Genomic DNA, 43,405 nt, shown 5'->3' with positions numbered 1-43,405 from the left:
GGGGTGGCGGATCCCTGGTGGGTGTCGGACTTCCTGCGGGTGCTGGCCCCCCGGCGGGTCCCGGACTCCCCGCGGGTGCCGCACCCCCCGGAGGAGCGCCGGCGCCTCGCGGACGGGGCGGGTGCCGCCGGCTTCCGGTGAGCCCGACGTGCCTGACGCCTCACCGGAAGCCGGGTGCGCATGGCAGGCAGAGCCCCGCGGGGGTCGGAAGCGGAGCCTCGGTGGGGTGCGGAGGGCGGAGCCCACCGGGCGTAGAGCCGAGCCCTGGCCGGAGTCGTTGCGGCGCGGCCCGCGCAGACGCGACACGGCGCAGCCCCTCTCTGGGTCGAAGGGGCGGCAGCTCATGGGGATGAAAACGGGTAAGGGCGGTGAGGCGAAACCAACCCCCACCGCCCCCTCACACAGAACCCGTCACACCCCTTCGCCCCGCCAGGGCAACTCCGCCGTCACCCGGGTAGGCCCCCCGACCGGCGAGTCCACCACCAGGATCCCGTCCACCGCGTCCAGCCGTTCCGCCAGTCCCGTGAGCCCGGACCCGGACGACACGTCGGCCCCGCCCACCCCGTTGTCCACGACCTGCAGCATGAGCCGGTTCTCCACCCGCCACACATCCACCGCGGCGAACGTCGCCCCGGAGTGCTTGCTGATGTTCTGCAACAGCTCGGACACCGTGAAGTAGGCGATCCCCTCGATCGCCGGCGCGGGCCGGGCCGGCAGATCCACCTCCACCTGCACCGGCACCGTGCAGCGCGAGGCGACGGAGGACAGCGCCGCATCCAGCCCCCGGTCGGTCAGCACCGCCGGATGGATCCCCCGCGCCAGATCCCGCAGCTCCTGGAGCGCCGTCTTCACCTCGCCGTGCGCCTCGTCCACCATCCGCGCCGCCGCGGCGGGATCCTCCGTGAGCTTCTCCTTGGCCAGCCCCAGATCCATGGCCAGAGCCACCAGCCGAGCCTGCGCACCATCGTGCAGATCCCGCTCGATCCGACGCAGATCCGCGGCCGCCGTGTCCACCACGACGCCCCGGTCCGACTCCAGCTCCACCACCCGCGCCGACAGCCGGGTCGGCCCCAGCAGTCCGTGCACCATCACCCGGTCCACCGTCGTCAACGCCCGCACGATCCACGGCGTGGCCAGCGTGAACAACAGTCCCACCAGCGCGGTCACGCCGATCTCGAACGGGTTGTCCAGATAGACGTGATGGGTCTGGTCGCCGTAGAGCTGGAGCCCGTCCTGACCGACGTACGCCGGAAAGACCCAGAACCACAGCGGATACGTCAGCAACGCCCAGCCGTACACCCAGAAGTTCACCGCGACGAGGAACGAGAACGTCGCCCACGGCAGGTGCAGTACGGAGTACAGCAACGTCCGCCACGACGTCCCGCTCTTGAGCACCGCCCCGATCCACGCCATGAACCCGGACTTCCGCATCCGCAGCGGCTCGGGATCGCCGACCTCGAGACCCAGCAGCGCCCGCGCCCGCACCCGTTCCAGCGCCCCGAGCCCGCGGCACCCGGCGAGCCCGGCCGCGAAGACCGGAATCCCGAGGAAGGTGACGAGCAGGCCCGCGCCGAGCGAGATCATCGTGATGGCGTACGTGAACATCACGATGCTGATCGGCAGGCTCAGCAGCACATAGCCGAACTCCCGCCAGGTCCGTCCCTCGAACGGCGCCCGCAGCCCGGCCGGCACCCGGTGCCGCCGTACCGTCTCGGGGAACCCGAGCCCACTGTCGTACCCGTAGTCCGTGGCCATCGACGTCGTCCTTCTTCTCTCGTCCCGCGCCTGTGGTGTCCTACCTCCACCCTGCTGGGCCGCAGCTCAACGGACCATGGAGGCCGTCGGCCTCTTGGAAGGGGGGTTTTCCCTACCTCCTGTCCGGGACCCGGTCCCGCCACGGCAGCTCCGCCGTGACGACCGTCGGACCGCCCGGCGGGGAGTCGATGACGAACAGCCCGTCGACCGCGTCGAGGCGCTCCGCGAGCCCGCGCATACCGGTGCCGCCGTCCAGCCGGGCACCCCCGCGGCCGTCGTCCCACACCTGGATGAGCAGCCGGTTCTCCGCCCGCCACACGTCGACCGACGCCGACCGCGCCCCGCTGTGCTTGCTGATGTTCTGGAGCAGCTCGGAGACGGTGAAATAGGCGATCCCCTCGATCGCCTGGACCGGCCGCGCGTCGAGGTCGGCGGTCACCTTCACCGGCACCGTGCAGCGCGAGGCGACCGAGGAGAGGGCGGCATCGAGCCCGCGGTCGGTCAGTACGGCGGGATGGATGCCCCGCGCCAGATCCCGCAGCTCCTGGAGCGCCAGCTTCACCTCGCCGTGCGCCTCCGCGACCATCGCCTGCGCGTACTCCGGGTCCTCCAGAAGCTTCTCCTTCGCAAGACCGAGCCCCATGGCCAGGTTGACCAGCCGGGCCTGTGCCCCGTCGTGCAGATCCCGCTCGATGCGCCGCAGGTCGGACGCGGCCGCGTCCACCACGACCCCCCGGTCCGACTCCAGTTCCGCGATACGGCGTTCCAGCTCGTCCGAGGGCGACAGCAGCCCGCGCACCATCGCCCGGTCGACGTTGGCGAGGCCCCGCGCGATGAACGGCAGCACCGGCCACAGCACGAACAACGAGGTCAGCGTGATGGTGAAGGTGAGCACACCCCAGGGCAGCCGGATGAAGTCGTACAGCACCGTCCGCCAGCCCACCGGGTCCTTCACCCCCATCCACAGCTGGGCGAAGAAGCCGTTGCCGCCGTTCTTGGCGCGCCAAGGCAGGCGGCTCGGTTCGTCCACCCGCACCCCGAGCAGCGCCCGGGCCCGCGCCCGCTCCAGCTTGCCCAGCTGCCGCGCGCCCAGCAGACCCGCGGCGAGCAACGGCAACCCGATCACCGTGACGGTCAGCCAGAAGCCGGTGAACAGCACCGTCACGACGTAGGTGAAGCCGAGGATCGACACCGGGAGATTCGCCAGGAGATGCGCGATCTCCTTCCAGGTGTGCGCGTCGTAGGCGAAACGGGCCGGCGGCGGCCGGCCGTCGTCGGTTCCGCCGTTTCTGCCGGTGGTCACGGCACGGCTCGGGGACGAGTGGCGTTCGGTCATATGGGTTAGCGTGCCGCGCGAGACCGCCGCGCGCCATGAGGTGGACCGCCGCGGCTTGCTGGGGAAAACCCCACCCCTGCCTTGCGGATGGCTTTCCTGGGGTGACGGGCTGCTTACCGTCCCTTTATCAGGGCCTAGACTCCCGTGCGTACAGATCGTCGAACAGTGGTGTTCAGCGTGACCACTGTGTTCAGCGTGCTCACAGGGAGTGAGGGGCGGACGTGCCGGAACCGACCGTCGTCGATGCAACCGTCGTCGATCCGACCGTCGTCGCGGCGGACTACTTCCAGTCGTACTCGGTCGTCGGACTGCTCGCCGTGGTCGGCGTGCTGTTCGTCGCGGTCGCTTTCGGCGCCGGCCGTCTGCTGCGACCCGTGGTCCCCACCCCCGAGAAGCTCCTGACGTACGAGTGCGGAGTCGACCCCGTCGGCGAGGGCTGGGCCCACACCCAGGTCCGCTACTACGTCTACGCCTTCCTCTACGTCATCTTCGCCGTCGACTCGATCTTCCTGTTCCCGTGGGCCACGATCTTCGCCGCCCCCGGCTACGGCGCGACGACCCTCGTCGAGATGTTCATCTTCCTCGGCTTCCTCGCCGTGGGGTTGCTGTACGCGTACAAGAAGGGAGTCCTGGCATGGACGTGAACCCCACGGCCGACCCCGCTGCCGGCTCTGCTGCGAGTGCCACTGCCCAGGAGCCCGTTCTGCTCCCGGAGCCGAAACGGCTGGGCGCCCTCGCCCGCCTCGCTCCCGAGCCGATGAAGGTGATCCTCAACTGGGGCCGCCGGTACTCCCTCTGGGTCTTCAACTTCGGTCTCGCCTGCTGCGCCATCGAGTTCATCGCCGCGTCCATGGCCCGCCACGACTTCATCCGCCTCGGCGTCATCCCCTTCGCCCCGGGCCCTCGCCAGGCCGACCTGATGGTCGTCTCCGGCACGGTCACGGACAAGATGGCACCGGCGGTGAAGCGCCTGTACGAACAGATGCCGGAGCCGAAGTACGTCATCTCCTTCGGCGCGTGCAGCAACTGCGGGGGCCCCTACTGGGACTCCTACTCCGTCACCAAGGGCGTCGACCAGATCATCCCCGTCGACGTCTACGTCCCCGGCTGCCCGCCCCGCCCCGAGGCCCTGCTCCAGGGCATCCTCAAGCTCCAGGAGAAGATCGCCAGGGAGTCGCTGGGGGAGCGGTACGGCACGCCCGGGGCACACCCGTCCGCGGCTGCACTGCAGAGCGGGCTGGTCAAACCGCCGGTACCGGTGTCGGTGCCGCGGTCGACTTCGGGCGAGGGGGACACACCGTGACCGCCGTCGGCTGGCTCCCCGCCCCCGCCGAGGAACTCTTCGGCCCCGAGGCCACCGCCGAGGAGTCCTACGAGGTCCTGACGGTGGACGTCCCGCCCACAACCTGGCTCACCGCCCTGCGCGTCGCCCGCGACGAACTGGGCTGCACCTACTTCGACTGGCTCAGCGCCGTCGACGAACCCGGCACCGGCTTCCGCGTGGCCGCCCACGTGGCAGCCCTCTCGCCGGTGCGACGCCTCCTCCTGCGCACGACGATCTCCCACGACACGCCGGTACTGCCCAGCGCCGTCGACCTCTACGCGGGCGCCGCCTGGCACGAGCGCGAGACCCATGAAATGTTCGGCGTCACCTTCGAGGGCCATCCCTCCCTGGACCACCTCCTGCTGCCGGAAACCTTCGAGGGCCACCCCCTCCGCAAGGACTTCGTCCTGGCGGCCCGCGTCGCCAAGGCCTGGCCCGGCGCCAAGGAACCGGGCGAGTCCGAGCACGGCGGCCCCAAGCGCCGCCAGATGCTCCCCCCAGGAGTCCCCGACCCCAACGAATGGGGCCCCCTGAAGGGCCAACTCCCCCCGGCCCCCACCCGCCCGGCCCGCGGCCCTGCCCGCACACCGGGAGAACGCCCGGCTCGAGCTACAGGCGATCGACCGGTCCGGCGGGCGCGTTCGGCGGGGGAGGGGTCGGTCAGTCAGGCGGACCCGCCTGAGAGTTCGGGTGCGGCCAGCGCTGCGGGGGGCGGCCCGCGTCGGGCGCGTTCGGCGGCGGAGGGTTCGGCGAGTCAGGCGGAGGTGCCTGGGAGCTCGGGTGTGTCGGGCGGGTCGGGGGCTGGTCCGCGTGGGGCGCGTTCGGCGGCGGAGGGTTCGGCGAGTCAGGCGGAGGTGCCTGGGAGCTCGGGTGCGGCCAGGGCTGCGGGGGGCGGTCCGCGTCGGGCGCGCTCGGCTGCCGAGGGCTCGGCGAGTCAGACCCTGCCCGGGGCGACGGAGGGTGCTGCCCCAGCATCGCCGACGGGTACGCCCCGGCGTTCACGTACCGCCGCACAGGGCTCGGCCAGCCAGACGGCACCCGGAGCGGACGGCACCGAAGCCGGCTCGGCAGCCCAGGTCGGCGGCGCGCCCGAGCCGGTGGCCCCGGACGCGGGCTCGCCGGCCTCCTCGTCGGAGGCCCCGGTGACGGGATCGGCCACACCGGCGTCGGATCTCCCGGCGGCGGATGCACCCGCGTCCGCGTCGGACACCCCGGCGTCGCATGCGCCCGAGCCTCAGAGTCCGGGAGTGGCGGCGGGTGATGTCCGGAGCGGACCCCGGCGGGCACGTACAGCCTCCGGCGGTTCCGCGAGTCAGCGTGGCAACGCGACCGACTCCGAGGCGCCGGCCGACGACGCAAGCGTGAACCCCGCGCCGCCGAAGCCCCCCGCCACTCCTCGGAGCCCGGACGCACCGTGGCACCACGCCCGCCCGGCCTTCGACGACCCAGAACCTGAGCGACCTCCCACGCCCGAGGACACCGAAGCATCCGAACGCACTTCCACATCCGAGGACAGCGGAGTCTCCGAACGTCCCGAGGAGCCCGAGGTGCGCGAGGCCTCCGAGGAACGCACGGCGTCGGGGTTCTCCACGGCCCCAGAGGACCCTACGGCTGCCGAAGACCCCACGGTTTCTGAGGGCCCGGAGGCTCAAGAGCAGCCGACGACTTCCGGGAAGCCGGCTTCCGAAGGCTCCACAGGCTCCACGCCCTCCGAGGAGTCCACGACCTCCGAGGGGGACACGCCTTCCGAGGAGTCCACGACCTCCGAGGGCGCCACGACCTCCGAGACATCCAGGGCCCCGGAGCGGTCCGAGGCTTCTGAGCGGTCCGAGACCTCGAAGCAGCAGCCCCAAACTTCCGAGGTTGCTGAGGCCCCCAAGGACTCCCAGGCCCCCGACCGCCCAGAAGGCACCGCCCCGAGCCCGAGCCCCGCCCCCGAGGACCCGACCCCGGACGAACCCCCCGCCCCCGACACCACCGCCCCCCACAAGCCCGCAGGAGGCACGCCGTGAACGACGCTCTCGACGTCGCCCTGCGACTCCTGATCGTCTTCGTCGTCTTCCTCACCTTCCCCCTGATCATCGGTCAGACCGAGCACAAGGTGATGGCCCACATGCAGGGCCGCCTCGGCCCGATGTACGCCGGTGGCTTCCACGGCTGGGCCCAACTCGTCGCCGACGGCGTGAAGTTCGCCCAGAAGGAAGACGTAGTGCCGGCAGGTGCGGACCGCCGCGTCTTCCAACTCGCCCCCGCCGTCTCCCTGCTGCCCTACCTCCTCGTCCTCCTCGCCATCCCGATCGGCCCCGGCGAGGGCGCCGTCGGCGAGGTCGTCGACGCCGGCGTGTTCTTCGTACTCGCCGTGATGGGCGTGGGCGTCCTCGGCTCCCTCATGGCCGGCTGGGCCTCCGCCAACAAGTTCTCCCTCCTCGGCGGTCTGCGCACCGCCGCGCAGCTCCTCGCCTACGAGCTCCCGATGCTCCTCACCGCCGCCTCGGTGGCCATGGCGGCCGGAACCGTCTCCCTCCCCGGCATCCTCGACGCCTTCGAGTGGTGGTGGCTGCCCTGGCAGATCGTCGGCGCGATCGTCTTCTTCGTCGCAGGCCTGGCCGAACTCCAGCGCCCTCCCTTCGACATGCCCGTCGCCGACTCGGAGATCATCTTCGGCGCCTACACCGAGTACACCGGCCTCCGTTTCGCCCTGTTCCTCCTCGCCGAATACGCCGGAATCGTCGTCCTGTGCGGCCTGACCACCGTCCTCTTCCTGGGCGGCTGGCACGGCCCCTGGGACGCCGACGGGCTCGGCTGGGTCTGGACCCTCCTCAAGGCGGCCGTCCTCGCCTTCGTCGTCATCTGGCTCCGCGTGACCTACCCCCGCCTGCGCGAGGACCAGCTCCAGAGACTCTCCTGGACCCTCCTCGTCCCCCTCTCCCTCGCCCAGATCGCCCTCACCGGCATCGTCAAGGTGGTGATCCAGTAACCATGGCCCCGATTCCTGGCTCGGGTCTGGCCAAGGGCCTGGCCGTCACCCTGCGCACGATGACGAAGAAGACCGTCACCGAGCAGTACCCCGACGCCCAGCCCGACCTCCCGCCCCGCACTCGCGGGGTGATCGGCCTGTTCGAGGAGAACTGCACGGTCTGCATGCTGTGCGCCCGTGAGTGCCCCGACTGGTGCATCTACATCGACTCCCACAAGGAGACGGTCCCGGCGGCGGCCCCCGGTGGCCGCGAACGCAGCCGTAACGTCCTCGACCGCTTCGCCATCGACTTCTCCCTCTGCATGTACTGCGGTATCTGCATCGAGGTGTGTCCTTTCGACGCCCTGTTCTGGTCCCCGGAGTTCGAATACGCCGAGACCGACATCCGCGACCTCACCCACGAGCGGGACAAGCTCCGAGAATGGATGTGGACCGTCCCGGCCCCACCGGCCCTCGACCCCGCCGCCGAGGAACCGAAGGAGATCGCCACGGCCCGCAAGACCGCCGAGAAACTGGCGGCGGCCCAGACCGCGCCGACCGCGCCGGCCGATCCCCAGGGGGAAGAGTCGTGACCCTCGCTCAGGAGGCGCACGGCTTCCTCTCCCCGACCGGCGTCGAGATCGCCTTCCTCCTCGTCGGCCTGGTCACCTTCGGCGCCGCGATCGTCACCGTCACCACCAAGCAGCTGGTGCACGCCGCCCTGTGGCTGGTGGTGGCCCTCGGTGGCCTCGCCGTCGAATACCTCCTGCTCACCGCCGAGTTCATCGCCTGGGTGCAGGTCCTCATCTATGTGGGTTCCGTTGTCGTCCTCCTTCTGTTCGGTCTGATGCTCACCAGGGCTCCCATCGGCCGCTCCCCGGACGCCGACTCCGGCAACCGATGGGCCGCCCTCGTCGTGGCCCTCGCCGCAGCGGCCGCTCTGGTCTGGGTGGTCGTCGATGCCTTCCGCACCACCTGGATCGACCTGGACGGTCCCGCCGCCGGTTCCACCGAGGCCACCGGCGCGAGCCTCTTCCAGAACTGGGTCCTCCCTTTCGAGGCACTCTCCGTCCTGCTCCTCGCGGCACTGGTCGGCGCGATCGTCCTGTCCCGCAAGGCGAAGGCGGAGTCGAGCTCTCCCCCTGTGAACTCCCGGGCCGCGACCGGTGGTTCCCCCTCCGCACCGAATTCCCGTAATCACCCGATCAGGCGAAATGTGCCACCTGAGGGAACCGGTCCCTCCAAGGGCACCGAGTCGGCCGAGCAGGAAGGCGCCCACTGATGCACCTCGCCTATCCCGCCGTACTCTCCGCCCTCCTCTTCTGCACCGGCCTCTACGGCGTCCTCGCCCGCCGCAACGCGATCCTCGTCCTGATGTCGGTCGAGCTGATGCTCAACGCCGTCAACCTGAACCTGGTCGCCTTCGACGTCTGGCTCAGCAAGACCGCTGAGGAGACCCTGCACTCCGGCCAGGCCCTCACTCTGTTCACCATCGCCATCGCCGCCGCCGAGATCGGCATCGGCCTCGCGATCGTCCTCGCCGTCCACCGCAACCGCGGCACCGCCGACATCGACAAACTCCGCGACTCGGCCGAGGGCCACGACGACTCCGACTCCGACGACTCCGACAGCGAAGCCCGCCCGGCCGAGCAGGCCGCACGATCCGGGCGGACCGGGAAGGCTGAGGCCACCGCGTGACCACGACCACCCTCGCCGTCCTCGTCCCCCTCCTTCCCTTCCTGGGTGCCGCGGCCGGTCTGCTCACGGGGCGCACGGCCCCCGGCTTCGTCCGCCCGCTCGCCGTCGTGCCACCCCTGGCCGCCCTCGCGCTCGCCGCGGTGGTCGCCGTACGCCAGGGCGGCGACCAGACGCTGAACGCCGCCACCGAACTCACCCCGACCGGCTCGGTCCCGATCGAACTCGCCCTGCACATCGACGGCTTCGCCGCCCTCGTCGCCGTCCTCGTCGGCTTCGTCGCCACCTGCGTGCAGATCTACTCGACGGGCTACCTGCGCGACGACCCGCGCTACCCCTCCTACGCCGCTCTCGTCTCCCTCTTCACCTCCGCGATGCTGCTCGTCGTCTACTCCGGCGACCTGATCGTGCTGCTGGTCGGCTGGGAGATCATGGGCATCTGCTCGTACTTCCTGGTCGGCCACTACTGGGAGACCCCGGAGGCACGCGCCGCCTCCATCAAGGCCTTCCTGGTCACCAAGCTCGGCGACGTGCCCTTCCTGATCGGCCTGTTCGCGCTGGCCACCGACGCCGGCTCCTTCCAGATGACGAAGGTCCTCGACGCCGTCGCGCACGGCGGACTGAACCACCCGACCCTGATCGCCCTGCTCCTCCTCGCGGGCGTGGCGGGCAAGTCGGCGCAGTTCCCGCTGCACACCTGGCTCCCCGACGCGATGGCGGGCCCCACGCCTGTCTCCGCGCTGATCCACGCCGCGACGATGGTCGCCGCCGGTGTCTACTTCATCGCCCGTCTCCTCCCGGTCTTCGAGGCCTCGCAGGCCGCGATGGTGGTCCTCGCCGTCATGGCCGCAGTCACCATGCTCGGCTCGGGGCTCGCCGCGCTCGCCCAGGACGACATCAAGCGCGTCCTCGCCTACTCGACGATCGGGCAGCTCGGCTACATGACGGGTGCCCTCGCCGTCGGCGACCGCGGTGCCGCCGTCTTCCACCTCCTGTCCCACGGCGCCTTCAAGGCGCTGCTGTTCCTCGCCGCCGGCGTGATCATCCACGCGGCCGGCACCAACTCACTGGCCGCGATGTCCCGCATGAAGGACCTGCGCGCCCGCGTGCCGGACGCCTTCTGGACAATGACCGTGGCGCTCCTCGCGCTCGCCGCGATCCCGCCCTTCAGCGGTTTCTTCTCCAAGGAGTCCGTCCTCGGCGCCGCCGAGCACGTCGCCACCGGCCACACCGAACACGCTCCCGGCGCCGCGGGCTGGATCACCCTGGTCGCCGGTCTCGTCACGGCCGTGCTCACCGCCGCGTACGCGACCCGCCTGTGGCTGCTGGCCTTCCACGGACAAGGCGCCGAGGCCCCCGACCTCGGCCGCCAGCCGCTGACGATGAACGTGGTCCTGTGGGTCCTCGCGGCCCCCTCCCTTGCCCTCGGCGCGTTCGCCTACCGCGTGCTGCCCGACTGGTTCGACGGCCGTGACCTCACCCCGACCCTCACCACGTCCGTCGTCGGCACGGGCGCGGCACTGGTCGGCGGCATCGTCACCTACGCGGCCTGGCGGCACACCAGCGCGATCGCGACCCGCGTCCCGCTCGGTGCGGTAGCCGCCCACCCCGAGGGCGACGCCGGACTCGTCGAGGCCGAGGCCATCGCCACCCACGAGCCCGCCTACGGAGATGTGGCCTACGCGCCCGACCCCGCGGACCCCGGACGACTGCTGCTCGGCCCGCTGCACCGCCACGCGGCCGTCGGCTTCCACCTGGACTCCCTGTACACGGCCCTCTTCGTCCGCCCGGTCCAAGCCGGAGCCGGACTCGTCAGGTTCCTGGACCGCGAGGTCGTCGAGACCTACGTACGCGGCGCGGGAGCGCTGCCCCGCTGGCTCGGCAGCGCCGTACGACGCGCCCAGACCGGCAATCTCCAGACCTATGTGAGCGCGCTGCTCGCCGGCACCGTCGTCCTCGCGGTCGCCGTCGTCCTCGTCGCCTCGGGAGCGTGAGCAGGCGTGATCGATATCAACGAGTCCGTGATGCAGTTCCTTCTGGCGTTCGTCGTGGCCGGCCCGCTCCTCGGCGCCGTCACGGCTCTGCTGCCCGCCCCTCCCGGGCTGAAGGGAAAGTCGCCCGACCAGGCCGTACTGCGGCACGGCGTGACGGTCACCGGCGTGATCCTCATCGCCGCGATCGTCCTCGCGCTCGGCTTCGACCACGACCATCCGTCGAAGATGCAGGCCACGACCGACATCAGCTGGATTCCCGCACTCGACGTGCGCATCCACCTCGGCATCGACGGCATCTCCCTCCCCCTTCTGGTCCTGACCGCGCTGCTGACCTTCCTCTGCGCGCTCTACTCCTACTTCAAGATGCCGTCGGGCCCGACCCCGAAGGCCTTCGTCGCGTTGCTGCTCGTCCTCGAGTCCGGCACCCTCGCGACCTTCGCCGTCCTCGATCTGCTGCTGTTCTTCCTCGCGTTCGAGATGGTGCTCATCCCGATGTACTTCCTCATCGCCCGCTGGGGCGGCGAGGAGCGTCAGGCCGCCGCCTGGCGCTTCATCCTCTACACACTGCTCGGCTCGGTCGTCATGCTGCTCGGCCTGCTCCTGATCGGGATCAAGGCGGGCACATTCGACATGGTGGCACTCGCCACTGACAACGGCCGGTCGCTGACCACATCCGTGCAGGTCATCGCCGTTCTGGCGATCGGGATCGGGCTCGCGGTCAAGACCCCGATGTGGCCCCTGCATAGCTGGCTGCCCGACGCCCACACCGCCGCACCGACCGTCGGCTCGGTCCTGCTCGCCGGCGTCCTGCTGAAGATGGGTACGTACGGGTTCGTCCGGATTCTGCTGCCGATCGCGCCCGACGGCTTCCGTGTCTTCGCGCCCTTCCTCGCCGCCTTCGCCGTGGTCGGAATCATCTACGGATCACTGGCCTGCCTCGCCCTCGCCAAGCGCGGCGCCAAGGGCGATCTCAAACGCCTCATCGCCTACTCGTCCGTCGGCCACATGGGCTTCGTCCTGCTCGGCATCGCCACCATGACCCCGACCGGCGTGAACGGCGCCCTCTTCGCCAACATCGCCCACGGCCTCATCACCGGCCTCCTGTTCTTCCTGGTCGGCGCCCTGAAGGACCGCACCGGCACCACCGACCTCGACACCCTGGCCGAGGAGACCGGCGCCGCCCTGTACGGCAAGGCCCCCCGCCTCGGCGGCCTGCTGGCCTTCGGCTCGGTCGCGTCGCTCGGCCTGCCCGGCCTCGCCGGATTCTGGGGCGAGATGCTGGCGCTGTTCGGCGCCTTCAAGCCCGCCGACGGCCTCAGCCGTCCGGCGTTCCTCACGTTCATGGCGATCGGCGCGTTCGGCACCCTCCTGACGGCCGCGTACATGCTCGTCGTGGTCCGCCGCGTCTGCATGGGCTCCGTACCCCAGGACGCCCCCCAACTCGCCGACGTCCACACGTACGAGTTCGCGGCCTGGACGCCTCTCGTCGCCCTCACCGTCGTGGCGGGCCTGTGGCCCAGAGCCCTCCTCGGCCTCACCGACCCGGCCGTCCAGCAGCTCCTCGCAGGAGGCAACCGATGAGCACCCTGGCCGCCATGGCCCAGCCATTGGCTTCTTCGGCCCAGCCGCTCACCACGACGGCCGCGAACCTGGTCCAGTCCGTCGACTGGCTCGCGATCGCGCCGCCCACCATCGCGGCGGTCATCGGACTCGTCGTCCTCGTCGCCGACCTGTTCGTGGGCGAGGACAAGAAGGCCCTGCTCGGGTGGGTCTCGGTCGCGGGCCTGGCCGCCGCCGCGCTTCTCCTGCTGCCTCTCCTGGACGGCGACCGCAGCACCTTCTGTCTGACCGGCGAGGGCGACGTCTGCAGCTACACGGCCGACCGATTCACGCTCGTCATCCAGTTCCTCGTCCTCGGCGGCGCCCTCCTGACCGCCCTTCTGTCGGTCACCACCCTCAAGGACGCCGAAAGGAAACTCCCCGAAGGGGAGTACTGGTTCCTGCTGCTCTCGTCAGCGGCGGGCGCCGCCCTCCTGCCGGCCTCCCGTGACCTGGCGACCCTGATCGTCGCCCTGGAAGTCGCCTCCCTGCCCGCCTTCGCCCTCGTCGGCATCCGGCACGGCGACCGGAAGTCCTCCGAAGCGGCCCTGAAGTTCTTCCTGTCCTCGGTCACCGCGACCGCGGTCAGCCTCATGGGCATCAGCTTCGTGTACGCCTCCACGGGCACCCTGTACCTCACCCAGGTCGCCGACCGCATCCAGCACGTCGACGGACAGCTCCACACCCTCGCCCAGACCGGCGTCGTCCTCACCCTCGTCGGCTTCGCCTTCAAGACCGCCGCCGTGCCCTTCCACTTCTGGGTGCCCGACACCTACGTGGGCGCGCCCCTCCCGATCGCCGCCTACTTGTCGGTCGTCGGCAAGGCGGTCGGCTTCTCCGGCCTGATCCTCGTCACCGTCGTCGCCCTGCCGTCGTACGCCGACGTCTGGGGCCCGGCGCTCGCCGCGCTGGCCGCCCTCACCATGACCGTCGGCAATGTCGGAGCCCTCCGACAGCAGGTCACGCGCGCGTACAGCGCAGTACGACTGCTCGCCTGGTCCTCCGTCGGCCAGGCCGGCTACCTCCTCGTCCCGATCGCCGCCGCCGCGTACTCCGACGACGCCGAGCAGTCCGTCGGCTCCACCGTCGCCTACGCCCTCATGTACGGCGCCGTGAACCTCGGCGCCTTCGCGGTGGCCGCGCTGGTGGGCCGTACGAAGACCGCGAACCGCCTCACCGACTACCGCGGCCTCTACGCGACCAACCCGCTCGCCGCCCTCCTGCTGGCCTTCTTCCTGCTCTGCCTGGCAGGACTGCCGCCGGGCATCATCGGCCTGTTCGCCAAGGTCACCGTCTTCTCGGCGGCCGTGGACGCGGGCCTCGGCTGGCTCGCCGTGGTCATGGCCGTCAACGTCGTGATCGCGCTGTTCTACTACCTCCAGTGGACGACGCAGCTGTTCCGGGCCCCAGAGGGCGAACCCTCCGCACACCGCGTCCCCGCCCCCCTCACAGCCGCGCTCGCCCTGACCGGCGTCCTCGGCGTCGCCCTCTCGGGCGCGCCGCAACTGGTGCTGCGCTTCGCCGACACCGGTCTCTTCTGACCGGCCCTCCCGAGAACCGTCCCTCCTGGACCATCACCCGGACGGCCCACCTGGGCCTCAGTGCGCACAAGGGAACTAGTGGCCGCCGCCTGGCGTTGAGCAAGACGGGAAGGTCCACTGGACGTGACACCACGGACCGGTGGCATCGGAAGACATCGGAGACCAGCAAGCAAAGGGTTCCCCTGCTGCACCACTTGGAGGGCGTACCGTGCACCGCCGGCACAACGGGCTCAGGACCGCAGTCCTCCTCGGGGGACTGTCCGCACTCATCATCGTCATCGGCAGCTTCTTCGGCCGCATGGGGTTGGTCGTGGCCGTCCTGATCGCGCTGGGCACCAACGCATACGCGTACTGGAACAGCGACAAGCTGGCTCTACGCGCGATGCGTGCCCGCCCGGTGAGCGAGTTCGAGGCGCCGGCCCTGTACCGCATGGTCCGCGAACTCTCCACCCAGGCCCGTCAGCCCATGCCGCGCCTGTACATCTCGCCGACCGAGGCCCCCAACGCCTTCGCGACCGGCCGCAACCCGCGCAACGCCGCCGTGTGCTGCACCGACGGCATCCTGCGCATGCTCGACGAGCGCGAACTGCGCGGTGTCATCGGCCACGAGCTCAGCCATGTCTACAACCGCGACATCCTGATCTCGTCGGTCGCCGGCGCCCTCGCCTCCGTGATCATGTTCCTGGTCAACTTCGCCTGGCTGATCCCGATCGGCCGCTCCGACGACGATGACGGCCCGGGTCTCCTCGGCATGCTGATGATCATGATCCTCGGGCCGTTGGCGGCCAGCCTCATCCAGCTGGCCATCAGCCGCTCCAGGGAGTACGAGGCGGACGCGTCCGGCGCCCAGCTCACCGGCGACCCCCTCGCGCTCGCCAGCGCTCTGCGCAAGCTCGAAACGGGCACCAAGCAGCTGCCGTTGCCCCCCGAGCCGCGCCTCGAGACCGCGAGCCACATGATGATCGCGAACCCATTCCGCCCTGGCCAGGGACTGTCCAAGATGTTCTCGACCCACCCGCCGATGGCGGAGCGCATCGCCCGGCTCGAAAAGATGGCAGGTCGCCCCCAGTGAAAACCATCCTGAACGTCATTTGGCTCGTCCTGAGCGGCTTCTGGCTGTTCCTCGCGTACCTGGCCGCGGGCGCGCTGCTCTGCATCACCATCATCGGCATCCCGTTCGGCATAGCGGCCTTCCGTATCGGCGTCTACGCCCTGTGGCCCTTCGGGTACACCACGGTCGAGCGCCGCGACGCGGGGGCGCCCTCCTTCGTCGCCAACGTCCTGTGGCTGGTCCTCGCCGGCTGGTGGCTGGCTCTGGGCCACATCGCCACCGGACTCGTCCTCTGCGTCACGATCATCGGCATCCCGTTCGGGATCGCGAACTTCAAGCTGATCCCCGTGTCCCTGTTCCCCCTGGGCCGCGAAATCGTGCGCACGGACGAGCCGTTCGCGGCCCGCTGACGGACGGGCCGGGGAGAGGGAGCGATCATCCGCAAGTGTCGGGCGATCGCGTCGACGTCCACCTCGCCCGAACCGATGTGGCCGCAGGGTTTTCCACAACCCGGAGGTTGTCCACAGGCTTGCCCGGCTGTCAGTGTCGCCCTGCATCATGAATGCATGACCGAGAGCGAGCAGTTGCTGGCACGGGTGGCGGACAAGGCCCGCAACACCCGTCCGTGGGGCTGGGCTTCCCTGCCCGAGCCGGTGGACACGGCCACCCTGGCCCGCGCCGAAGCCGCGTTGGGCTTCCGTCTGAGCCCGCTGCTCGCCGACCTCTACTTGCGGATAGGAGACGGCGGTTTCGGCCCGGAGTACGGCCTGTTGCCCCTGCTCGACAGCGCTCCTGCCGGCGAGCCCGCAGCCGTCGTGCAGTACCTGGCCAACCGCAAGAGCGGTCGCAAGGACCCCGACTGGCCCTGGCCCGAGGGCGTCCTGCCGATATCCCACTGGGGATGCGCGATGTACGCGTGCGTCGACTGCCAGAGCCCGGAAGCCACCGTCCTCCTCTTCGAGCCGAACGCCGGCGACCGTGACCACTCCTGGTTCGTGGACGCCCCCGCCCTCACGGACTGGCTGGAAGCCTGGGTCGACGGCACGGGCTGGTACGAGGAGATGAACGAGGAGCTGGAGATGACTCCTTGGACGGAGTTCCCGATACGCACGGCACCGCCGACCCACGCGACCTGACGATTCCTCCAGAGGCGCCCGCCGGCTGACCTACCGCCCCGCCCGCCACTTCCGTACGCCGTACGCGACCACCCCGACCGCCAGCACCCCCGCGCCCACGACCACCGAAACCACGGGCAGCGCGAAAGCCAGCACCACACACCCGAGCAGCCCCACCACCGGCACCACCCGGGCCGCCGGAGCCGAACCGAGCGTCCAGGCCGACGCGTTGGCCACCGCGTAATACGCGAGCACACCGAAGGAGGAGAAACCGATCGCGCCCCGCACGTCCACCGTGGCGGCGAGGACCGCGACCACGGCACCCACGGCCAGCTCGGCGCGGTGCGGCACCTGGAAACGGGGGTGCACGGCGGACAGCGCGCCCGGCAGATGTCTGTCCCGCGCCATCGCCAGGGTCGTCCGTGAGACGCCAAGAATCAGAGCGAGCAGCGAGCCGAGCGCGGCCACGGCGGCACCCACCCGCACCACCGGCACGAGTCCCGGGACCCCGGCCGCCCGCACCGCCTCGGCCAGCGGCGCGTCCGCGCGGCCCAGAGCATCAGCCCCCAGCACGGAAAGGACAGCCACCGCCACACCCGCGTACACCACCAGCGTGATGCCCAGGGCCAGGGGGATCGCGCGGGGGATGGTGCGGGCGGGATCCCGTACCTCCTCACCGAGGGTCGCGATACGCGCGTACCCCGCGAACGCGAAGAACAGCAGACCGGCCGCCTGCAGCACCCCGCTCACGCCGCCGGAGACACCGGCGTCCAGCCGCCCGGCCTCCGAGGCCCCGGACCCAAGGCACACGACCACCACGGAAGCGAGGACAGCGAGGACCACCGCCACGATCGCCCGGGTCAGCCAGGCGGACTTCTGGATCCCGCCGTAGTTCACCGCGGTCAGCGCCACCACGGCCGCGACTGCGACGGCATGGGCCTGCCCCGGCCATATGTACGCACCCACCGTCAGCGCCATCGCCGCACAGGACGCCGTCTTTCCGACCACGAACGACCAGCCTGCGAGATAACCCCAGAACGGCCCGAGTCGCTCCCGCCCGTACACATAGGTGCCGCCGGAGGCCGGGTACAGGGCGGCCAGCCGTGCCGAGGACGTGGCGTTGCAGTAGGCGACCACGGCGGCCACCGCGAGTCCCACCAGCAGCCCCGATCCGGCCGCGCGCGCCGCGGGACCGAGGGCGGCGAAGATCCCCGCGCCGATCATCGAGCCGAGCCCGATGAGGACGGCGTCCCCTACTCCCAGCGTGCGCCGCAGCTCGGCACCGGAATGCGTCATGGGCCGCACCCTACTGATCCCGTGCAACCGCGGGACGCGGCCCTGACGTCCTCTTCGGCAACAAGACGCGAACACCCGCTCGACGAACACCGCACACAGGCCGGACGAGTACGGCGTAGGACCCACTCACACGAGCGCTCGCCCGGTCTGCCGGGACGTGGATCACAGTCGCCGGCCAGTTGCCGGACAGTGCGAGCACAGCGCGGAAGGACCGGTTCAGGGCATGAGCATCATCGGCTGGATCATCCTGGGACTGTTGGCCGGCGCCATAGCCAAGTTCCTGCTGCCGGGCCGTGACCCGGGCGGCTTCATCGGGACGACCCTCATCGGCATCGCGGGCGCCTTCATCGGCGGCTGGATATCGGCCCGTTGGCTTGACCACCCGGTGTCCAAGAGCTTCTACGACGGGCCCACCTGGGCCGCCGCGATCGGCGGCTCCCTCGTGCTCCTGATCGCCTACCGTCTCCTGTTCGGCAACTCGCGCGACTGACCCCCGAACCGCAGCCAGCAGGCGAGAAGGGTGGGCACCGGCCAGGTGCCCACCCTTCCTCGTGGATCCATGCCGATCGGTGAATCAGCGGCTCACCGGTAGTTCACGAACTGGATCGCGAAGTCGAAGTCCTTGCCCTTCAGCAGGGCGATGATGGACTGCAGGTCGTCACGGCTCTTCGAGCTGACCCGCAGCTCGTCGCCCTGGACCTGGGCCTTCACGCCCTTCGGGCCCTCGTCACGGATGATCTTCGCGACCTTCTTGGCGTTGTCCTGGGAGATGCCCTCCTCGATCGACGCGAAGATCTTGTACTCCTTGCCGGAGAGCTGCGGCTCGCCCGCGTCGAGCGCCTTCAGCGAGATCCCACGCTTGATCAGCTTGGACTGGAAGACGTCGAGGACGGCATTGACCCGGTCCTCGGAGTTCGCCTCCATCAGGATCTTGTCACCGGACCACGAGATCGAGGCACCCACGCCCTTGAAGTCGTAGCGCTGGGAGATCTCCTTGGCGGCCTGGTTGAGGGCGTTGTCGACCTCCTGCCGCTCGACCTTCGAGACGATGTCGAAACTGGAGTCGGCCATGTCCTGTGGCTCCTTGTATCTGGGTGCGTGTCGGCGTGCGTACGGGTGCGTATCGGCGACGTGGGGGCGGGCGCCGAGCCCGGCGTGAACCCGGGCCGCATCCGCCCAAGCCTAGCCACCCCATGCCCTCCGGGCGCAGATCAATCAGGTGGCGAAGCACCCCTCGGCATCGGGTATTGTTTACGTCGTTGCCACGGAGCACCGCCGAAAGACGGTTCGAAGGGCAGCAACCCCGGCGGTGTGCCCGAGCGGCCAAAGGGAGCAGACTGTAAATCTGCCGGCTCAGCCTTCCCAGGTTCGAATCCTGGCGCCGCCACGCTGAGAGAGACCCCCTCTCACCAGGTTAATCACCTGGTGAGAGGGGGTCTCTGCGTTGCTCGCGCCGTTCGATTCGCTGTGGACGGGACGCGGACGTGTCTCACCTCGTACCGCCCATATCCCACTGTTGATCAGTGCGTGTCCCCCAGGCGTCCCCCGGGGGTGAGCATGATCACTCGGGTTCGTTCCACTCCCGAAGTGCTGCGTCGATACGGCTGTTCGCACGCTCCCGAGTCTGGTCTAGAACCTTGGCGTACACCTTGTGCAGTACCGCGATGCTGTGGCCAGCGCGGCGGGCGCACTCCATGGCGTCCACCCCTGAGCTGAGCCAGAACGAGACGCCGGCGTGCCGCAGGTCGTAGGGGCGCCGGACCAGCAGCGAGGACGTTTCCGCTTCGGTCAGCACGTCCTTTCGGGCCTTGGCCCACACCTCGCCGTAGCCGGTCTCCTGTAGGAGACCATCGCGGTTCGTCCGGAAGAGCCGGCCATCGGGCGCCGTCCCGTGAGTGGCGATGTGCTCTCGCAGGAGGCGGACGAAGTGCGGCGGAATCGGTACCGGACGGGAGTCCTTCTTAGCGCGGGCCTTGAGGTGGCGCGTCTCGTGCGCCGTGCCGTCGTCGGTCCAACTCCGTCCGGCGCGGACAACTCCCTGCCGCAGGGTGAGCATCCCCCACCCCGTCTCCGGAAGGTGGCACTGGTTTACCCGCAGTGCGGCGGCCTCGGCGGGACGCATAGCCGCGTAGTACAGGCACCCGAAGAACGCTTCCAGGTGTCGCCCCCGCGGGCCCTGCTCACGGACCCCTGCCAGCAGAGCGCGGACCTGGCGAGGGTTGGCGACGCTCTCGGGGTCCACCGCTTCCACCGACTTCGGGGCGGTCCACTTCACGGCCGTGATCGGGTTAACCGGCATGGTGAAGTACTGCTTTTCCACGGCGAGTCCAAGAACGTCGCTCAGGCAGGCCCGCTTGCGCTTCGCGGTGCGCGGTGATGCCTCTTTGCCGTCCAGCCGCAGGGAAAGCGCGTCCAGGGCGAGACGGACTGTTGCGGGGTCCTCCATCGCGGTGACCGGCATGGAGTGCTTAGCGATCCAGGCGAGGGCACGGGCCACATCGTCCGGCGGGGTCTCGTCCCAACGCTTCCGGTTGTACGCCCACCCGTACAGCGCGCGTCGCATGAGCGCGGTACTGGGCATCCCCGCTTTCGTCTTCACGAGTGAAGGCGTGATGGTGGCCAGCGCATCGGCGTAGTTCTTCCGCGACTTAGCCGGGGCCAGCGCCCACTTGCGGTCGACGTACGCGCGGCTGTGCTCGTACCACGTGACGGAACCTTGCTTAGCGCGCAACTCGGATACGGGGAGGCCCGTTTCCTCGTCGAACTGGTCGCCGCGCCGTACGGCAGACATCAGTTCCGAGCGGCGCCCCTCGGCTTGGACCTTGAGTGTGTAGCTCTTGGAGTGCTTGCGCTCCCCGACCAGCCAGCGCACGCGGTAGGGCTTCGGGCGATCCTTGCGAACCTCGATCGCGTAGAGGCGAACGTCGTAGGTCAGTGCCATATGAACTCCAGAGGGGCCCGCCGGAAGCGGGCCCCTCGTGTCTCGTGTGTGCGGGAGGTGGTCAGGCGGCAGCGTCTTCCATGGATGACCACCACGCGTCGAGGTCCGTGCGGCGGCAGCGGAGGTGACCGTTGGGGAGCTTGATGAGCTTCGGGGCCTTGCCCCGGGCCCGCATGCGGTAGAAAGCGGCGCGGCTCATCTTGATCTCTTTGAGGACTTCCCGGAGTTCGAGCTTCTCGGTGCTGGGCAAGGTCGTGACTCCTTCTCGGGGTGAGGCGTCTCGGGGCCTTTTCAGGAGTCCGCTACATCCGCTACGCCGCTACATCGCAGGTCAGCGGGTGTGTTTGTGTAGCGGATGGGCGGGATGTAGCGGCTACGGTGCTACGCGGGGGTGTGGCCGTAGCCGCTACATCAGGTGGTTGCCGCTACAGGGTTTGTGCCTCTGACCTGGGGTGTAGCGGATGTAGCGGCAGTAGCGGACCTACGGGGACGGGGGCGGGCAGTAACGGGCCCACGCGTCTTCGAGGTCTTCGCTGTAGTAGCCCTTGAGGACCCCTCCGGCCGTGCGGATGTTCCGTGAGGCGACGGGGGTTCCGTCCGAGGTGACGTACTGGCTGAGCATCTTCGACAGGCGCCGGTTGTCGAGTGCCTTGCCGTCGAGGTCGGCCCACGGGGCGTCATCAAGGGCGTTGAGCCTGTCGAGTACGGCGATGGTGGGCAGGCGGTCGACACCGACCATGACGTGGTCGCGGAGGTCGGTCAGCAGGCGGATGCCGATGCTGCCCTTGTCGTTGACCTGTGAGGCCTTGACCAGTTCGGTGCAGGCTTCGCGGGCGCGCTTGGGCCAGTCGCCCCCGACCGCCTCCGCGACGGCGAGCAAGGGTTCCCACACGTCGGCGGGGCGGTCGGTGACGCCCTCGGGCATTTCCGGCCACGCGCCCATGACGGACTCGCGGATCTCTTCAGCCCACTTGGCGAGCTGGTCGCGCAGGGCGAAGCCTTCCTTCTCGTGGATGCGGGAGCGATACGGCTCTGCCTTCTCGTTCCTCGCGCGCCGGCGCATGCGGATGATGACCGAGCGGGTGAGGATCGTGTCGGGCAGCGAGCCGAGACCGGCGACCGCGACGGCGGTGTAGGAGGGGAACGCCTGCACGGTCTGGTTGGCTCCGTCGCCAACGCACCGGTACATCACCTTGCCGCGCCGGTGCCCGGCGTTGATGAACCCGCGGAGCTGTTCGTTCTCTCCGGCCTTGGGGCCAAAGATGGTGTCGATCTCGTCGAAGAGGATCGTGGGCCGCTCGCCGTCGACCCCGGAGACCGAGCGGAACAGGGCGGCGGCGGACGCGTCGACCGCGGCCATGGGGTTCGGCACGAGGGTTTCCACGATCTCCAGTGCCCGCGACTTCCCGGACCCCGGTTCAGGGCTCAGGAAGGCGAGGCGGGGGGTGGACTCGAAGCAGTCGAGCAGGTGGGCGTGCGCGTCCCACAGCGTCACGGCGACGTAGGCGGCTTCGGTGGGGAAGACGTTGAAGCGCCGGTGGAAGGCTTCGACCTCGTTGAGCAGTGCGGCGCCGTCGATGGTGGGCGGGGCGGGGGTCTGGTCGGTCATGCGGCCCGTCCTTCCTGGGAGTTGCGCAACGGGCAGGTGGCGCGGTGGGAGTCGTGATCGGCGATCAGGGCGTGTACGCGGCGGATGCCGACGGCTGAGCGGTCGCGTCCGCATGCGCACCACGACGTGGCGGTGGGGATGGTGCCGCGACCGGGCGCCCTGATGTTCAGCCACGCGATGGGGCGGCGGCCGTCGTCGCCGTGCGGGTCAGTGCCAAGGGCAGTGCGGACGCCTTCGGCGGCGCTTTTCGGGTCGCCCACGGCCACTGCGGGCGAGGCGAGTTCGGCGGCCTGCTCTGCGCTCGCGGGCGGTTGGCCTTCCAAGGGGGCGGAGCGGGGGGCGTTCATGCCGCCTCCCGGGGCCGGGCTTTGCGGATGGAGCTGTCCAGGGCGCTGCGGATGGTGGCGCGGCACTCGGCAGCGCTAAGGCCCCGCGCCTCGCCCGCCCCTTGGAAGGCCTCTTCCACCACGTGCCGGGGGATGTCGCCCCACGCGACGAAACGCCCCACCTTGAAGGCGCACCGGTTGAGTGTGGTGTTGCGCGTCGTGTCCGGTGCCGCGGACACGATGGCGCACTCGGCTTCCAGCGCGGCCAGCGCCGCACGGCCTGCATCCACCGCAGGGAGCCTCAGCGGCCCCGTAGAGGGCACGGGGGCAGGTTTCAGGATGGTTTGTAGCCATTCGGGCAGTGGGGCCGCCACAGAGCCGCTCACGGCTTCGTAGGCTCCGGTGGGGGTGTGGCTGCCCGCGGCGACGACGTAGCCGCCCCATGCACGGGTGTCGACCAACTCCGCGATCGTGCCTGCTGTGTTGGTGAGGCGGATGCCGTTGGGGGCGGTGAAGTGCAGGTGCTGTCCGCCGCTTGCGGTCCGGGTCCGGTAGGTGTCGGGGATGGCGTGTCCGGCGCGCTCGCAGAGCGCTGCGAAGATTGCCGCGCCGCTAGGCGCGTCCGCACTGCCCTTGTCCTTGGGCACGTCGAGGTCGACGACGACCAGCCCGGAGGGGCCGGTGGCGATGCCGACGTTGAACGGGGCCGCGGACCAGGCCGCACGGATGCGGTCAGGGTCGGTAGTGGCGCGCTGTTCCCACTTCCGGTGCCCCGCGGTGCACTCGCCGGTACGGGGGCATGCTCGCTCGCCGTGCAGGGCGGGCCGCTTGGTGCCGGGACGAAGAGGGAAGACGTGCCAGCCGCGCGAGGCGGCGTCCAGCGCCGCGCGCAGCAGCGCGCGACGGGGGTTATGGGTCATGCTGGGTGTCTCCAGTTCCTCGGTTGGGTGCTGGTGAGCAAGGGCGGCCCCGGTTCTTTGGCGAGATGTGGGGCCGCCCTTGGCGTAGCTACTGGTCGTCGGTGAGCGTGCGGGCGTACTGCTGGCGGACGTAGGCGCGCGGGTCGCAGATGACGCCGGGCTGGTCGAGGTCGAGCAGGTACAGGGCCGCCGCGTCGGCGGCCTGGGTGGCGTCGCCGACCGTGCCGGGCTCATCCAGGAGGGCGATGCGGTCGAGCAGGGCGGCCTTGCGGAGGTAGAACTCCCGCCCCAGTTCGGTGAAGCATGCGGTGTCGGCGAGGAAGCGGGCCGTCCATCCGATCTCGCTGTTGATGCCCGGGGCGGTGGCGTATGCCTGCTCGGGGGTGGGCCAGTGGGCCGGGGTGGGGCGGTGGTCGGCGGTGAGGTAGAGGCGGGTGTGCTTGCCGTCCCGGGTCGGGTACTGGCGCACCTCGCCAGTGGTGAACGCGGCCTTCAGCGCGGTGGTGACGCGGTCGGTGTCGTCGGGGTCGCAGATGGCGCGGATCTCGAACACGGAGGCTCCTGTCAGCCGTTGAAGTGGTTGCGCTTGAAGATCGCCTTGCGGATGTGGAAGGTGTTGCCGCCCCTGTGGCCGCTCGCGCTGAACACCTGCACGGCGATCCAGCCGCCGAAGATGACGGCGGCGAGGATGATGAGCTGGTGGACCAGCGCGGCCAGGGCGGCGATGAACGCAGTCAGCAGGACCAGGCCGCCGCACACGGCGCCGAACCCGATGCCTCCGAGGGCGATGTTCACCGCCGTGCGGGAGACGGCCGGCTTGACGGCTACCGGTTCGGGCTTGGCGGGGTTGAGGGTGTAGCCGGTGACGACGCGGCCGTCCGGCAGGACGATGCTCGTCACGGTCGGGATGGTGCCGGGCTGCACGGGCATGAGCGGAGCGGCGGGCAGTACCGGGGCGAGCGGTGTGGGGTGGTGGACTTCCACGGCCGCCGTCTCGTGTCCGGCCGGGCGGCCGTACGCGGTGGGTTCGTTCACGGTGCTGGTCTCCCTTCTAGTGGCCGATGTCGGCGAGGGCGCCGGTGACGGCGGTGACGAGTTGGTTGACGGTGTCGCTCGCGTCGGTGGCGGCGAGGTAGAAGCCGAAGAGCGCGGCGACGACGGCCGCACCGGCACCGAGCGCGCGGAAGCGCAGCAACGCGGCGAGTGCGGCGGCGAGGAGCAGAACGAGTGGGATGGTGATGACCACGGGTCCTCCGGAGGTCAGCGGTGGGTGCAGGTGGGATAGGCGGAGCCGCGGAAGCAGTGCTTGTACTCGTCGCGGGTGACGCGGAAGTCCTGGCGGCGGCCGTCGGTGGTGGTGACGGTCAGCTGGTAGTGCCAGCCGTCGGCCTTGCGATAGGTGGCACTGCGGTCGCTCACGGTCCCGGACGGGCCGGGGGCGTAGTCGGGGCTGCACGCGGTCAGCGCCAGAACGGCGGTGATAGTCGCGGCGACAGCGGCGAGGGTCTGGCGCATGGCGGGGCTCCCTCGGGTGGTCAGCGGGTGCCGGCGCGGTAGGTGCGCGCGGCGCGGTTGTAGATCCAGCGGCCGACGCGTATGCGCTTGCCGGTGGCCTGGCAGCGGCGGCAGTCCTTGCCGCGCTTGGTGCGGCCCTTGCGGTCGGTCTTGAAGCCGTGGCCCATGCCGTGGCACGTGCGGCAGTCGCCGAACGGGCTCAGCCAGCACTTGACGCTGTAACCGAGCGTGACGGTGAGTAGGCAGGCGATAGCAAGGAGAGGAAGGCTCATCAGGGGCCTCTCAGACGGGTTTTCGGGGGTTTCTGCAGGTCGGCCGCTAGCCACTAGCTACCTGATCAGAAGCGGTTTTGGTCGCTAGCAGGGTCGCTAACGCTAGCGACGGCTACCGCTAGCGTTAGCGACCCTTCGGGGCTATCCGGCGTCGCGCTTTTCGTTGCGCTGCGTAATCGCGGCGGCGAGGTCCTCGCGCTTGATGCCGCGCTTGTTGACCGTCTTGCCGTCGACGCGGCGGCCGATCTGCTCGGTGGCCACGCCGAACGGCTTGAGCGCTGCGGTGAGCGCTTCGGCCTTGGGCTTGGCGTCCAGTTCGGCCCACGGGCCGTAGACGTCGGGGCGTAGGTCGGCGAGGCGGTCGACGATGGTCTCGGACCACACCTTGGCCTCGCCCTTGCCCAGCACCTGAGCGACGTCGTCCAGGATCGTCGCGGATGCCTCCGGGGCCGGGGCCTCGCCGACCGCGTCGCCGGACAGCGTGCCCTCCGCCTCCCGCAGCGCGGCGGCACGGGTCAGGATGCGTTCCGCGTCGCGGCCGTCGGCGAGGTAGGTGCGCACGATCCCGGAGTCGTCCGACATGCCCTTGAGCAAGCCCACGCCCTTGTGGGACTTGAGCAGCTTGGACGCGTCCAGACCCTCGCTGTAGGACCCGGCACCGAGGATGACGTCGGAGACCTGGTAGGCGCCGACCCGCAGCGCGAACCGGGCCTGGTGCTGGTCACGCAGCTCGGAGGGGCACGCCTTGTCGTCCGGCTTCTGCGTCGACGTCATCACGCTCACGCCGACGGCCGGGGCAACCCGGGCGAGGTAGACCATGAGCGACAGGATCTCCTTGCCGTGCTCGGGGTGGGTCAGGTACTCCTGCACCTCGTCCACCACGAACAGCGTGAGCGGCATGTTCAGCTTCTTGTCCCGGCTGATCTCCGGGGTGAGCTTGCCCTCCGGGCAGACGTGCAGCGGCAGTTCGGACAGCCGGTGGTAGCGGTCTTCGACGTCCGCCTTGAGTTCCCGCAGCGAGGTCAGCAGGTGCTGCACCGGGTCGAACCCGTTCTTGGGCACGATGCCGAACCCGATGCGGTGCGCGACCAGCGCGAACTTGCGCCAGTCCGGGGATGCCTTTCCGTCGAACACGTACAGGCGCACGTACGGGTCCAGCGCGGCGGCGAGAGCGATCGTGCGGGCAGAGAACGTCTTGCCCTGCCTGGGCACGGCACCGACCAGCAACGACAGCCACAACATCGTGGCCATGACCGGGTTGCCCCGCTCGTCGACACCCCACGGGAACGGCTTCCAGAAGTCCACCCGGGTCGCCCCCAACAGCGGCGACTTGCCCGACGGGACGGCGAGCGGGTCACGGTCGGCGATCCAGTACGACACCCGCCGACCGCTCGTCTCGTCCTTGTCCAGGAAGAGCTGAGTCGGGGCGATGTCCATACCGGAGGCGAGCCGGGCGTGAGCCTTCACCGCGTCCTCGAACGTCTTGCCGTACGGCAGATCCACCACCACGCGCCAGCCGTCGCCGTCCCGGCCGATCGGCCGCGGGAACGCGATCGTCTGATCCTTGGTGGTCAGCCCGGACGCCTCATGGGCGCGGATGACGATGTCACTGGACAGCCGCCGCTTGCGGAACGTCACCTTGGCCATGTCGATCAGCGGCCGATCGGCCGGCGCCCCGACCGCCCCAAGCGTGGTCGTCAGCGTCGCCATGGCCAGCAACAGCAGCCAGGACGGAGCCATGACGTACAGGGTCAGCGCGGCGGCGAGGCCGATCAGAGAGGCAATCGCGGCGACGATGCCCCGCAGGCGGACGCGGTCGTTGCGCTGCCGCGACAGCTTCAGGTACTCCGCCGCGTCCTCGTTCGCCACCGACGCCAGGCGCAGGGCCTTGCCTTCCGCGTCGAAGACCCACCGGCCGAGGGCAGTTGACCAACGCCACGCCCCGCGCGGCGAGTAGAACAGGATCTTCGGGGTGTAGATGCAGGGCAGGCGAACGGCGTGGTAGCCGATCACAGCCGAGTAGTGGCGAACGGCCCACTTGCGTACGGCCGTTCGCTGGTCGGGGAGTTTCACCCAGTCGGGCAGGACCGGCAGGCGGGCCTTGTCCTTGGCCTCCATCCATTCCGCGACCGAGGGCGGGTAGACCTCGCGCGGCGGGTCGACTGGGGCCCCGTCGGTCAGTCCTTCGGCCTCGGGGTCGTCGGTGTCGGGGAGTTCGGCCTCCCACTCGCCCGGCTTCACCACGCCCTCGCCGGTGGGCGCGGGCGAGTCGGCGGGGGTGGTCTTCTTCAGCGGGAACGGCAGCACTTCAGCCGTCGGCGCTTCGGTGCCTTCCAGGTCCTCGGGGGGCGGGAAGGCGGTAGTTTCCGTCACGATGTTCGCACTCCTTCGGGAGTTGAAGGGTCCGGCCGTCTTGCTGTGGAAGGTGGGCGGCCGGGCCCGGCATGGGTGATCAGGTCATGCACCATCCGGAGTCACATCCGGAGTCCCACTCGTCGAACGGCAGCGTGTCCACGCCGTCCGGGATGGCCTTGCGTAAGGGCCGGTTGAACCGGGTCAGCCAGACGTGGTCTTTGCCGAGTTCGTCGCGGCGGCGGTTGAGGAGTTCTTCGAGCTGGCACGCCTTCTCGAACAGCTCGGGTTCGTCGCGGCGCATGTCGTGCCAGGTCTCGGGTCGGTGAAACGGGCAGAACCAGCACGACGACTTCGGCGGCACCGGCAACCCGGCCTCGCGGATGATGCGGGCGCAGTCGATACGGCGGATTCCGCGCTCCAGCAGCGGATACTCGATCCGTTCATGCGGCTCACAGCGCTGCTTGTTCGCCCGGTGGATCTCATCCAGGCTGATGCCGATACCCACCGTGGCGGGCGCGTCCTTCGTCGCCCCGCGGCGTTTGAGTTCGTCGCCGACGACCTTGATTTTGAACTGGGCGGTGCACGAGCGGGTGCCGGGGGCCCCGTTCGACATCCGCACCGGGATCTTCAGCGAGCGTGAGCCCTCGCGGGTGAGATCCTGATACAGCGTGCGGATCTCCCCCGAGCGCTTCATCACCCGATCCAAGACGACCAGCTCAAGGCCGTGCGCTTCGGCGTAGGGGATGGCGTACTGGTGCAGGTAGGCGAGCGTTCCGGGGTGTTCGGAGTCGTCGCCCACGTTGGCCATCAGGAACGTGCGGTAGTCCAGTTCTCCCGTGGCCGCGAGGACCATCGCGGCCATCGACTGCACACCGCCGCCGAAGCTGAAGGACTTCACCGCATCCGTGGTGGGTGTGGTCATCACGCGACCCGCTTCCAGGCGGCCCGCAGCCGGACCTCGGAGGCGGAATGGCCGGCCTGGCGAAACCGGGCCGCCATCTCGCGGTACGACAGGGCAGGCGTCTCACTGTGCGTGATCTCGTCGACCAGCGCGTCAAGCGCCGCGTCGGTAAGCGCGGGCCCCGACTCCAGAGAGAGCGCGGAGACCGGTTCGGTGGGCCCCCACACGGGGAGTTCCCAGCGGGGCGTGACGTCGGCTGTGACGCGGCTCGTCACGCTGGTCAGGGCCCTGCCGGTGTCCTCGCCTTGCCGTGTCTCTTCCAGCGTCGACCACGCGCGGGAGAGGGTTTTTGCGGTCTTGGCCTGGACGCGTGCGACGCGGGCACCTGCCTGCGTCACGGCCGTCAGCCGGGTCGCCTCGGTGGCGGCCTCGGAGCGCAGCCGGGCCCGCGCCACGGCCGCCTCATCCCGCGCTTCCTGCTGAATGCCCCGGATCGCATCCAGGGCTGCGGTGGTGAGGGCAGTGCGCTCCCACAGCCCATGGACCAACCACAGCGCTTTCGCCGCGATCGGCAGCCACGCTACGGCCAACCATGCGCCGGCCGACTGTTCGGCGGTCAGCGCGTGGGCGACCAGGACACCGGCCGCGATCAGACCGAAGAACCAGCCGACGCCGGTGACGACGCGGCTGTGGTCGCCCTGCGCGGCGAGGCGGCGTTCGTAGGCGAGGGTGGCGAGCCATCCCCCGTCGATGCCGAGTCCGACGACCAGGGCGACGGGCCACGGCACGGCCGTGCCCAGCCACATCATGACCACGGCCAGGGTGAGGACCATGGATACGGCCGTCATCGCGACGGCGGGCAGTACGGTCTTGGTTTTCACGCCGCGCCTCCAGCGGTGGCGGTGGCGCCCTGGTTGGCGAGTGTGCGCCGCTCGGCCAGCACTCGACGGCGGGCACGGCGGATGCGGCGGGTGTCCAGCTCGTTCGGCGTGCGGTCGAGGGTGATGATCTGTGCGTCCAGCAGGTCGACGTCCGCCAAGATCAGCGGAATCTCCTGCTCGATCGCGTCCAGTTCCGCATTCGTCGGCTCGATGAAGTCGGCGAACGCGGTAACAGCGTCCTGAACAGTGACGATGTGGTCCATTGGGTCGTGTTCTCCCTTGCAGGTGGAACGGCCCGAACTGCGGCCCCGGAGTTGCACCTCCGGGGCCGCGCCGTTGAAGTCGGAACATCCGGCTCCCCTCAGCGCTGCTCGTGCGAGACGAGCAGCGGAGGCAACCGGCCGCGGTCGAGCCGCAGTGGGTCAAGATGCGCTGTTCCGCGCACGGGACAGAGTCCGTACGCGCCCGCCCGCTTACTGCGAGGTGGGGCGGGATTCCTTCAGCACACTGTTGAGTTCTCAAAGAGCTGTCGCTTCCTTCGAGCCCGTTTCACGGAGCCCTCCGGGCGTTCATGCAGTACCTGTTTTACAGGTACTGCATAGGGGTCCGTCAAGTACAGCGACGGAACCTCTTGGTTTTGCGTCGGGACTTCTTGGCGCACAATCAGAATCGCCCCAGGTCAGGGGAGTTGGTTACCCCCTGCATGGACAGCTCCCGATCAGCTGGCTACCGTCAAGAGCTCCCTAGATGTCCCACGAAGGGGTTCAGATGCCCAACGAGCGGTTGCGGTCGGCTCTGTTAGCCCGTGGCATGACCGTTCAGAGCCTCGCGGAAGAGATCAAGGTCAACCCGAAGACCGTGGAGCGCTGGATCACGCAGGGCAAGGTGCCGTACCGGCGCCACCAGTACGCCACGGCAGCGGCACTCAAGGTGGACGTGACGACACTGTGGGAGGACTCCCGAACTCAGGAGTCCTCAACTGACCTGAGTAAGGCGGAGATCGTGACCGCCTATCCTCATCGGCACGTTGTGCCGTCAAGTCTCTGGCGTGAGATGTGCGAGCGAGCTACGGAGTGCATCGACATCCTCGTGTACGCCGGCATCTACCTGGCGGAAGACCCTCTCTTCTTCTCGACGCTGAAGGAGAAGGCTGAGAGCGGTGTCCGCATACGAGTCCTCATGGGCGACCCCGAGTGCGAAGCCGTCATCCGGCGCGGCATCGACGAAGGGCATCGCATCATGGATGGCAAGATCCGCAACGCGCTCGTCAACTACCGTCCGCTGTTCACCAGCCATCCTGAGATTGCCTTCCGCCTGCACGACACGGTGCTCTACAACTCGATCTACCGCGCTGATGACGAGATGTTGGCCAACACGCACGTGTACGGCATCGGCGCCTACATGGCGCCCGTGTTCCACCTGCGGCAGCTTCCCGGGGGCGGCCTGTTCGACACCTTTGCCAATAGCGTTCAGCAGACCTGGGAAGGCGCCAGGCCAGTAACCGAACACGACGTCACGGGAGCTTGAGCATGGGACGCATCGACTACTTGCACGACCCCGACGCCCCGCCTGCCAACTCGGTCGTGCCCTCGGTTGTGGCGTTCGTCCAGAACGATGCAGGGCAGGTGCTCGTGATTCAGCGGTCCGACAACGGGCGTTGGGCACTCCCTGGCGGTGGCCACGACGTGGGGGAGTCCATCAGCGACACGGTGGTCCGAGAAGTCTGGGAAGAGACTGGCATCAAGGCCGAAGTCGTCGACATGTCCGGGATCTACACGGACCCCGGTCACGTGATGCAGTACGACGACGGCGAAGTGCGCCAACAGTTCAGCATCTGTTTCCGGGCGCGGCCGGTCGGCGGCGAGGTTCGTACGAGCAACGAGACGACACAGGTCCGCTGGGTCGACCCAGCGGACCTGTCCGAGTTGGATATCCACCCCACGATGCGGCTCCGGATTGAGCACGCGATGGACCCGACGCGGCCGACTCCCTACATCGGCTGACGCTTGGCGGCGGCGACGCGTTCGAGCACCCGGAACGTGCACGCAAGAATCTCCGGCTCAGCGCGACGGATGAACTTCCCAATCAAGCTGTCCGGCCCGTAGCGGCCGGCGATCTCGTTGACCCGGTCGACGGGGTTCGTCGGCGTTCCGTCCGGTGTGGTGTTCATGTCGCAGTAGCAGAGCGCGTCGTTTAGGTGCGCGCTCTCGCGCGGGAACTCGCCCTCCAGCTCCTCACGCAGGCCCCGAGCGTCTGCTTCCATCCACGAACAAGAGTGGTGGGCAACCAGGTTCACGACTCGTTCGTCGGCCTGCGCCACGTCACGGAGATAGCGGGCACCATCGAGCGGGTGAAACCCCGTCTTCGCGAGGTCCGGCGAGTAGCCGATGTCATGCAGGACGGCCGCAGCCTCCAGCAATTCGGCATCCTCCCCGAGGACCAGCGCGATGGTCCGCGCCCGCTCGGCGACGCCCAATGAATGCTGCCACCGCCTCGGCAGTGGCTCGGCGAGCAGGGACTCAGCGAGGGGGTAGGCCCACTCCGTCAGCTCCGACAAGCTACGAACGCTCCTCTCGAATCGGCACGGCGCGGACCGTCCGCACCTTGCCCTGTCCTTCACTCGCCAGCACGCCGGCGGCCTCCAGCTTGTCCAGCGCCTTGGTCACGGTGGGGCGGGAGACCCCGAACCTGCCCATCAGGTCGGATGCGCTCAGGAAGGCTGCACCCACCTCGAACCCCTCGGCGGGGATGAGGTCGGCGATGCGCTCGTCCAGCGGCCGTCGGTCGACGTCCTCACCTTCACGTACGACGCGCCACCGGCCGCCCCGTGCGGGCTCGGCGACACCGTCCGTCTGCAACGCCTTGAACGCGCGAAGCACCACCCCGCGCGAGACGTTGTGATCCCGCATGAGGTCGGCGGCAGGTGGAAGGTGCGTCATCTGCGGGTTTGCCTTGATCTGAGTCTTCACCACTTCCGCGACCTGCAAGTACGTGTCTCGCGGACTGGCCTGCGGCACGTGGCCTCCCCTTCATCGTTCCTCGGGCTTCTGCCCAATCGTGGCATGCCGCTTGGTGGCGCCCGTAGGTCTCTCCTCGCGGCACTGGAATCCGCTCGACCCTGACTCTGGACTCATCGCGTTAGCGGCGGTGAGGTTCTGCTCCGTCGCGGTGCTCACGAGGCATCCCCGGGCAAGCTCGTAACGCAGAGGGGCAACGAGCAGGAGGATGCGTTAGTACCGCCGCTTGTGTAGTTTGTGTTTATCGATACGGATGACGCGGGCGGTAGAATGCTCGATCCATGAGCTTTGCGTGGAAGCAATAATGACCTGATTTCCTTGACTTGCGAGCTCATTCAGCTTCTCGCGCATGATCTTATGCACTGCGGGGGAATAGAGAGCTGCGGGTTCATCGAAAAGAAAAAGCTGGTTCGATCCCTGTCTGCTTCGCATAAGGGCGGACCAATTCTCCGACCAATGTTCGATGCCGGACGCTTTCGACTTTCCCCTATTGTGCCTGAAATAATAGTCGGTCAAATAATGTGCGCATTCTATTGGGCGCTGCTCGTTCCAGGCCACCTTAAGCGCTCTTGCTAGGCTTCGACTCAAGTCGGATGGGTTGCGGAATTCTGACGCATCTGTCGTTCGGTGGGGTGACAGTTGCATCAGTGTGTGCAGCAAAACTGTTTTCCCGGCGCCGTTATCGCCTATCAGCACCGTGATTCCCGCGTCGAAGGCTATACCTCGATGCAGCCTGTCAAGCAAGGGAATGGGTGCAGGTAGGTCATGGTCGCTAGGAAGCCGTACGGCGAGAAGGATATTAGCGTTGAGCCCTATTTTTTGCGGAGTGTCGTCATGACGCCCGGCCTGTGTAACAATCGTTTGCTGTGCCGCCCAGCGCACGCTTGGTGAAGCGTCGCTACTCAGTGTTTGAAGCGCGGCATCGGCGATGGCGTCGTTTAGCCACACGTCAGCTAGACTCTCCGCGACGGCCATCCGCACGTATACGTCGGCGTCGTAGATGAAGGCGGTAAGGGCGTCGCGGACTGTTGGGTCGCCTGCCCAGCCTTCTGCCAGCCCCAGTACCGCATTCTCCCGGACGCTCCCATCGTTGTCGCGAGCTAAGGCGGTAAGGGCGTCGCGGGCTATGGGGTCGCCTGCCCAGCCTTCTGCCAGCCCCAGTACCGCATTCTCCCGGACGCTCGCATCGTTGTCGCGAGCTAGGGCGGTAAGGGCGTCGCGGGCTATGGGGTCGCCAGACCAGCCTTCTGCCAAGCTCCAAGCTGTGATGCGCCGAATTTCGGACTTTTCGTCACGCGCTAGGCGGACCAGTGTGTCGCGAGTTTTGCGGTGATGGGGCCATTGCTCGAGGAGAGTACGTAGGGCTGTGCGGCGGGTTCCCTCATCCGTCAGCCGAGTGGCTGCCACCAGGATATTCAGCTCGTCATCCAGATTCAGTGGCGTATCAGCCGCAATTGAATGCTGAAGTTCAATTACGGCTTGCTCCTCCGCGTCGTTATACTTTTCTACTTTTCCTAGCGCGGCGCCAATGTCCATGAGCGTGGACTTGGTTCGGAGGTCTTCCGGTAGGGGGATTCGGGGCAAGGCTAGCTCGGTGGAGAGTGGGGGAGCGTCTGATACCTCGGCGTGAAAAGTTAAACGCTGCAAGTTCTCATGTGCTTGGTCCCAGAGCGTTTCCAATAATTGTCGTCGCTCGTTGGCTCGGTCAAACTGTGCTTCTGCTGTCGCCTTGTATGACTTGGCTTGGATTCGCTGTCGTTTTGCTAGGGCCTGTACTTCTGATTCTTTGGCAGTGTGCAGGCCTATCTCTGCGGCTGATCCTGTGATGATATCTCGCAAAGCGTTGATGATTCGCAATAGCGTTTCCATCACTCTCTGCGTATCGCTAAGTGCCCAGCGCAACCTGTCTTCAGTTCGGTGAGCTCGTTCAAGCTCAAGTTGGATCTGGAGAGTGGCAACAACTATTTCAGTGGATTCCTGCGAAGTAGGGGTGGAAGTTTGTGAGCGGCGCTGGCGGTGATTTCGGCGTTCAAGTGCTAGCAATTCGTCTGCTCGCCGGTGCAGTTCGTGGTGAAGTTCGGGGCGTATGCCGGCGGCTTGACTGGTTATACCGAGGAAAATCGTCAAAAATCTTCTGGAGGGAAGTGATGCGGAGCCCTTATAGAGTCGATCAAGATGCGATTTAGAGAAACTCATTTCACTTATTGGATCGCTTGGCGCATCCGCTCCGTCTTCGATGCGCAATGCCTCTTCGTTCGCGAGTTTTTGGAAGCGCTCCGCGATGTCACGTGCGCTTAGGCCAGCCCTAGTGGCCTGAGATAGCAGAAATTGTCCGAGCGAGGCCTCCGGTTGGCGTTCGCTCTCTGCTGCTCCTCGCACGCCTTCTTCCTCCGATGCTGTGTCCCTGGGGTGTCCCAGGGGCGCCCCTGGGACACCCCAGGGACACAGTTCTTCGTACCAGTTCAAGGGCCTGAAGCTCCGTGCCTCGCACTGAGTTGCCCCTGGTTGTCCCCATGTCGCTTGGGGGCGCGGCACCCCGGCCACATTGTCTCGTCTGCGGCTGGTGGGAACCACGGTTTGCCGCAACTAGACGAAGAAGGGCAATGATCCACATGCGCGTAAGCGGCTTTTCTCGATCGCTCCTCGCCACTTGCTCACACCAGGTGGTCGACATTCACGACATTTTGCTTGCTTCTGTTCCAGAGTTCGTTGGTGGACTCTTGACCGCCCTTGTTGCTGGCGCGGCGGCTTGGATCATCCGGAAGCGCCGCAAGCGCTGCGCTGATGGTCAGGAGTGCGGCTGACATATGAGAGAAGCGGTGCTGGTTTCGAAGCGTGAGTACCGCTGCATGTGCCCGCACCACCCCAACTCACCCTTGGTGCCGTGCAGTCCCGCAGCGCCTGAACCTTGGTAAGGGGGAGGAGCGGGGCTCAGCCTCCCCCACACGTCCCCCGGCGCTGGCGAGCACAGGTGGAACGCCAGGTCACAGGCGATGAACGGAGCCCGCTGTAAATCTGCCGGCTCAGCCTTCCCAGGTTCGAATCCTGGCGCCGCCACGCTGAGAAAGAGACCCCCTCCGAACTGCGGAAACGCAGAGCGGAGGGGGTCTCTTCGTGCTCCGGGGGCGGAGTGCTCGGTGGAGCAGGGTGATGTCTCTCACCGGAGGTCAGGACACGTGTTCGTGTTCCTCCTGCAGTGCTGCGTGCATGTAGCGGTAGCGGTCCAGGGCCTGGCGTCGCATCCAGACGACCCAGCAGCAGAGGCCGACCATGGCGACAGCGAAGACGATCGGGAAGCCCAGTGATCCGTTGATCGCCCCCAAAACGAGCAGGGCGGCCGCGATCAGCCCCATGAAGGCCAGCCAGTACGGCACCCACCGGCCCCTGCCCTCCAGCCAGCCCAGTTGATCGTCGACCAGGCGTCGCATGGACGCCCGTTCCGCGGGCTCGCTCGGCACCTCGCGATGGCGGATCCTGCGGCTGAGTTCGGCGAGACCGCGCGGGTCGGTTCCTGCCGCGCGGCTCGCCCGGCGGCGCTGCACCACCAGGACCGTGACGCTGATGGCGGCGTAGAAGGCTCCCTGGATCACCCACAGGACCGGGTGCCTGCCCTGACGGAACAGGGCGGTGACCCCCACACCCAGCAGAAAGATCACGACCGCCTGGGCGGTCAGACTGCGGTCGAGCCAGCGCTTGAAGGAGCGCACGGCACGTACCTCCTCGGAATCGGCAAGTACCGCTGTCGCTTCCGAATACCCTTGCAACTGGGCATCGAGTCAACTCCCGTTGGAGAGAGAGGACTCCGGTCACCTCATTTCGCGGGTGCCGCCCCAACCACCCACCGGCCCATACCAGTTCGAGCGTCACCTCGTTCACGCCCACGCCGGGAAACGTCACCTCAGCCGCTCATGACCGTGGCGATCACACGGCAGCCCCACCCACCAGCGCACCCGACACACCGCCCGCCCTCGAACTTCCCAGCCCCGCCCCTTCCCCGCGCGCTCCGATCGGCCCAGCCACGGCCTCCCGCACGCACGAATTCCGCCCGCCCGGGGCACACTGACTGCATGTCCAGTCGTCGCAGGCTCTGCCCGGAATGCCGTCGCGAGATCGCCGTCGTCGCCGGCCGCTTCGCCCGGCACGACCCGCCCGGCGCACGCGAGAGAGGTCAGCTCGTCTCGTGCCCGGGTTCCCGCAGACAGGCGGAACTCGGAGCGGCCCAGCCGTCGTTGGACGGGTACGCACTCCCCGTCGTACCCGGCCAGCTGCCCCTCTTCTGACGCGCCGGGGCCGGGGGCCGGGGCGCGCCGTCGCCTACGGACCCGCCCGCACATCCATCCGTGCGACCAGCCCGTCCTCCCCGAACCGATACACGTGCTCGACCGTCTCCCCGGCCCACCGCTCGCCCGACGCGTCCAGCGCCCCGAGCCGTACGGTGACCGCCACCACCTCGGCGGACCCGTCCGACCGCAGCCCCTCCAGCCGTACGAGGGGATGCCCCGCCGCGAACTGCCGTGCCCAGTACGCGCGTACCGCCTCACGTCCGTGCAGCCGGCCGCCGTCCAGCATGTTCGGCCAGTCCACGTCCGGGGCCAGACAGCGCGGTACGAAGGCGTCGCGCTCGTCCGTCGCGAAGACCTCGTACATCCGGCGCAGCAGGGCCTCCTGCGCCCCCGGCACCCCCTCGGTGGCCATCCTCAGTTGCCCGCCACGGACTTCACCGCCACCGACACCGGCGTGGAACCGCTCACCAGCTCCAGCGTCAGCCCGGCCGTCGCGGGGGTGTCCAGCAACTCCGCCAGTACGGCGGCCACGTCGTCGCGCGGGATCGGGCCACGGCCGGTGTGCGCCTCCAGGCGGACCAGGCCCTTGCCCGCGTCGTCCGTGAGCGCGCCGGGCCGCAGAACCGTCGAGTCCAGGGCGTCCAGGCCACTCACATAAGCGTCTGCCTCGCCCTTGGCGCGCAGGTACACGTCGAAGATCTCGTCACCCTCGTGCCGCGGGTCCGCGCCCATGGAGGACACGATCACGAAGCGCCGTACGCCCGCCCGGACCGCCGCGTCCGCGAACAACACCGCTGCGGCCTTGTCGACGGTGTCCTTGCGGGCCGCGCCGCTGCCAGGGCCCGCACCCGCCGCGAAGACCGCCGCGTCCGCGCCCCGCAGAGCCGCCGCGACCTCCTCGACCGAGGCCGACTCCAGGTCCAGCAGGACCGGTTCGGCACCGGCGTCCCGGAGGTCGTCCCCCTGCTCCGGGCGGCGGATGATCCCCGCGACCTCGTCCCCGCGCGCGGCGAGCAGTCGCTCCAGCCGCAGCGCGATCTGACCATGACCACCAGCGATGACAATGCGCATGCCTCCGACCGTACGCCGGAACACCCTTGAACGTCGCGTCAGGGGAGCGCGCAGGGAGCACAGGGGACACAAGCCCCCTACGGCACCGCGCCCCTACGGCTACGGCACCCCGCCCCTATGACACCTCCCCCCGTCCCTGCCGAGGGAGCCCCAACTCCGCGGTCGCCGCCGAGTCGCAGTACTCACGCACCGCGCTCGTCCGTGCCACCACGCGCCCCCCGTGCACCACGATCCGGCTGTACGCCAGGGAGAGCGCGCCGGCCAGGCGGTGGCCGCGTACCGCGAGCAACTCGGCCGGGAAACCCGCCTCCACGCGGACCTCGGGCAACCCGAGGACGGCTCGCGCCGACGTGCTCACCGCGTCGTAGGCGTCCTCCGGCCGGAGCGCGTACCGGGAGGCGAGCAGGTAGGCGGCCTCCAGCGGGTCCCCGCGGCCCACGGGGTTGGAGGCGTCCCGCAGCGCGCCGCTGCCGGCGGCCACCTGGACCCCGGCCGCGCGCAACAGCCGTACCGGAGCCGTGCCCCGCCGGTCCACGCCCGCGCAGCCGCCCTGCGGCAGGCACACCACGGCGACTCCGGCCGCCGCGAGCTGGTCGGCGGTGCGAGCGACGACCTCCGCCGGAAGCCGCTCCAGGCCCGCGCAGGGGCCGAGGGTCACGCCGGGCCGCAGCCCCCCGGCCATGGCGGCGAGACGGGCGAGCCGGGCCGGGTCGGTGGCGTCGGTGTGCAGGTCGACGGGGCAGCCGTGCTCCGAAGCGACTTCCAGGACGGCCTCCGCATAGCCGGTCGGGTCCGGGTCGGCATCCGGACAGCCGCCCACCACCGTGGCACCCATCTCCAGCGCGTCCCGCAACATGGCGAGCCCCTCCGACCCGGCCACCCCGGTCAGCACCCTGGGCATCGCCACGGCCGTCAGCTCGGTGAGCCCGCGCAGCGAGCGCCGCGCCTGGAGTACGGCGGCCAGCGCGCCCAGCCCCTGCACATCACCCACGCGCACGTGTGCCCTGAGCGCGGTCGCCCCGTGTCCCAGCTGCAGCAGAGCCGCCTCCGTGGCCCGGCGCTGGACGTCCTGGGGGTCGGGGGAGACCGGCCCCTCGGCGTCGGCCGACAGCGCGGTGTCACCGTGGGTGTGCGGCTCGGCCGGGGCCGGCAGGAGCAGATAGCCGCTGAGATCCACGAGATCCGTACGCGCTCCGCACGCGCGCGTACTGCCCCCCGCCAGACTCCCGGCCGTACCGACCGCCTCGATGCGCCCGCCGCCCAGCCGTACGTCCACGGTCCTGCCGTCGGTGAGCCGCGCCCCGCACAACAGCAGACCGGCTCCCTCGGACCGGCCCGACCAGGCGGCACCTGACGAGGACGAGGAGTGGGGCGGCTGCGGCTGGCTGTCGGGCATCGCGCTCCAGGGGCTCGGGGGTGCGGGGCCCGGAGCCGCCGGAACCGCGCAAGGGACGCAAGATCACGCAGAGTGAGTCGAGCCTAGGGCGGTGATCCGCTCGTCCCGGGGAGGAGCGCAATAGTCGTACCGGTGTGGTCCGCCGTACGGAAGAGGCCGCTGAGGCCTCCGGGAAGCCCGTGGATCAAGGCATGCGAGGCGCCGCGAAACGGATTTGGGCGAACGGCGGCGGAGCGTGTAATGTCTTCATCGCTCGCCCCAATAGCTCAGTCGGTAGAGCGTCTCCATGGTAAGGAGAAGGTCTACGGTTCGATTCCGTATTGGGGCTCTGGTGTGAAAGGTTCCCGTCGCGAGGCGGGAACCGATCACATCACAGCGGTGTAGCTCAGTCGGTAGAGCAAGCGGCTCATAATCGCTGTGTCACCGGTTCAAGTCCGGTCACCGCTACAGACAGTAGCCGATTGTGGGGTCGGTCCTTCGATCGGCTACTCTTCTATGCGTTAATCGTCCCATCCGTTCGTCAAGGAGCACTCCTGTGGCTGCCACCGACGTCCGCCCGAAGATCACGCTGGCCTGCGTGGAGTGCAAGGAGCGGAACTACATCACCAAGAAGAACCGGCGTAACAACCCGGACCGACTGGAGATGAAGAAGCACTGCCCGCGTTGCAATGCGCACACCGCGCACCGCGAAACGCGATAAATCAGGCTCGTACACGAGGCCGTCCCCGAGAGATCGGGGGCGGCCTCGCGTCGTTGAGAGACCCGATACCGGTCAGTAAGACAGCGCAGAGCAACCAGGAGGTGCCGAGGCCATGGCGCTCGACCAGTCCTTCGTGGGGCGGACCTACCCGCCCACCGAGCCCTATGAGGTGGGCCGGGAGAAGATCCGCGAGTTCGCCGTGGCCGTGGGGGACACCAACCCCGCGTACACGGACCCGGAGGCCGCCAAGGCGCTCGGCCACCCCGACGTGGTCGCCCCGCCGACCTTCGTGTTCTCGATCACTTTCAAGGCCGCGGGACAGGTCGTGCAGGACCCGCAGCTCGGCCTGGACTACAGCCGCGTGGTGCACGGCGACCAGAAGTTCGCCTACGTCCGCCCCGTGCGCGCCGGCGACCGTCTGACCGTCACCTCCACCATCGAGGCGATCAAGTCCATGGCGGGCAACGACATCCTGGACATCCGCGGCGAGGTCCACGACGAGGCCGGCGAGCACGTCGTGACCGCCTGGACCAAGCTCGTCGCGCGCGCGGCCGAGGGGGCGTGAGGAAGAACATGACGGCGAAGATCGCATACGGCGACGTCGAGGTCGGCACCGAGCTGCCGGCCGGGACCTTCACCGTGACCCGCGCCACCCTCGTCCAGTACGCGGGCGCCTCCGGGGACTTCAACCCCATCCACTGGAACGAGAAGTTCGCCAAGGAGGTGGGCCTCCCGGACGTCATCGCGCACGGCATGTTCACCATGGCCGAGGCGATCCGCGTGGTCACCGACTGGACCGGCGACCCGGGCGCGGTCGTCGAGTACGGCGTCCGCTTCACCAAGCCCGTCGTCGTCCCGAACGACGACCAGGGCGCCACGATCGAGGTCAGCGCCAAGGTCGCCGCCAAGCTCGACGACAACACGGTCCGCGTGGACCTCACGGCGACCAGTGGCGGACAGAAGGTGCTCGGGATGTCGCGGGCGGTCGTACGACTGGCCTGAGAGCCGGACACGACTGTCGGGGTAAGGGGCGTCCTCCATGGTGCGGCGCCCCTTACCGCGTCCTGGAACTCCGCCTCTTGCAAAGTTAGTGATTGAGTACTAACTTAGTCGCATGGTCAGGATGAGCGCAGAAGAGAGGCGTGAGAGCGTCATTCGCGCGGCGACGATCGAGTTCGCCCGCGGCGGCTACCACGGGACGTCGACCGAGGCGATCGCCAAGCGGGTCGGGGTGTCGCAGCCGTATCTCTTCCGGCTCTTCCCGGGCAAGAAGGCGATCTTCCTGGCCACGGCGGAGCGCTGTGTGCAGGACACCATCCGCACCTTCGAGGAAGCCTCCAGGGGGCTGCAGGGGGAGGAGTCCCTGCATGCCATGGCGGACGCGTACACCAAGGTCATCGCGGAGCAGCCCGAGATGCTGATGATGCAGATGCAGATGTACGTCGCGGTGGGCGCCGCCGAGCAGGAGGGTGACCACGAGTTCGGCGAGGCTGTCCGGGCCGGCTGGATGCGGCTGTGGGACACCGTCCACCTGCCGCTGGGCGCCGACGCCAACGAGACGACGACCTTCCTGGCGTACGGAATGCTCATCAACTGCCTGGTGGCGATGGGCTTCCCGCCCGGACACCGGGTCTGGGAGGGGATGTACCCGTCGGCACGGTTCAAGGGCCGGCTGGAGCACTGAGCCGGGCGGGGCGTTTTCGGTGCCTTTTCCTGCTCAAGAAACTTAGTAATCAATAACTAATCAGTGATCACACCCGCTGGGGGAGCGATGTCAGAGCAAGCGCAAGCCGCACCGACCGAACGTCGCGGGGGAGCCGTCTGGGCCCTCGTCATCACCAGCGTCGCCGGATTCATGGCGGCCCTCGACAACCTCGTCGTCACCACCGCCCTGCCCTCCATCCGCGAGGACCTCGGCGGAGCACTGCACGACCTCGAATGGACCGTCAGCGCCTACACGCTCACCTTCGCCGTACTGCTGATGACCGGCGCGGCACTCGGTGACCGCTTCGGCCGCCGCCGCCTCTTCCTGGCCGGCCTCACGGTCTTCACCGGCGCGTCAGCGGCCGCGGCCCTGGCTCCCGGCATCGACTCCCTCATCGCGGCCCGTGCGATCCAGGGCGTGGGAGCGGCGATCATGATGCCCCTCACGCTCACCCTCCTCACGGCGGCCGTGCCCGCCGCCAGGCGCGGAATGGCGTACGGCATCTGGGGCGCCGTCAACGGGCTCGCGGTCGCCTCCGGACCGCTGATCGGCGGCAGCCTCACCGAACACATCTCCTGGCAGTGGATCTTCTGGCTGAACGTCCCGCTCGGCGTCGCCCTGCTGCCCCTGGCCCGCCTGCGCCTCGCCGAGTCCCACGGCACCGGCGCGCGCCTCGACATACCCGGCACGCTGCTCGCCAGCGGCGGTCTCTTCGGCATCGTCTACGGCCTGGTCCGCGGGCCGTCCGACGGCTGGACCGACGCCGTGGTCCTCTTGGCCCTGTTCGCGGGGGCCGCGCTGCTCGCCGCCTTCGTCATCTACAGCACGCGGGCCAAGAACCCGATGCTTCCCATGCGGCTGTTCCGCTCCCGGGCGTTCTCCGGGATCAACGCAGCCAGCCTCCTGATGTTCCTCGGGATGTTCGGCTCGATCTTCCTGCTCAGCCAGTACATGCAGGGTGTGCTCGGCTACTCGCCCACCGAGGCGGGGCTCCGGATGCTGCCGTGGACCGGCATGCCGATGCTCGTCGCGCCGATCGCCGGGATCCTCTCCGACCGCGTCGGGGGCCGGCCGGTGGTGGCCACGGGGCTCTTCTTCCAGGCGGCGGGTCTCGCGTACATGGCGTCCGTGGTCACGGTCGACGCGTCCTACGGCGCGCAGCTTCCCGGTCTCATCCTCAGCGGTATCGGCATGGCGCTGTTCTTCGCTCCCGCCTCCAATCTGGTCATGTCGAGTGTGCTGCCGAAGGAGCAGGGCATCGCGTCCGGGGCCAACAACGCGCTGCGTGAGGTGGGCGGGGCGCTGGGAATCGCCGTCATGGCGTCGATCTTCTCCTCGCAGGGCGGCTACGAGAGCGGGCAGTCCTTCGTCGACGGCCTGCAGCCGGCGCTGGTCACGGGGGCGGGTGTGGTGGCGCTCGCCGGGGTTGCGGCTCTGCTGATTCCCTCGGGGAAGAGGGTTGTGGCACAGGGGGCGCACGAGGGGGAGCGGGCGCGGGAGCTGGAGGTCGTGTCCGGCTGAGGTCGCGCGTGGACGGTCCCGCCCGGGGAGGGTGGGGCCGTTTTCGCGTGGGGGGCGCCTAGGGGGGGGTGTCAGGTTGGGTTGTGGGGTGGGTGCGGGTGCGTTGTGGCTGGTCGCGCAGTTCCTCGCGGGCAGCTGCGCTGGGCTTGTGTGGGGCGCCTATGGAAGTGCCGGGTCGGGTTGTCGGGCGGGTGCGGGTCGGTGGGGGCTGGTCGCGCAGTTCCCCGCGCCCCTGGGGGGGGTGCCTCTATGTCTTTCGTCAAGCGAGGTGTGGGGTTCTGGGCTCGTAGAAGGTCCCGTCGCGGAGCATCGCGAACAGGACGTTGGTCC

General features: G+C 68.9%; 47 protein-coding genes and 3 tRNA genes. 25 read left to right on the top strand and 25 right to left on the bottom strand.

What is annotated here, in order from left to right; all coding sequences use genetic code 11:
- Window positions 1-411: 411 nt before the first annotated feature.
- Window positions 412-1,755 (bottom strand): sensor domain-containing protein, encoded by a 1,344-nt coding sequence (locus ABZT06_RS29690; RefSeq protein WP_355747497.1) that lies wholly within the window; start codon window positions 1,753-1,755, stop codon window positions 412-414.
- 112 nt (window positions 1,756-1,867) lie between these two features.
- Window positions 1,868-3,091 carry a sensor domain-containing protein gene (locus ABZT06_RS29685; protein ID WP_355747494.1) on the bottom strand — a complete coding sequence of 408 codons (1,224 nt, stop codon included), beginning with the start codon at window positions 3,089-3,091 and terminating at the stop codon, window positions 1,868-1,870.
- A 221-nt stretch (window positions 3,092-3,312) separates the two neighbouring features.
- Between ABZT06_RS29685 and ABZT06_RS29680 the strand changes: the two genes are divergently transcribed.
- From ABZT06_RS29680 to ABZT06_RS29620, 13 genes are all read left to right on the top strand, one after another.
- Window positions 3,313-3,735: an NADH-quinone oxidoreductase subunit A gene (locus ABZT06_RS29680; RefSeq protein ID WP_037720639.1), complete on the top strand. Its 423-nt coding sequence runs from the start codon at window positions 3,313-3,315 to the stop codon at window positions 3,733-3,735.
- Window positions 3,726-4,394, top strand: coding sequence for an NADH-quinone oxidoreductase subunit B family protein (locus tag ABZT06_RS29675; protein WP_355747490.1), 669 nt, complete (start codon window positions 3,726-3,728; stop codon window positions 4,392-4,394). Before ABZT06_RS29680 ends, ABZT06_RS29675 begins: the two co-directional genes overlap by 10 nt.
- Complete coding sequence (locus tag ABZT06_RS29670; protein WP_355747487.1) at window positions 4,391-6,427, top strand: NADH-quinone oxidoreductase subunit C; 2,037 nt, start codon at window positions 4,391-4,393, stop codon at window positions 6,425-6,427. Before ABZT06_RS29675 ends, ABZT06_RS29670 begins: the two co-directional genes overlap by 4 nt.
- Window positions 6,424-7,392, top strand: coding sequence for a complex I subunit 1 family protein (locus tag ABZT06_RS29665; RefSeq protein WP_355747484.1), 969 nt, complete (start codon window positions 6,424-6,426; stop codon window positions 7,390-7,392). Before ABZT06_RS29670 ends, ABZT06_RS29665 begins: the two co-directional genes overlap by 4 nt.
- A 2-nt stretch (window positions 7,393-7,394) precedes the next feature.
- A complete protein-coding gene (locus ABZT06_RS29660) occupies window positions 7,395-7,964 on the top strand; it encodes an NADH-quinone oxidoreductase subunit I (RefSeq protein ID WP_355747481.1) in 570 nt (189 codons plus the stop codon).
- Window positions 7,961-8,653: an NADH-quinone oxidoreductase subunit J gene (locus ABZT06_RS29655; RefSeq protein WP_355747478.1), complete on the top strand. Its 693-nt coding sequence runs from the start codon at window positions 7,961-7,963 to the stop codon at window positions 8,651-8,653. Before ABZT06_RS29660 ends, ABZT06_RS29655 begins: the two co-directional genes overlap by 4 nt.
- A complete protein-coding gene (gene nuoK / locus ABZT06_RS29650; RefSeq protein WP_355747475.1) occupies window positions 8,653-9,069 on the top strand; it encodes an NADH-quinone oxidoreductase subunit NuoK in 417 nt (138 codons plus the stop codon). The genes ABZT06_RS29655 and nuoK overlap by 1 nt, the downstream gene beginning before the upstream one ends.
- Window positions 9,066-11,060 (top strand): NADH-quinone oxidoreductase subunit L, encoded by a 1,995-nt coding sequence (locus tag ABZT06_RS29645; RefSeq protein WP_355747472.1) that lies wholly within the window; start codon window positions 9,066-9,068, stop codon window positions 11,058-11,060. The genes nuoK and ABZT06_RS29645 overlap by 4 nt, the downstream gene beginning before the upstream one ends.
- 6 nt (window positions 11,061-11,066) lie before the next feature.
- Window positions 11,067-12,641 carry an NADH-quinone oxidoreductase subunit M gene (locus ABZT06_RS29640; RefSeq protein WP_355747469.1) on the top strand — a complete coding sequence of 525 codons (1,575 nt, stop codon included), beginning with the start codon at window positions 11,067-11,069 and terminating at the stop codon, window positions 12,639-12,641.
- Between the two features lie 14 nt (window positions 12,642-12,655).
- Entirely contained in the window at window positions 12,656-14,200 is a 1,545-nt protein-coding gene (locus tag ABZT06_RS29635) for an NADH-quinone oxidoreductase subunit N (RefSeq protein ID WP_355747979.1), read from the top strand.
- Between the two features lie 208 nt (window positions 14,201-14,408).
- Complete coding sequence (htpX, locus tag ABZT06_RS29630; RefSeq protein WP_355747466.1) at window positions 14,409-15,272, top strand: zinc metalloprotease HtpX; 864 nt, start codon at window positions 14,409-14,411, stop codon at window positions 15,270-15,272.
- Window positions 15,269-15,661, top strand: a complete 393-nt coding sequence (locus ABZT06_RS29625; RefSeq protein ID WP_355747463.1) for a YccF domain-containing protein — start codon at window positions 15,269-15,271, stop codon at window positions 15,659-15,661. Before htpX ends, ABZT06_RS29625 begins: the two co-directional genes overlap by 4 nt.
- Before the next feature lie 156 nt (window positions 15,662-15,817).
- A complete protein-coding gene (locus tag ABZT06_RS29620) occupies window positions 15,818-16,387 on the top strand; it encodes an SMI1/KNR4 family protein (protein ID WP_355747461.1) in 570 nt (189 codons plus the stop codon).
- Window positions 16,388-16,417: 30 nt separating this feature from the next.
- Here the strand turns inward: ABZT06_RS29620 and ABZT06_RS29615 are convergent, their stop codons facing one another.
- Window positions 16,418-17,662, bottom strand: a complete 1,245-nt coding sequence (locus ABZT06_RS29615) for an APC family permease (protein WP_355747458.1) — start codon at window positions 17,660-17,662, stop codon at window positions 16,418-16,420.
- Window positions 17,663-17,885: 223 nt separating this feature from the next.
- Between ABZT06_RS29615 and ABZT06_RS29610 the strand changes: the two genes are divergently transcribed.
- Window positions 17,886-18,152: a GlsB/YeaQ/YmgE family stress response membrane protein gene (locus ABZT06_RS29610; RefSeq protein WP_328640373.1), complete on the top strand. Its 267-nt coding sequence runs from the start codon at window positions 17,886-17,888 to the stop codon at window positions 18,150-18,152.
- Window positions 18,153-18,244: 92 nt separating this feature from the next.
- Here the strand turns inward: ABZT06_RS29610 and ABZT06_RS29605 are convergent, their stop codons facing one another.
- On the bottom strand, window positions 18,245-18,733 hold the full coding sequence (locus ABZT06_RS29605) for a YajQ family cyclic di-GMP-binding protein (RefSeq protein WP_020120527.1): 489 nt from the start codon (window positions 18,731-18,733) through the stop codon (window positions 18,245-18,247).
- A gap of 234 nt (window positions 18,734-18,967) precedes the next feature.
- On the opposite strand from ABZT06_RS29605, the gene ABZT06_RS29600 reads away from it, so the two are divergent.
- A tRNA-Tyr gene (locus ABZT06_RS29600) sits at window positions 18,968-19,049 on the top strand.
- A gap of 174 nt (window positions 19,050-19,223) precedes the next feature.
- Here the strand turns inward: ABZT06_RS29600 and ABZT06_RS29595 are convergent.
- The 14 genes from ABZT06_RS29595 to ABZT06_RS29530 form a co-directional block, all read right to left on the bottom strand.
- Window positions 19,224-20,603, bottom strand: a complete 1,380-nt coding sequence (locus tag ABZT06_RS29595) for a tyrosine-type recombinase/integrase (protein WP_355747453.1) — start codon at window positions 20,601-20,603, stop codon at window positions 19,224-19,226.
- A gap of 61 nt (window positions 20,604-20,664) precedes the next feature.
- Window positions 20,665-20,853 carry a helix-turn-helix domain-containing protein gene (locus tag ABZT06_RS29590; protein WP_355747449.1) on the bottom strand — a complete coding sequence of 63 codons (189 nt, stop codon included), beginning with the start codon at window positions 20,851-20,853 and terminating at the stop codon, window positions 20,665-20,667.
- Between the two features lie 231 nt (window positions 20,854-21,084).
- Entirely contained in the window at window positions 21,085-22,212 is a 1,128-nt protein-coding gene (locus ABZT06_RS29585; protein WP_355747446.1) for a DUF3631 domain-containing protein, read from the bottom strand.
- Complete coding sequence (locus ABZT06_RS29580) at window positions 22,209-22,559, bottom strand: hypothetical protein (protein ID WP_355747443.1); 351 nt, start codon at window positions 22,557-22,559, stop codon at window positions 22,209-22,211. The genes ABZT06_RS29585 and ABZT06_RS29580 overlap by 4 nt, the downstream gene beginning before the upstream one ends.
- Window positions 22,556-23,458 (bottom strand): bifunctional DNA primase/polymerase, encoded by a 903-nt coding sequence (locus ABZT06_RS29575; RefSeq protein WP_355747440.1) that lies wholly within the window; start codon window positions 23,456-23,458, stop codon window positions 22,556-22,558. The genes ABZT06_RS29580 and ABZT06_RS29575 overlap by 4 nt, the downstream gene beginning before the upstream one ends.
- Window positions 23,459-23,546: 88 nt before the next feature.
- Window positions 23,547-24,011 carry a hypothetical protein gene (locus ABZT06_RS29570; protein WP_355747437.1) on the bottom strand — a complete coding sequence of 155 codons (465 nt, stop codon included), beginning with the start codon at window positions 24,009-24,011 and terminating at the stop codon, window positions 23,547-23,549.
- An 11-nt stretch (window positions 24,012-24,022) separates the two neighbouring features.
- The gene (locus ABZT06_RS29565) at window positions 24,023-24,493 is read right to left on the bottom strand and encodes a hypothetical protein (protein WP_355747434.1); all 471 of its coding nucleotides are present in this window, start codon (window positions 24,491-24,493) and stop codon (window positions 24,023-24,025) included.
- Window positions 24,494-24,509: 16 nt separating this feature from the next.
- Entirely contained in the window at window positions 24,510-24,704 is a 195-nt protein-coding gene (locus ABZT06_RS29560; RefSeq protein ID WP_355747431.1) for a hypothetical protein, read from the bottom strand.
- A 14-nt stretch (window positions 24,705-24,718) separates the two neighbouring features.
- Complete coding sequence (locus ABZT06_RS29555) at window positions 24,719-24,973, bottom strand: hypothetical protein (RefSeq protein WP_355747428.1); 255 nt, start codon at window positions 24,971-24,973, stop codon at window positions 24,719-24,721.
- Window positions 24,974-24,993: 20 nt separating this feature from the next.
- Complete coding sequence (locus ABZT06_RS29550) at window positions 24,994-25,245, bottom strand: hypothetical protein (protein ID WP_355747425.1); 252 nt, start codon at window positions 25,243-25,245, stop codon at window positions 24,994-24,996.
- A 141-nt stretch (window positions 25,246-25,386) separates the two neighbouring features.
- Window positions 25,387-27,618 (bottom strand): cell division protein FtsK, encoded by a 2,232-nt coding sequence (locus tag ABZT06_RS29545; protein WP_355747422.1) that lies wholly within the window; start codon window positions 27,616-27,618, stop codon window positions 25,387-25,389.
- Between the two features lie 79 nt (window positions 27,619-27,697).
- Window positions 27,698-28,453, bottom strand: coding sequence for a phosphoadenosine phosphosulfate reductase (locus ABZT06_RS29540; protein WP_355747419.1), 756 nt, complete (start codon window positions 28,451-28,453; stop codon window positions 27,698-27,700).
- Between the two features lie 68 nt (window positions 28,454-28,521).
- The gene (locus tag ABZT06_RS29535) at window positions 28,522-29,382 is read right to left on the bottom strand and encodes a protein spdB (RefSeq protein WP_355747416.1); all 861 of its coding nucleotides are present in this window, start codon (window positions 29,380-29,382) and stop codon (window positions 28,522-28,524) included.
- Window positions 29,379-29,645, bottom strand: a complete 267-nt coding sequence (locus ABZT06_RS29530; RefSeq protein WP_355747413.1) for a DUF6284 family protein — start codon at window positions 29,643-29,645, stop codon at window positions 29,379-29,381. Before ABZT06_RS29530 ends, ABZT06_RS29535 begins: the two co-directional genes overlap by 4 nt.
- 505 nt (window positions 29,646-30,150) lie before the next feature.
- Here ABZT06_RS29530 and ABZT06_RS29525 point away from each other — a divergent pair.
- Both ABZT06_RS29525 and ABZT06_RS29520 read left to right on the top strand, forming a co-directional pair.
- On the top strand, window positions 30,151-30,909 hold the full coding sequence (locus tag ABZT06_RS29525) for an XRE family transcriptional regulator (protein ID WP_355747410.1): 759 nt from the start codon (window positions 30,151-30,153) through the stop codon (window positions 30,907-30,909).
- A 2-nt stretch (window positions 30,910-30,911) separates the two neighbouring features.
- Window positions 30,912-31,385 carry an NUDIX domain-containing protein gene (locus ABZT06_RS29520; RefSeq protein WP_355747407.1) on the top strand — a complete coding sequence of 158 codons (474 nt, stop codon included), beginning with the start codon at window positions 30,912-30,914 and terminating at the stop codon, window positions 31,383-31,385.
- Here ABZT06_RS29520 and ABZT06_RS29515 read toward each other — a convergent pair.
- The 4 genes from ABZT06_RS29515 to ABZT06_RS29500 form a co-directional block, all read right to left on the bottom strand.
- Window positions 31,373-31,939: an HD domain-containing protein gene (locus ABZT06_RS29515; protein WP_355747404.1), complete on the bottom strand. Its 567-nt coding sequence runs from the start codon at window positions 31,937-31,939 to the stop codon at window positions 31,373-31,375. The two genes, ABZT06_RS29520 and ABZT06_RS29515, sit on opposite strands and share 13 nt — an antisense overlap.
- A gap of 1 nt (window position 31,940) precedes the next feature.
- A complete protein-coding gene (locus tag ABZT06_RS29510; RefSeq protein ID WP_355747401.1) occupies window positions 31,941-32,321 on the bottom strand; it encodes a GntR family transcriptional regulator in 381 nt (126 codons plus the stop codon).
- Window positions 32,322-32,612: 291 nt separating this feature from the next.
- Window positions 32,613-34,778 (bottom strand): HEAT repeat domain-containing protein, encoded by a 2,166-nt coding sequence (locus tag ABZT06_RS29505; RefSeq protein WP_355747398.1) that lies wholly within the window; start codon window positions 34,776-34,778, stop codon window positions 32,613-32,615.
- A 788-nt stretch (window positions 34,779-35,566) separates the two neighbouring features.
- Complete coding sequence (locus ABZT06_RS29500) at window positions 35,567-36,106, bottom strand: hypothetical protein (protein ID WP_355747395.1); 540 nt, start codon at window positions 36,104-36,106, stop codon at window positions 35,567-35,569.
- A 360-nt stretch (window positions 36,107-36,466) separates the two neighbouring features.
- Between ABZT06_RS29500 and ABZT06_RS29495 the strand changes: the two genes are divergently transcribed.
- A complete protein-coding gene (locus ABZT06_RS29495; protein ID WP_355747392.1) occupies window positions 36,467-36,679 on the top strand; it encodes a hypothetical protein in 213 nt (70 codons plus the stop codon).
- Between the two features lie 34 nt (window positions 36,680-36,713).
- Here ABZT06_RS29495 and ABZT06_RS29490 read toward each other — a convergent pair whose 3' ends face one another.
- From ABZT06_RS29490 to ABZT06_RS29480, 3 genes are all read right to left on the bottom strand, one after another.
- Complete coding sequence (locus ABZT06_RS29490; protein ID WP_355747389.1) at window positions 36,714-37,094, bottom strand: nuclear transport factor 2 family protein; 381 nt, start codon at window positions 37,092-37,094, stop codon at window positions 36,714-36,716.
- 2 nt (window positions 37,095-37,096) lie between these two features.
- A complete protein-coding gene (locus ABZT06_RS29485; RefSeq protein ID WP_355747386.1) occupies window positions 37,097-37,753 on the bottom strand; it encodes an NAD(P)H-binding protein in 657 nt (218 codons plus the stop codon).
- A gap of 115 nt (window positions 37,754-37,868) precedes the next feature.
- A complete protein-coding gene (locus tag ABZT06_RS29480; protein ID WP_355747383.1) occupies window positions 37,869-39,149 on the bottom strand; it encodes an amidohydrolase family protein in 1,281 nt (426 codons plus the stop codon).
- A gap of 255 nt (window positions 39,150-39,404) precedes the next feature.
- Here ABZT06_RS29480 and ABZT06_RS29475 point away from each other — a divergent pair.
- From ABZT06_RS29475 to ABZT06_RS29445, 7 genes are all read left to right on the top strand, one after another.
- Window positions 39,405-39,477 (top strand) — tRNA-Thr (locus ABZT06_RS29475).
- A gap of 46 nt (window positions 39,478-39,523) precedes the next feature.
- Window positions 39,524-39,596, top strand: a tRNA-Met gene (locus tag ABZT06_RS29470).
- 88 nt (window positions 39,597-39,684) lie between these two features.
- Window positions 39,685-39,849, top strand: coding sequence for a 50S ribosomal protein L33 (rpmG, locus tag ABZT06_RS29465; protein ID WP_003948671.1), 165 nt, complete (start codon window positions 39,685-39,687; stop codon window positions 39,847-39,849).
- Window positions 39,850-39,961: 112 nt separating this feature from the next.
- A complete protein-coding gene (locus ABZT06_RS29460) occupies window positions 39,962-40,414 on the top strand; it encodes a MaoC family dehydratase N-terminal domain-containing protein (RefSeq protein WP_355747380.1) in 453 nt (150 codons plus the stop codon).
- A gap of 8 nt (window positions 40,415-40,422) precedes the next feature.
- Complete coding sequence (locus tag ABZT06_RS29455; RefSeq protein ID WP_355747377.1) at window positions 40,423-40,851, top strand: MaoC family dehydratase; 429 nt, start codon at window positions 40,423-40,425, stop codon at window positions 40,849-40,851.
- Window positions 40,852-40,963: 112 nt separating this feature from the next.
- Window positions 40,964-41,533, top strand: a complete 570-nt coding sequence (locus ABZT06_RS29450; protein WP_355747374.1) for a TetR/AcrR family transcriptional regulator — start codon at window positions 40,964-40,966, stop codon at window positions 41,531-41,533.
- Between the two features lie 87 nt (window positions 41,534-41,620).
- Complete coding sequence (locus ABZT06_RS29445) at window positions 41,621-43,075, top strand: MFS transporter (RefSeq protein WP_355747371.1); 1,455 nt, start codon at window positions 41,621-41,623, stop codon at window positions 43,073-43,075.
- Window positions 43,076-43,405 lie beyond the last annotated feature (330 nt).

The organism is Streptomyces sp. NPDC005483 (assembly GCF_040606035.1).
GTDB lineage: Bacteria > Actinomycetota > Actinomycetes > Streptomycetales > Streptomycetaceae > Streptomyces.
This window is presented reverse-complemented; position numbering and strand designations above follow the sequence as displayed.

Bases quoted from the DNA above. Each gene is read 5' to 3' on its own strand.
- ABZT06_RS29530 (WP_355747413.1), bottom strand. From the start codon at position 29,645: ATGGACCACATCGTCACTGTTCAGGACGCTGTTACCGCGTTCGCCGAC.
- nuoK (WP_355747475.1), top strand. From the start codon at position 8,653: ATGCACCTCGCCTATCCCGCCGTACTCTCCGCCCTCCTCTTCTGCACC.
- ABZT06_RS29675 (WP_355747490.1), top strand. From the start codon at position 3,726: ATGGACGTGAACCCCACGGCCGACCCCGCTGCCGGCTCTGCTGCGAGT.
- ABZT06_RS29690 (WP_355747497.1), bottom strand. From the start codon at position 1,755: ATGGCCACGGACTACGGGTACGACAGTGGGCTCGGGTTCCCCGAGACG.
- ABZT06_RS29610 (WP_328640373.1), top strand. From the start codon at position 17,886: ATGAGCATCATCGGCTGGATCATCCTGGGACTGTTGGCCGGCGCCATA.
- ABZT06_RS29685 (WP_355747494.1), bottom strand. From the start codon at position 3,091: ATGACCGAACGCCACTCGTCCCCGAGCCGTGCCGTGACCACCGGCAGA.
- ABZT06_RS29485 (WP_355747386.1), bottom strand. From the start codon at position 37,753: ATGCGCATTGTCATCGCTGGTGGTCATGGTCAGATCGCGCTGCGGCTG.
- ABZT06_RS29540 (WP_355747419.1), bottom strand. From the start codon at position 28,453: ATGGTCCTCGCGGCCACGGGAGAACTGGACTACCGCACGTTCCTGATG.
- ABZT06_RS29525 (WP_355747410.1), top strand. From the start codon at position 30,151: ATGCCCAACGAGCGGTTGCGGTCGGCTCTGTTAGCCCGTGGCATGACC.
- ABZT06_RS29620 (WP_355747461.1), top strand. From the start codon at position 15,818: ATGACCGAGAGCGAGCAGTTGCTGGCACGGGTGGCGGACAAGGCCCGC.
- ABZT06_RS29455 (WP_355747377.1), top strand. From the start codon at position 40,423: ATGACGGCGAAGATCGCATACGGCGACGTCGAGGTCGGCACCGAGCTG.
- ABZT06_RS29510 (WP_355747401.1), bottom strand. From the start codon at position 32,321: ATGACGCACCTTCCACCTGCCGCCGACCTCATGCGGGATCACAACGTC.
- ABZT06_RS29635 (WP_355747979.1), top strand. From the start codon at position 12,656: ATGGCCCAGCCATTGGCTTCTTCGGCCCAGCCGCTCACCACGACGGCC.
- ABZT06_RS29495 (WP_355747392.1), top strand. From the start codon at position 36,467: ATGTCCAGTCGTCGCAGGCTCTGCCCGGAATGCCGTCGCGAGATCGCC.
- ABZT06_RS29575 (WP_355747440.1), bottom strand. From the start codon at position 23,458: ATGACCCATAACCCCCGTCGCGCGCTGCTGCGCGCGGCGCTGGACGCC.
- ABZT06_RS29580 (WP_355747443.1), bottom strand. From the start codon at position 22,559: ATGAACGCCCCCCGCTCCGCCCCCTTGGAAGGCCAACCGCCCGCGAGC.
- ABZT06_RS29490 (WP_355747389.1), bottom strand. From the start codon at position 37,094: ATGGCCACCGAGGGGGTGCCGGGGGCGCAGGAGGCCCTGCTGCGCCGG.
- ABZT06_RS29445 (WP_355747371.1), top strand. From the start codon at position 41,621: ATGTCAGAGCAAGCGCAAGCCGCACCGACCGAACGTCGCGGGGGAGCC.
- ABZT06_RS29605 (WP_020120527.1), bottom strand. From the start codon at position 18,733: ATGGCCGACTCCAGTTTCGACATCGTCTCGAAGGTCGAGCGGCAGGAG.
- ABZT06_RS29555 (WP_355747428.1), bottom strand. From the start codon at position 24,973: ATGCGCCAGACCCTCGCCGCTGTCGCCGCGACTATCACCGCCGTTCTG.
- ABZT06_RS29615 (WP_355747458.1), bottom strand. From the start codon at position 17,662: ATGACGCATTCCGGTGCCGAGCTGCGGCGCACGCTGGGAGTAGGGGAC.
- ABZT06_RS29460 (WP_355747380.1), top strand. From the start codon at position 39,962: ATGGCGCTCGACCAGTCCTTCGTGGGGCGGACCTACCCGCCCACCGAG.
- ABZT06_RS29480 (WP_355747383.1), bottom strand. From the start codon at position 39,149: ATGCCCGACAGCCAGCCGCAGCCGCCCCACTCCTCGTCCTCGTCAGGT.
- ABZT06_RS29585 (WP_355747446.1), bottom strand. From the start codon at position 22,212: ATGACCGACCAGACCCCCGCCCCGCCCACCATCGACGGCGCCGCACTG.
- ABZT06_RS29550 (WP_355747425.1), bottom strand. From the start codon at position 25,245: ATGAGCCTTCCTCTCCTTGCTATCGCCTGCCTACTCACCGTCACGCTC.
- ABZT06_RS29595 (WP_355747453.1), bottom strand. From the start codon at position 20,603: ATGGCACTGACCTACGACGTTCGCCTCTACGCGATCGAGGTTCGCAAG.
- ABZT06_RS29450 (WP_355747374.1), top strand. From the start codon at position 40,964: ATGGTCAGGATGAGCGCAGAAGAGAGGCGTGAGAGCGTCATTCGCGCG.
- ABZT06_RS29520 (WP_355747407.1), top strand. From the start codon at position 30,912: ATGGGACGCATCGACTACTTGCACGACCCCGACGCCCCGCCTGCCAAC.
- ABZT06_RS29660 (WP_355747481.1), top strand. From the start codon at position 7,395: ATGGCCCCGATTCCTGGCTCGGGTCTGGCCAAGGGCCTGGCCGTCACC.